The organism is Cryobacterium psychrotolerans (assembly GCF_900101115.1).
In the GTDB taxonomy this organism is placed as follows: Bacteria; Actinomycetota; Actinomycetes; order Actinomycetales; family Microbacteriaceae; genus Cryobacterium; species Cryobacterium psychrotolerans.
On record NZ_FNFU01000003.1, the window covers coordinates 220612 to 276293 of the forward strand.

General features: G+C 68.8%; 54 protein-coding genes and 4 tRNA genes (1 of these 58 running past the window's edge). 8 read left to right on the plus strand and 50 right to left on the minus strand.

The features are described 5' to 3' along the window. Positions 1-63: 63 nt before the first annotated feature. The 16 genes from BLQ39_RS04370 to pyrR all read right to left on the minus strand — a co-directional run bounded on the left by BLQ39_RS04370 (position 64) and on the right by pyrR (position 18094). The gene (locus tag BLQ39_RS04370; protein ID WP_092322027.1) at positions 64-327 is read right to left on the minus strand and encodes a phosphoribosyl-ATP diphosphatase; all 264 of its coding nucleotides are present in this window, start codon (positions 325-327) and stop codon (positions 64-66) included. Between the two features lie 12 nt (positions 328-339). Further along, complete coding sequence (gene rpe / locus BLQ39_RS04375) at positions 340-1008, minus strand: ribulose-phosphate 3-epimerase (RefSeq protein ID WP_092322028.1); 669 nt, start codon at positions 1006-1008, stop codon at positions 340-342. Positions 1009-1143: 135 nt separating this feature from the next. Further along, on the minus strand, positions 1144-2556 hold the full coding sequence (locus tag BLQ39_RS04380; RefSeq protein ID WP_092322030.1) for an RsmB/NOP family class I SAM-dependent RNA methyltransferase: 1413 nt from the start codon (positions 2554-2556) through the stop codon (positions 1144-1146). Then, a complete protein-coding gene (fmt, locus tag BLQ39_RS04385; RefSeq protein ID WP_092322031.1) occupies positions 2553-3470 on the minus strand; it encodes a methionyl-tRNA formyltransferase in 918 nt (305 codons plus the stop codon). Before fmt ends, BLQ39_RS04380 begins: the two co-directional genes overlap by 4 nt. Beyond that, entirely contained in the window at positions 3471-5510 is a 2040-nt protein-coding gene (locus tag BLQ39_RS04390; RefSeq protein ID WP_092322033.1) for a primosomal protein N' family DNA-binding protein, read from the minus strand. It lies immediately after the preceding gene. A gap of 41 nt (positions 5511-5551) precedes the next feature. Further along, entirely contained in the window at positions 5552-6745 is a 1194-nt protein-coding gene (metK, locus tag BLQ39_RS04395; RefSeq protein ID WP_092322034.1) for a methionine adenosyltransferase, read from the minus strand. 36 nt (positions 6746-6781) lie between these two features. Then, complete coding sequence (gene coaBC, locus BLQ39_RS04400; RefSeq protein WP_092322036.1) at positions 6782-8005, minus strand: bifunctional phosphopantothenoylcysteine decarboxylase/phosphopantothenate--cysteine ligase CoaBC; 1224 nt, start codon at positions 8003-8005, stop codon at positions 6782-6784. 27 nt (positions 8006-8032) lie between these two features. Next, the gene (gene rpoZ, locus BLQ39_RS04405) at positions 8033-8290 is read right to left on the minus strand and encodes a DNA-directed RNA polymerase subunit omega (RefSeq protein ID WP_092322037.1); all 258 of its coding nucleotides are present in this window, start codon (positions 8288-8290) and stop codon (positions 8033-8035) included. A gap of 87 nt (positions 8291-8377) precedes the next feature. After that, positions 8378-9298, minus strand: coding sequence for a guanylate kinase (gene gmk, locus BLQ39_RS04410; protein WP_092322038.1), 921 nt, complete (start codon positions 9296-9298; stop codon positions 8378-8380). After that, on the minus strand, positions 9291-10193 hold the full coding sequence (gene pyrF, locus BLQ39_RS04415; protein ID WP_241977100.1) for an orotidine-5'-phosphate decarboxylase: 903 nt from the start codon (positions 10191-10193) through the stop codon (positions 9291-9293). The genes gmk and pyrF overlap by 8 nt, the downstream gene beginning before the upstream one ends. Continuing rightward, complete coding sequence (gene carB, locus BLQ39_RS04420) at positions 10190-13489, minus strand: carbamoyl-phosphate synthase large subunit (RefSeq protein WP_092322039.1); 3300 nt, start codon at positions 13487-13489, stop codon at positions 10190-10192. Before carB ends, pyrF begins: the two co-directional genes overlap by 4 nt. Continuing rightward, positions 13489-14625: a glutamine-hydrolyzing carbamoyl-phosphate synthase small subunit gene (gene carA / locus BLQ39_RS04425; RefSeq protein ID WP_092322130.1), complete on the minus strand. Its 1137-nt coding sequence runs from the start codon at positions 14623-14625 to the stop codon at positions 13489-13491. The genes carB and carA overlap by 1 nt, the downstream gene beginning before the upstream one ends. Positions 14626-14680: 55 nt before the next feature. Next, positions 14681-15241 carry a PH-like domain-containing protein gene (locus BLQ39_RS04430; protein WP_092322040.1) on the minus strand — a complete coding sequence of 187 codons (561 nt, stop codon included), beginning with the start codon at positions 15239-15241 and terminating at the stop codon, positions 14681-14683. Then, positions 15234-16601 carry a dihydroorotase gene (locus BLQ39_RS04435; protein ID WP_092322041.1) on the minus strand — a complete coding sequence of 456 codons (1368 nt, stop codon included), beginning with the start codon at positions 16599-16601 and terminating at the stop codon, positions 15234-15236. The genes BLQ39_RS04430 and BLQ39_RS04435 overlap by 8 nt, the downstream gene beginning before the upstream one ends. Further along, positions 16602-17552, minus strand: coding sequence for an aspartate carbamoyltransferase catalytic subunit (locus BLQ39_RS04440; protein ID WP_092322042.1), 951 nt, complete (start codon positions 17550-17552; stop codon positions 16602-16604). Beyond that, positions 17549-18094, minus strand: coding sequence for a bifunctional pyr operon transcriptional regulator/uracil phosphoribosyltransferase PyrR (pyrR, locus tag BLQ39_RS04445; RefSeq protein ID WP_092322044.1), 546 nt, complete (start codon positions 18092-18094; stop codon positions 17549-17551). Before pyrR ends, BLQ39_RS04440 begins: the two co-directional genes overlap by 4 nt. 677 nt (positions 18095-18771) lie before the next feature. Between pyrR and BLQ39_RS16075 the strand changes: the two genes are divergently transcribed. Then, positions 18772-18906, plus strand: a complete 135-nt coding sequence (locus BLQ39_RS16075; protein ID WP_256332698.1) for a hypothetical protein — start codon at positions 18772-18774, stop codon at positions 18904-18906. Between the two features lie 46 nt (positions 18907-18952). On the opposite strand, the gene nusB is transcribed toward BLQ39_RS16075, so the two are convergent. The 3 genes from nusB to BLQ39_RS04460 all read right to left on the minus strand — a co-directional run bounded on the left by nusB (position 18953) and on the right by BLQ39_RS04460 (position 20560). Then, on the minus strand, positions 18953-19372 hold the full coding sequence (gene nusB, locus BLQ39_RS04450) for a transcription antitermination factor NusB (RefSeq protein WP_092322046.1): 420 nt from the start codon (positions 19370-19372) through the stop codon (positions 18953-18955). Further along, complete coding sequence (efp, locus tag BLQ39_RS04455) at positions 19372-19932, minus strand: elongation factor P (RefSeq protein ID WP_092322047.1); 561 nt, start codon at positions 19930-19932, stop codon at positions 19372-19374. Before efp ends, nusB begins: the two co-directional genes overlap by 1 nt. A gap of 190 nt (positions 19933-20122) precedes the next feature. Then, positions 20123-20560: a type II 3-dehydroquinate dehydratase gene (locus BLQ39_RS04460; RefSeq protein WP_092322049.1), complete on the minus strand. Its 438-nt coding sequence runs from the start codon at positions 20558-20560 to the stop codon at positions 20123-20125. A gap of 101 nt (positions 20561-20661) precedes the next feature. On the opposite strand from BLQ39_RS04460, the gene BLQ39_RS04465 reads away from it, so the two are divergent. Beyond that, a complete protein-coding gene (locus BLQ39_RS04465; protein ID WP_092322050.1) occupies positions 20662-21072 on the plus strand; it encodes an Hsp20/alpha crystallin family protein in 411 nt (136 codons plus the stop codon). A 15-nt stretch (positions 21073-21087) separates the two neighbouring features. On the opposite strand, the gene BLQ39_RS04470 is transcribed toward BLQ39_RS04465, so the two are convergent. From BLQ39_RS04470 to BLQ39_RS04535, 14 genes are all read right to left on the minus strand, one after another. Further along, positions 21088-21498 (minus strand): DUF779 domain-containing protein, encoded by a 411-nt coding sequence (locus tag BLQ39_RS04470; protein ID WP_092322052.1) that lies wholly within the window; start codon positions 21496-21498, stop codon positions 21088-21090. A gap of 80 nt (positions 21499-21578) precedes the next feature. After that, a complete protein-coding gene (gene exaC, locus BLQ39_RS04475; protein ID WP_092322053.1) occupies positions 21579-23102 on the minus strand; it encodes an acetaldehyde dehydrogenase ExaC in 1524 nt (507 codons plus the stop codon). A 124-nt stretch (positions 23103-23226) separates the two neighbouring features. Continuing rightward, positions 23227-24555, minus strand: a complete 1329-nt coding sequence (locus BLQ39_RS04480) for a GAF domain-containing protein (protein ID WP_135109286.1) — start codon at positions 24553-24555, stop codon at positions 23227-23229. A gap of 184 nt (positions 24556-24739) precedes the next feature. Beyond that, complete coding sequence (aroB, locus tag BLQ39_RS04485) at positions 24740-25858, minus strand: 3-dehydroquinate synthase (RefSeq protein WP_092322055.1); 1119 nt, start codon at positions 25856-25858, stop codon at positions 24740-24742. Continuing rightward, positions 25855-26370 (minus strand): shikimate kinase, encoded by a 516-nt coding sequence (locus tag BLQ39_RS04490; protein ID WP_092322056.1) that lies wholly within the window; start codon positions 26368-26370, stop codon positions 25855-25857. The genes aroB and BLQ39_RS04490 overlap by 4 nt, the downstream gene beginning before the upstream one ends. A 2-nt stretch (positions 26371-26372) precedes the next feature. Next, positions 26373-27581, minus strand: a complete 1209-nt coding sequence (aroC, locus tag BLQ39_RS04495; protein ID WP_092322058.1) for a chorismate synthase — start codon at positions 27579-27581, stop codon at positions 26373-26375. 5 nt (positions 27582-27586) lie between these two features. Continuing rightward, positions 27587-28468 (minus strand): shikimate dehydrogenase, encoded by an 882-nt coding sequence (locus BLQ39_RS04500; protein WP_092322059.1) that lies wholly within the window; start codon positions 28466-28468, stop codon positions 27587-27589. Further along, a complete protein-coding gene (gene mltG, locus BLQ39_RS04505) occupies positions 28461-29816 on the minus strand; it encodes an endolytic transglycosylase MltG (RefSeq protein WP_241986926.1) in 1356 nt (451 codons plus the stop codon). Before mltG ends, BLQ39_RS04500 begins: the two co-directional genes overlap by 8 nt. Before the next feature lie 4 nt (positions 29817-29820). After that, positions 29821-30315, minus strand: a complete 495-nt coding sequence (ruvX, locus tag BLQ39_RS04510; RefSeq protein WP_174775336.1) for a Holliday junction resolvase RuvX — start codon at positions 30313-30315, stop codon at positions 29821-29823. Positions 30316-30318: 3 nt separating this feature from the next. After that, the gene (alaS, locus tag BLQ39_RS04515; protein WP_092322062.1) at positions 30319-32973 is read right to left on the minus strand and encodes an alanine--tRNA ligase; all 2655 of its coding nucleotides are present in this window, start codon (positions 32971-32973) and stop codon (positions 30319-30321) included. A 48-nt stretch (positions 32974-33021) separates the two neighbouring features. Continuing rightward, positions 33022-33255 carry a hypothetical protein gene (locus BLQ39_RS04520; RefSeq protein ID WP_092322064.1) on the minus strand — a complete coding sequence of 78 codons (234 nt, stop codon included), beginning with the start codon at positions 33253-33255 and terminating at the stop codon, positions 33022-33024. A gap of 79 nt (positions 33256-33334) precedes the next feature. Beyond that, complete coding sequence (locus BLQ39_RS04525) at positions 33335-33709, minus strand: DUF948 domain-containing protein (RefSeq protein WP_092322065.1); 375 nt, start codon at positions 33707-33709, stop codon at positions 33335-33337. 127 nt (positions 33710-33836) lie between these two features. Next, entirely contained in the window at positions 33837-34466 is a 630-nt protein-coding gene (rpsD, locus tag BLQ39_RS04530) for a 30S ribosomal protein S4 (protein ID WP_092322067.1), read from the minus strand. A gap of 191 nt (positions 34467-34657) precedes the next feature. Beyond that, entirely contained in the window at positions 34658-36028 is a 1371-nt protein-coding gene (locus BLQ39_RS04535) for a replication-associated recombination protein A (protein WP_092322068.1), read from the minus strand. 148 nt (positions 36029-36176) lie between these two features. On the opposite strand from BLQ39_RS04535, the gene BLQ39_RS04540 reads away from it, so the two are divergent. The 3 genes from BLQ39_RS04540 to BLQ39_RS04550 all read left to right on the plus strand — a co-directional run bounded on the left by BLQ39_RS04540 (position 36177) and on the right by BLQ39_RS04550 (position 39052). After that, on the plus strand, positions 36177-36971 hold the full coding sequence (locus tag BLQ39_RS04540) for a peptidylprolyl isomerase (protein ID WP_092322070.1): 795 nt from the start codon (positions 36177-36179) through the stop codon (positions 36969-36971). A 104-nt stretch (positions 36972-37075) separates the two neighbouring features. Beyond that, positions 37076-38308 (plus strand): DUF349 domain-containing protein, encoded by a 1233-nt coding sequence (locus tag BLQ39_RS04545; protein WP_092322071.1) that lies wholly within the window; start codon positions 37076-37078, stop codon positions 38306-38308. An 84-nt stretch (positions 38309-38392) separates the two neighbouring features. Further along, on the plus strand, positions 38393-39052 hold the full coding sequence (locus BLQ39_RS04550) for a hypothetical protein (protein ID WP_092322073.1): 660 nt from the start codon (positions 38393-38395) through the stop codon (positions 39050-39052). Between the two features lie 95 nt (positions 39053-39147). On the opposite strand, the gene BLQ39_RS04555 is transcribed toward BLQ39_RS04550, so the two are convergent. From BLQ39_RS04555 to BLQ39_RS15960, 14 genes are all read right to left on the minus strand, one after another. Then, positions 39148-41400: a RelA/SpoT family protein gene (locus tag BLQ39_RS04555; protein ID WP_092322074.1), complete on the minus strand. Its 2253-nt coding sequence runs from the start codon at positions 41398-41400 to the stop codon at positions 39148-39150. A gap of 155 nt (positions 41401-41555) precedes the next feature. Beyond that, positions 41556-42572 (minus strand): protein translocase subunit SecF, encoded by a 1017-nt coding sequence (secF, locus tag BLQ39_RS04560; RefSeq protein ID WP_092322076.1) that lies wholly within the window; start codon positions 42570-42572, stop codon positions 41556-41558. Next, positions 42572-44299, minus strand: coding sequence for a protein translocase subunit SecD (gene secD, locus BLQ39_RS04565; protein ID WP_092322077.1), 1728 nt, complete (start codon positions 44297-44299; stop codon positions 42572-42574). The genes secF and secD overlap by 1 nt, the downstream gene beginning before the upstream one ends. Positions 44300-44365: 66 nt before the next feature. Beyond that, positions 44366-44767, minus strand: a complete 402-nt coding sequence (yajC, locus tag BLQ39_RS04570; RefSeq protein WP_092322079.1) for a preprotein translocase subunit YajC — start codon at positions 44765-44767, stop codon at positions 44366-44368. A gap of 74 nt (positions 44768-44841) precedes the next feature. Beyond that, on the minus strand, positions 44842-45891 hold the full coding sequence (gene ruvB / locus BLQ39_RS04575) for a Holliday junction branch migration DNA helicase RuvB (protein ID WP_092322080.1): 1050 nt from the start codon (positions 45889-45891) through the stop codon (positions 44842-44844). Further along, positions 45888-46526, minus strand: coding sequence for a Holliday junction branch migration protein RuvA (gene ruvA, locus BLQ39_RS04580; RefSeq protein ID WP_092322082.1), 639 nt, complete (start codon positions 46524-46526; stop codon positions 45888-45890). Before ruvA ends, ruvB begins: the two co-directional genes overlap by 4 nt. Continuing rightward, positions 46523-47140 carry a crossover junction endodeoxyribonuclease RuvC gene (gene ruvC / locus BLQ39_RS04585; RefSeq protein ID WP_092322083.1) on the minus strand — a complete coding sequence of 206 codons (618 nt, stop codon included), beginning with the start codon at positions 47138-47140 and terminating at the stop codon, positions 46523-46525. Before ruvC ends, ruvA begins: the two co-directional genes overlap by 4 nt. Positions 47141-47147: 7 nt before the next feature. Continuing rightward, positions 47148-47912, minus strand: coding sequence for a YebC/PmpR family DNA-binding transcriptional regulator (locus BLQ39_RS04590; protein ID WP_092322085.1), 765 nt, complete (start codon positions 47910-47912; stop codon positions 47148-47150). Positions 47913-48099: 187 nt separating this feature from the next. Beyond that, positions 48100-48633 (minus strand): DUF1697 domain-containing protein, encoded by a 534-nt coding sequence (locus tag BLQ39_RS04595; protein ID WP_092322086.1) that lies wholly within the window; start codon positions 48631-48633, stop codon positions 48100-48102. A gap of 13 nt (positions 48634-48646) precedes the next feature. Continuing rightward, positions 48647-49249, minus strand: a complete 603-nt coding sequence (gene pdxT, locus BLQ39_RS04600; protein ID WP_092322088.1) for a pyridoxal 5'-phosphate synthase glutaminase subunit PdxT — start codon at positions 49247-49249, stop codon at positions 48647-48649. Between the two features lie 11 nt (positions 49250-49260). After that, positions 49261-50163 (minus strand): pyridoxal 5'-phosphate synthase lyase subunit PdxS, encoded by a 903-nt coding sequence (gene pdxS / locus BLQ39_RS04605; RefSeq protein WP_092322089.1) that lies wholly within the window; start codon positions 50161-50163, stop codon positions 49261-49263. 81 nt (positions 50164-50244) lie between these two features. Beyond that, positions 50245-50805 carry an HIT family protein gene (locus BLQ39_RS04610; RefSeq protein ID WP_092322091.1) on the minus strand — a complete coding sequence of 187 codons (561 nt, stop codon included), beginning with the start codon at positions 50803-50805 and terminating at the stop codon, positions 50245-50247. Position 50806: 1 nt separating this feature from the next. Then, a complete protein-coding gene (thrS, locus tag BLQ39_RS04615) occupies positions 50807-52729 on the minus strand; it encodes a threonine--tRNA ligase (protein WP_218121502.1) in 1923 nt (640 codons plus the stop codon). 124 nt (positions 52730-52853) lie between these two features. Continuing rightward, positions 52854-53558: an HIRAN domain-containing protein gene (locus BLQ39_RS15960; RefSeq protein ID WP_198417086.1), complete on the minus strand. Its 705-nt coding sequence runs from the start codon at positions 53556-53558 to the stop codon at positions 52854-52856. A 207-nt stretch (positions 53559-53765) separates the two neighbouring features. On the opposite strand from BLQ39_RS15960, the gene BLQ39_RS15965 reads away from it, so the two are divergent. Continuing rightward, complete coding sequence (locus tag BLQ39_RS15965) at positions 53766-53909, plus strand: hypothetical protein (protein WP_166804855.1); 144 nt, start codon at positions 53766-53768, stop codon at positions 53907-53909. 87 nt (positions 53910-53996) lie between these two features. Here the strand turns inward: BLQ39_RS15965 and BLQ39_RS04625 are convergent. The 3 genes from BLQ39_RS04625 to BLQ39_RS04635 all read right to left on the minus strand — a co-directional run bounded on the left by BLQ39_RS04625 (position 53997) and on the right by BLQ39_RS04635 (position 54287). Beyond that, a tRNA-Val gene (locus BLQ39_RS04625) sits at positions 53997-54068 on the minus strand. Positions 54069-54094: 26 nt separating this feature from the next. After that, positions 54095-54168: transfer RNA gene (locus BLQ39_RS04630), tRNA-Cys, on the minus strand. 47 nt (positions 54169-54215) lie between these two features. Beyond that, positions 54216-54287: transfer RNA gene (locus BLQ39_RS04635), tRNA-Gly, on the minus strand. 160 nt (positions 54288-54447) lie between these two features. On the opposite strand from BLQ39_RS04635, the gene BLQ39_RS04640 reads away from it, so the two are divergent. Both BLQ39_RS04640 and BLQ39_RS04645 read left to right on the plus strand, forming a co-directional pair. Continuing rightward, a tRNA-Val gene (locus BLQ39_RS04640) sits at positions 54448-54520 on the plus strand. 173 nt (positions 54521-54693) lie between these two features. Next, positions 54694-55682 carry the 5' portion of an amidohydrolase gene (locus BLQ39_RS04645; RefSeq protein WP_092322135.1) on the plus strand. 256 nt of this gene lie beyond the right edge of the window, so 989 of the gene's 1245 nt are visible here — the first part of the coding sequence; its start codon is at positions 54694-54696; its stop codon lies beyond the right edge, outside the window.

Consider the following 55682-nt stretch of genomic DNA (forward strand, 5'->3'; position numbering starts at 1 on the left):
GTGTCACTGGTGTCCGTGTCACTGGTGTCCGTGTCACTGGTGTCCGTGTCACTGGTGTCCGTGTCACAGATGTCGGTAGACGTCGGCCGGGGACAGACCCTTGGCCAGCATGAGAACCTGCAGGTGGTACAGAAGCTGCGAAATTTCTTCCGCGGTTTCATCGTCGCTCTGGTATTCGGCCGCCATCCAGACCTCGGCGGCTTCCTCGACGATCTTCTTGCCAATGGCGTGGACGCCGGCATCCAGCTCGCGCACCGTCCCGGAGCCCTCTGGCCTGGTCAGTGCCTTGTCGCTGAGCTCAGCGAAGAGGTCGTCGAAAGTCTTCACCCTTACAGGGTACTAGTGCGCGTGGGTGTGTTCGTCCGCCGCGGCCCGCAGGCGGGCGATCTGCTCGGCCGGATCCGCGGCGTTGAAGACGCTGGAGCCGGCCACGAACGTGTTGGCGCCGGCCTCGGCGGCGATCACGATGGTCTCCTCTGTGATGCCGCCGTCGACTTGCAGCCAGACGTCCAGGCCGCTGGAGCGCACGGCCTCCGCGAGCCGGCTGAGCTTGGGCATCGTCGACGCCATGAAGCTCTGGCCGCCGAAGCCGGGCTCCACGGTCATCACGAGCACCTGGTCGAATTCGGCCAAAAGCTCGAGGTAGGGCTCCACGTCCGTTCCCGGCTTCAGGGCGATCCCGGCGCGCGCGCCGATCGAGCGCAGCCGCCGGGCGAGGGCGACCGGATCGGGGCTCGCTTCGGCGTGGAAGGTCACCGAGAAGGCGCCGGCCTCCGCGTAGCCCGGAGCCCAGCGCTCGGGGTTCTCGATCATCAGGTGCACATCGAAGGGCAGCGGCGACACCTGCAGCAGACGTTCGACCACGGGCGGGCCGAAGGTCAGGTTCGGCACGAAATGGTTGTCCATGATGTCCACGTGCACGAGGTCGGCGGACGCGATGCGCCCGAGCTCCCGCTCGAGGTTGGCGAAGTCGGCGGCGAGGATGCTCGGATTGATCCGTGTCGGCATGCCTCAACCCTATCCACCCGTTCCCCCGCCCCCCCATCCCCCGCGCTCCCCCCTCGCCGAACTGTGAGTTTGGCACCTTCCCGGAGTCCGGGAAGGTGCCAAACTCACAGTTCGGCGGGGGGATGGCGAGTCGGTTCAGGCGGTGCGCTCCAGCAGGGTGATGAACATGGCGTCGGTGCCGTGCCGGTGCGGCCAGAGCTGCACGCTCGTTTCGGGCCCGGCGAGGTCGAGCGGCGAGCGACTCAGGCCCTGCACCACGGCGGCGGTGTCGAGGGCGGTCACCCTGCCGGCCCACTTCTTGAGCGCGGTCGCCACGATCCCCCGGGTCTCGGCGGTGTGCGGGGAGCAGGTGACGTAGGCGAGGATGCCGCCGGGCTTCAGTGCCCCGAGCGCAGCCTCGATCAGGCCCGACTGCAGATCGGAGAGCTCGGCGACATCCCTGGGCTGTTTGCGCCAGCGTGCCTCCGGGCGGCGGCGGAGCGCGCCGAGTCCGGTGCACGGCGCGTCGAGGAGGATGCGGTCGAAGGAATCCGGGTGCGTGTCGGCGAACGCGGTGCCGTCCTGCTCCCACACGGGCACAGCGGCCGGGACGGCCTGCAGCGCCTTCCGCACGAGGGTGGCCCGGGCCGGGACGAGTTCGTTGGCGACGAGCTCGGCGCCGGCGGCGATGGCCTCGGCGGCCAGCAGGGCCGCCTTGCCGCCGGGGCCGGCGCAGAGGTCGAGCCAGCGTTCGCCCGCCTGCACGGGCCGCGCGCGGCTGAGGGCGAGGGCGGCCAGTTGGGAGCCCTCGTCCTGCACCCGGATGCGTCCCTCGTGGTCGTTCATGATGTGCACGGGGTCTCCCCCGGCCAGCACGAATCCGGTGGGCGAGAAGGCGTCCGGAACGCCCAGCCCCGCGGTGTCCTCCGCGGTGGTGAGGCCGGGCAGCGCGACCATGTTCACCCGCGGCGGAGCGTTGTCGGCGGCCAGCAGTTCCTCGAGCTCGCTCTCGCGGCCCTCGGCCTTGAGCGATTGCCGGAAGGCACGGACCACCCAGGCCGGGTGGGAGTACTCGGCGGCGAGGCGATCATCCGCGCTCGTCGACTGGGCGAGGATGCGTTCGCGCCATTCCTCGGCGCTGGTGCGCGAGATCGTGCGCAGCACGCCGTTGCAGAAGCCGGTCGCGGCGCGGGACCCCACCTGGCGGGCCTGCTCGACGGACTCGTTGACGGCAGCGTGGGTGGCGACCCGGGTGGCGAGGAGCTGGTGGGCGCCGAGGCGGAGCACGTCCAGGATGGCGGGGTCGATGGCGCTGACCGGCCGGCCGGCGGCCTCGGAGATCACCCGGTCGTAGAACCCCTGCATGCGCAGGGTGCCGTAGGTGAGCTCGGTGGCCAGCGCCGCATCCGCCGTGTTCAGCGCGGCCCTTTTGATCCGCGTGGGCAGCAGCAGGTTGGCGTAGGCGTCGGATTCGCGCACGGCGGCGATGACCTCGTAGGCCACGCGCCTGGCCGGCTGAACGAAGCCGGACTGGGCCCGGGGCCGCTCGGGGCGATCTGCGCCGCTCATGAGGCGACCACCTCCGTCGCCGCTACGCCACGCCACCAGTCGATTGCCTTCATTGCCGTCTTTCCCGCCGGTTGCACGGTGACGAGCTCGAGCGGCTCGGTCCCCGTTCCCACCAGCACGTGCTTGTCGATGTCGCGGATCACGCCGGCCGCCTGCGGCTGGGCGCCGTAGCTGGGCGCGACCGCGAGGAGTTTCAGCCGGGCGCCGTTCACGATCGTGAACGCGCCGGGTTCCGGCGTCACCCCGCGCACGCGGTTGTACACCGAGGCGGCGGGAGCCGACCAGTCGATCTGCGCGTCCTCGAGGGTCAGTTTGGGGGCGAGGGTGACCTCGCCGTGCTGCTCGGCCGCCCGCGCCGTGCCGGCGGCGAGCTCGTTCACGACCGTGCGCAGGAGCCGGGCCCCGCTGAAGCTCAGGGACTCGAGCAGGCCCCCGGCGGTCGTGTGCCGGCCGATGGGCTCGGCGAGCGTGCGGAAGACGGGTCCGGCGTCGAGTTCGCGGACGAGCTGGAAGACGGCGGCGCCGGTCTCGTCGTCGCCGGCCATCACGGCGCGTTGCACGGGGGCGGCTCCGCGCCAGCGCGGCAGCAGGGAGAAGTGCAGGTTGATCCAGCCGAGACGGGGCACGGAGAGCAGAGGTTCCCGCACCAGGCCGCCGTAGGCCACGATCACGCCGAGGTCGGGCCGCAGGGCTGCGATCTCGGTCGTGGCCGCGTCGCCCAGCCGGTTGGCCTTGATCAGCGGGATGCCGAGCGCGGCAGCGGCAGCGGCCGTCGGCGAGGGGGTGAGCACGCGCTTCCGCCCGAGCGGGGCATCCTCCCGGGTGATCACCGCGGCGATCTCGTGCCCGGAGTCGGCCAGGGCGGTCAGGCTGGGGACGGCGACCTGCGGGGTGCCCGCGAAGACGAGTTTCATTTAGAGCAGCTCCGGGTCGTCGAATCGTACTTTGAGTGTAGGCGCCGCGCGGAAGGCGGCGCCCTTCGGACGGCGGCGCCTGGCGGCGTTGCGCACCACCTGGGCCTTGAGCGCACCGGCCACGTCGTCACCGCTGGAGTAGGCGAAGCGCACGATCGCGCGCACCAGGGGCGGCTCCGTGCCGACCGGTCCGAGCACGTCAACGCCCGGGATCTCGGCCAGTTCGGCCAGCGCCGCGTCCACATCGGCGGCGGCGCCGGTGACGGATGCCGCGCGCACCGCCGGCGGGAACCGCAGTTGCCGCCGGTCGGCCAGCTCGGAGGCCGCGAAGCCCTCCGGCTGCCAGGTGCTCATCGCCCGGGCGAGTGCCCCGCCCACCTCGGCGAGCATCACGGCGGCGCCGGGCGCGGCGAGGGCCGCGGCGTTGGACCACCAGCGCAGAGCGTCTTCACCCACCCGCAGGGACTCCCGGGCCAGCATCCGTTGCCCGTCGAGGAGCAGCACGGCCCGGTAGCCGCCTGCGGGGATCGGTTCGGCGCCCCTGGTCGCGATCACCAGGGCCGGTTCGGCGCCGAGGTGCTGGATGGGGTGGTCGCCGTCGGCGATGATGATGCGCACGCCGGGGAAGGCCCGGCCGAGCTCCTCCGCGGTCCTCCCCGCGCCGATCGTGGCGATGCGGAAGATGCGGCCCGTGCAGTGCACGCAGGTCCAGTCGGCGGCGAGTGCGCCGCACAGGCGGCAGGACGGGGTCGCGCCGACCGAGGCCAGGCCGAGCGGGCCCTGGCACCGGGTGCACCGGGCCGCTTTCTGGCAGCCCTGGCAGGCGAGCATGGGCGCGTAGCCGGGGCTGGCCACCTGCACGAGCACGGGGCCCTGCTTGAGCGCCTGACGGGCCGTGTGCCAGGCGGCGGACGGGATGCGGGCGGCCCGGGCGTACTGGTCGTCGGCGGCCTGGAATTCGGTCGGGATGACGTGGGGGTGCCGGCCCGTCGCCGGATGGACCTCGGCCAGCCAGCCCAGCTCGACGAGGCGCTGGGCCTCGACGCTGCGCGAGTGGCCGAGCAGCACGAGGGCGCAGCCGGACTGCTCCTGGCGCACGAGGGCCGCATCGCGGGAGTGCGCGTACGGGCTGAGCGGCTCGGAGTGCAGCGGGTCGCCGTCGTCCCAGAGCGCGATCAGCCCCAGGTCGGCGGCGGGCGCGTAGACGGCGGAGCGGTTGCCGAGGATGATCCGCGGCGCGGCGCCGAGGCAGGCCAGGAAGGCGCGGTACCGGTCGGGATTCGGCTGGCGGGCATCCACCCGGCTGACCGAGCCGGCCGGGGCGAGCAGGTCGAGCGCCGCCTGCACCTGGTCCTGGTCGCGGTAGTCCGGCAGGACCAGGATGGCGGTTCGGCCGGTCTCGAGGGTGGCGACGGCCAGTTCCGCCAGGGTCTGCGCCCAGTGCCCGATCGACGGGCCCGCCGGCAGGGCGACCAGACTCGGCACCGCGGCGACAGCGAGGCGGCGGCTCTCTGCGATGGCCTCCTCCAGCACGCCGGCCCCGTACTCGGAGAAGCGCGCGTCGGCCGGGCGCGACGGGACGTCCGACGGCCCGGCCGGCTCGGGGTTCGCCGGCCCGGGGTTCGCCTCGGCGGCCGGCGCCTGCGCGGCCAGCCACGCCTTCTCCACCCGCACCTGCCGGGGCGGGCAGGCCAGTCGGATGACGTCGCTCGCGTTCCCGGCGGAGCGGTCGGCGATCCGCCGGGCGAGCTTCCAGACCTCGGGCGTGAGCACCGGCACCGACGAGACGACGGCCTCGATGGGGCTGAGCTTGCCGTGGAAGTCCGCGTCGGAGCCGCCCGTGTCGGGCGCCGCCGCGTCGATGACCTCGATCAGGTACCCGTCGGCCACCCGGCCGGATGAGCGAAACGGCACCTTGACCCGCACGCCGGCCACCGCATCCGCGGCGAGCTCGGCCGGGATGCTGTAGTCGAAGAGGTGGTCAAGTTGCGGGAGTGGAGAGTCGATCAGCACCCGCGCCACGAGGCCGGTGCGTGTCACCGAATGCCCTGCGCTGCCCTGTCCGCCCTGCCCCTGACCAGTCAGAGCCGTGCTGCGCTTCTCAGGTCGTCGACGCGGTCGAGCCGCTCCCAGGTGAAGTCGGGCAGCTCCCGGCCGAAGTGGCCGTAGGTCGCCGTCTGGGCGTAGATCGGCCGGAGCAGGTCGAGCGAGGCGATGATGGCACCGGGGCGCAGGTCGAAAACCTCACGGATGGCGGCGGTGATGTCTTTGTCGGGCAAGGCGCCGGTACCGAACGTTTCCACGTACAGTCCCACCGGCGAGGCCTTGCCGATCGCGTAGGCGACCTGGATTTCCAGGCGCTCGGCCAGGCCGGCCGCGACGGCGTTCTTCGCTACCCAGCGCATGGCGTAGGCCGCCGAACGATCCACCTTGGACGGGTCCTTGCCACTGAAGGCTCCCCCGCCGTGCCGGCTCGAGCCACCGTAGGTGTCGATGATGATCTTGCGCCCGGTCAGCCCGGCGTCTCCCTGGGGGCCGCCGATTTCGAACCGGCCGGTCGGGTTGATCAGGGTGGTGAGATCGGAGGAGTCGAGTTCGACGCGGGCCAGCACGGGCCGGATGACGAGTTCCTCGACCTCGGCGCGAAGCACCTCCGTCGACACGGACGGGGAGTGCTGGGTGGAGAGCACCACGGTCTCCACCGTGCGCGGGATGATGCCGTCGTAGCCGATGGTGACCTGGGTCTTGCCGTCGGGACGCAGGTACTCGAGCTCGCCGGACTTGCGCACGGCCGCCAGCTGTTCGGCGAGGCGGTGGGCGATCCAGATCGGGATCGGCATCAGCTCGGGGGTTTCCCGGGTGGCATAGCCGAACATGATGCCCTGGTCACCGGCGCCCTGGCGGTCGTAGTCGTCGAGGCTGGACTGCTCACGGCGCTCGAAGGCCTCGTCGACGCCCTGGGCGATGTCCGGGGACTGTCCGCCGATGGAAATCTCCACACCGCAGGACCGACCGTCGAACCAGACGTCCGACGAGTCGTAGCCGATATCGGTGATGCATTTGCGCACGATCGACGGGATCTCGACGTAGGCCTCGGTCGTCACCTCGCCGGCAACGTGCACGAGTCCCGTCGTGACCAGGGTTTCGACGGCGACGCGGCTGTGCGGGTCTTCGGTCAGGAGCGCATCGAGGATGCTGTCGGAGATCTGGTCGCAGATCTTGTCCGGGTGGCCCTCGGTGACCGACTCGGAGGTGAAGAGGCGAAGATCGCTCATCGGGCCCGTCTCTGTTTCAGGAGAGCCGTGCTCTCGTCAATCGGAAGAATGGTGATCCGGCGTGCCTGCCCGGACGATCACGTCAAGAATGGAATTGGCCACCGACAATTTCGTGCCGGAAGCCTCATTCACTATATCTCCGCGCCGATCGAGCACGACGATGTCGTTACTCTCCGTGGCGATCCCCTGCGACCAGCCGACCCTGTTGAGGACAAGGTAGTCGCAGCCCTTCCGGGCGATCTTGTGCCGTCCCAGCGCGAGCAGCGCTGCCGGGTCGGCCTCGGTTTCGGCGGCGAATCCGACGATGACGGCCGGCCTGGGCGTTGCCGCGGAGAGGCCGGCGAGGATGTCGGGGTTCTTGACCAGGTCGAGCCGCAGCGTGTCGCCGGTCTCGTCCTTCTTGATCTTGTCGGTTCGGAGCTCGGCCGGCCGGTAATCGGCGACGGCGGCCGCCATGATCACGACGTCGGCCGTCCGTGCGGCGTCCTGGACCGCAGCCTGGAGCTCGAGCGCAGTGCTGACCGAGCGCAGGTCGACACCGGCGGGCGGCGGAACCTCGAGGTGGGCCGCGACGAGAGTCACGGATGCCCCGCGGGCCCAGGCCGCCTCAGCGAGGGCGACGCCCTGGCGGCCGCTGGATCGGTTGCCGAGGAAACGCACCGGGTCGAGGGGTTCCCGGGTGCCGCCGGCGCTGATCACGATGCGTCGGCCGGCGAGGTCCCGGGGGCCGAGCAGGGCCAGGCCCTCCCGCACGATGGCGTCCGGCTCGTCCATCCGCCCGGCACCGGTATCGGTGCCGGTGAGCCGGCCCACGCCGGGCCCGACGATCACGACACCGCGCTCGCGCAGGGTCTTCACATTGGCGACCGTGGCGGGGTTGTTCCACATCTCGGTGTGCATGGCCGGCGCGATCACGAGCGGCGCCGTGCTGGCCAGGATGGTGTTGCCCAGGAGGTCGTCGGCCAGGCCGGCGGCGAGCTTCGCGATGGTGTTCGCGGTGGCCGGCGCGACGACGATGAGGTCTGCCGACTGACCGATGGCAACGTGCCGCACCTCGGCGACGCCCTCGTAGAGGTCGGTGTGCACGGGGTTGCGGGAGATGGCCTCGAGCGTCGGCTTCCCGACGAATCGGAGGGCGGCCTCGGTCGCGACCACGTGCACGGAGTGCCCGGCCAACACGAAAGCGCGCACGACGTTGACGGCTTTATACGCAGCGATGCCGCCGGTTATACCGACGACGATCGTGCGAGCTGACGACATCCTGCGCGCTCGAGCGTGGCGGAGCGGTTATTCGACGATCGGACGGGAGGTGAGCTTGTCCTCGTTGATTTCGCGCAGGGCGACGGAGAGCGGCTTGTCGTCGACGGTCGAGTCGACGAGCGGTCCGACGTTGTCGAACAGGCTGCCTTCGTGCAGGTCCGCGTAGTAGTCGTTGATCTGGCGGGCACGCTTGGACGCGAAGATCACGAGGGCGTACTTGGAGTCGACCTTGGTGAGGAGGTCGTCGATGGGCGGGTCAATGATGCCTGTTAGCTTGGTGGCCATTGGGTCACACTCCTTTAGAGCTTTTCGTGCAGCGAAATGACTGCGTGCGCATCAGTTCTGACGCGAGGAAACGACGTGAGACGGGCGCTAAGAAACCGACTGCGCCCTGCGAGTCTGCATCAAGTCTACGACCTCGCGGGCCGCTTCGGCCACGTCGGTGTTCACAACGCTGTAATCGAACTCCCCCTGGGCGGCCAGTTCGAGCTTCGCGGTCTCCAGCCTGCGGGCCTGTTCGGCGGAATCCTCGGTGTCGCGCCCGATCAGCCGACGCACCAGTTCCTCCCAGGTTGGCGGGAGCAGGAAGACCAGGCGGGCCTCCGGCATGGCGCGGCGCACGGACCGGGCACCCTGGAGGTCGATCTCCAGGAGCACGCTGCGGCCGACCGCGATGGCCTCGTCGACGGGCCCGCGCGGCGTGCCGTACCGGTAAGCGTTGTGCACCTTCGCCCATTCGAGAAGGTCGCCCTCCTCCACCATCCGGTCGAATTCGGCGTCGTCGACGAAGTAGTAGCTGACGCCCTCGACTTCGCCCGGGCGCGGCTTGCGGGTCGTCGCCGACACGGACAGCAGCACCTCGGGGTAGTGCTCCCGGATGTAACCGGCCACCGTGCCCTTACCGACCGCGGTGGGACCGGCGAGCACGACGAGCCGCGAATCGGCGGCGCCGCGACGTCCGGTCGGTTTCGTGGAGAGGAAGTCCCGCAGGCGCTCGCGCTGGTGCGTGCCGAGGCCGCCGAGGCGCTTCGACGGCGAAATCTCGAGCCTGTCCATCAGGCGGCGCATCTTGGTGACTCCGATCGACGGGATGCTGACCAGCAGCTCCGTGACGCGCAGTCGGCCTTCGACTCCGGTCGGGTCCTTCACCGCGGCGGCGAGCACCTCGAGGGCGGTGCGTTCACCGGCCGCGACCTGGGACTTGACGGCCGCTCGGGCACGACGGGCCGCGACGGCGGCGCGGGATGCCGCCACTCGGTCGACTTCGGGTGGGATGGGGCGATTCTCAGCCACGGGCCGCTCCTGTTTCAGCTACTCGGCGCACGATCGCCTCGACGAGCCGGTCGGGACCGGCTCCGAGCACGCTGCGCGATTCACTCACGATAACGCCTTGAGCGTACCCGCCATACAGCGCGTTGATATTGGCGACGTCGGCGCCCTGGTGGCCGAAGCCCGGCGCGAGCACCGGGGTGAGCGCCACCAGCGGAGCGGCCGCCACGTCGATGCCGAATCCGGCGAGGTCCAGGGTCGCGCCGAGGACGACGCCGATCGAGCCGAGCGGGCCCTTCGTGGCGGCGATATTGCGCTCCTCCACCTCGTCCAGGATCGCCCGGGCGACGCTCCGGCCTGCCCGCGGCCCGTCGGCGACGATGGCACGCTGGATCAGCGCGGCCTCGGGATTTGACGTGGCCGAGAGCACGAACATGCCCTTCCCGCCCTCGGCCGCCCGGTCGATGGCGGCGTCCAGGGAGCCGACTCCCATGTAGGCGCTGACCGTGATGGCGTCGACTTCGAGTGGGGACCCGACGGCCAGCCAGGCCTGGGCGTACGCTTCGACGCTGGTGCCGAGGTCCCCCCGCTTGACGTCTGCGATGACGAGCAGGCCGGCCGCACGGGCATCCGCGAGGATGCGCTCGAGTGCCGCGAACCCCGCGGAACCGAAGCGCTCGAAGAACGCGACCTGCGGTTTGATGATCCCGACGCGGCCGGCGGCGGCCTCGACGACCGTGCGACCGAACGCCTCCACCCCGGCGGCGGAGTCGGGCAGGTCCCAGTCGGAGAGCAGCCAGGAGTGCGGGTCGATGCCCACGCAGAGCTGCCCGTGCGCGTCGAAGGCACGCCGTAGACGGTCGCCGAACGGGACCACCCCGTCGGTCACCGGCGTCGGGCTCGCCGGGGCTGGGATCACAGCGCCGCCGCCTGCAGAGCCGCCGCGCGGGTGCCGGCGTAGTCCTGCAGCGAGGTCACCTCGAAGCCGTCCCGGATCGCGTCGATCGAGCCGACCGCCGCGCTGAGTTCGGCGATCGTGGTGAACAGGGGCAGGTCGCCGGCCACGGCGGCGGCCCGGATCTCGTAGCCGTCGGCGCGGGCGGAGCGTCCGCTCGGGGTGTTGATGACGATGTCCACCTCTTCGCGCTGGATCAGCTCCACGATCGAGACGTCGTCTTCGCCCTTTTCGCTGACCTTGGACACGACGCGGGCCCGGATGCCGTTGCGCTGGAGCACCTCGGCGGTTCCCTCGGTAGCCATGATCTCGAAGCCGAGCTGCTGGAACCGCAGCATGGGCAGGATGATGGCGCGCTTGTCCCGGTCGGAGACCGACACGAACACGGTCCCGCTGAGCGGGATCCCGCCGTACGCCGCCAGCTGGCTCTTGGCGAAGGCGCGGGGGAAGTCGCGGTCGATGCCCATGACCTCGCCGGTCGAGCGCATCTCCGGGCCGAGCACGGAGTCGACGACGGTCCCGTCGTGGGTGCGGAACCGGTTGAACGGCAGCACGGCTTCCTTCACCGCGACCGGCGAGTCCATCGGCACCCGGGAACCATCGATCAGCGGCAGCTTGCCCTCGGCCTTGAGCTCGGCAATGGTCCTGCCGACCATGATCAGGGCGGCGGCCTTGGCCAGGGTGATGCCGAGCGCCTTGGCCACGAACGGCACGGTGCGGGAGGCGCGGGGGTTCGCCTCGAGCACGTAGAGCACGCCGGCTCCGATCGCGAACTGCACGTTGAGCAGGCCGCGAACGCCGATGCCCTCGGCGATGGCGAGGGTGGCCACGCGCACGCGGTCGATTTCGGCCCGGCCGAGCGTCACCGGCGGAAGGGTGCAGCTCGAGTCGCCGGAGTGGATCCCGGCCTCCTCGATGTGCTCCATCACGCCGCCGATGTACAGCTCGTGGCCGTCGTAGATGGCGTCGACGTCGATTTCGATCGCGTCGTCGAGGAACCGGTCGACGAGCAGCGGATGCGATGGGCCGATGATGCCCTGCCCCTCCATCCGGGTGAAGTAGTCGGCCAGCGAGAGGCTGTCGTAGACGATCTCCATGCCGCGTCCGCCGAGCACGTAACTCGGGCGCACGAGCACCGGGTAACCGATCTCCTCGGCGACCACGACGGCCCCGGCGTAGTCGATCGCCGTGCCGTTGCGGGGGGCGAGCAGGTTCGCGGCGGCGAGGATCCCGGAGAACAGGCCCCGCTCTTCCGCGAGGTCGATGGCATCCGGAGTGGTGCCGAGGATCGGGATGCCCTCCGCCTGGAGGCCCTTGGCCAGGCCCAGCGCGGTCTGGCCGCCGAGCTGCACGACGACCCCGACCAGTTCGCCGCTCTGGCTTTCGGCGTGGATGATCTCGAGCACGTCTTCGAGCGTCAGCGGCTCGAAGTACAGGCGGTCGGAGGTGTCGTAGTCGGTGGACACGGTCTCCGGGTTGCAGTTGATCATGATGGTCTCGTAGCCGGCCTCGGACAGCGCGAAGGAGGCGTGCACGCAGGAGTAGTCGAACTCGACTCCCTGGCCGATCCGGTTCGGCCCGGAGCCGAGGATGACGACCTTTTTGCGGTCGCTGGGCACGACCTCGGTCTCCTCGTCGTAGCTGGAGTAGTGGTACGGGGTGAGCGCGGGGAACTCGCCGGCGCAGGTGTCGACGGTCTTGAATACCGGGCGCACGCCGAGGATGTGACGCACCTTACGCACGTCGGCCTCGCCGAAGCCGCGGAGTTCGCCGATCTGGGCGTCGGAGAAGCCGTGGTCCTTGGCGGTGCGCAGGATGTCTGTGTCGAGCCGGTCCGCGGCGGCGACCTCGTCGGCGACCTCGTTGATCAGCACGATCTGGTCGATGAACCAGGGGTCGATCTTGGTGGCCTCGAAGACCTGCTCCATGCTGGCGCCCTTGCGGAGCGCCTGCTGCACCGTGACGATGCGCCCGTCGGTGGGGATCTCCGCGGCGACGAGCAGTTCCTCGAGCGTGCGGGGCTCGGGGCCCCAGTGGAACGAGGAGCCGCGCTTCTCCAGCGAGCGGAGCGCCTTCTGCAGTGCGCTGGCGTAGTTGCGGCCTATGGCCATGGCCTCGCCGACCGATTTCATGGTGGTGGTCAGGCGCTGGTCGGCGGCGGGGAACTTCTCGAACGCGAAGCGCGGAACCTTGACCACGACGTAGTCGAGCGTCGGTTCGAAACTGGCCGGGGTGACCTTCGTGATGTCGTTCGGAATCTCGTCGAGACGGTAGCCGAGGGCGAGCTTGGCCGCGATCTTCGCGATCGGGAAACCGGTCGCCTTGCTGGCCAGGGCCGAGGACCGTGACACCCGCGGGTTCATCTCGATCACGATCACGCGGCCGGTGGCCGGGTCGACCGCGAACTGGATGTTGCAGCCGCCGGTGTCGACGCCGACGGCGCGGATGATGTCGATGCTGATGTCGCGCAGGTGCTGGTACTCGCGGTCGGTCAGGGTGAGCGCCGGCGCGACGGTGATCGAGTCGCCGGTGTGCACTCCGACCGGGTCGACGTTCTCGATCGAGCAGACGACGACGGTGTTGTCGGCCGTGTCGCGCATCATTTCGAGTTCGTATTCCTTCCAGCCGAGGATGGACTCCTCCAGGAGCACCTCGCTGGTGGGGCTGTGGTGCAGGCCGTCGCCGACGTACCGGCGCAGTTCCACCTCGTCGTAGGCGAAGCCGGAGCCGAGGCCGCCCATGGTGAACGAGGGGCGAACGACGAGCGGGTAACCGAGGTCGGCGGCGAAGCCGACGGCCTCCTCGATCGTGTGGGCGATGTGTGAGCGGGCGACGTCCGCGCCGGCGTCGAGCACGAGCTGCTTGAAGACCTGGCGGTCCTCGCCCTTCTGGATCGCCTCGAAGCTCGCGCCGATCAGTTCGACGTTGTACTTCTCCAGGATGCCGCGTTCGTGCAGCTGGATGGCGGCGTTGAGGGCCGTTTGCCCGCCGAGGGTCGGGAGGATGGCATCCGGACGCTCCTTGGCGATGATCGTCTCGAGGATCTCCGGGGTGATCGGCTCGATGTAGGTGGCGTCGGCGAAGTCGGGGTCGGTCATGATCGTGGCCGGGTTGGAGTTGACCAGGATCACCCGCACGCCCTCCTCGCGGAGCACGCGGCAGGCCTGGGTGCCGGAGTAGTCGAACTCGCAGGCCTGGCCGATCACGATCGGGCCGGAGCCGATGACAAGGACGCTGTTGATGTCGTCGCGCTTGGGCATTATTTGGTTTCTCCTGCTCCGGCGGCCTTGTGGTGGGCAAGCACCACATCCCTGAACCGATCGAAAAGGTAGTTTGCATCGTGCGGGCCGGAGGCGGCCTCCGGGTGGTACTGCACCGAGAACGCGGGGATGTCCAGGCAACGGATGCCTTCGACCACGTTGTCGTTGAGGCTGTAGTGGCTCACTTCCACCCGGCCGAAGCCGGTGCGGGACTCGTGCACACCCTCGGTGGGCATGTCGACGGCGAAGCCGTGGTTCTGCGAGGTGATCTCGACCCGCCGGGTGGTTTTGTCGAGCACGGGCTGGTTGATCCCGCGGTGGCCGAAGGGCAGCTTGTAGGTTCCGAAGCCGAGGGCGCGGCCGAGCAGCTGGTTGCCGAAGCAGATACCGAAGTACGGGACGCCGGCCCGGAGCACCTCCTGCAGCAGCCGCACGTGCGCGTCCGAGGCGGCGGGGTCGCCGGGTCCGTTCGAGAAGAACAGGGCGGAGGGCTTGAGCGAGAGCACGTGCTCCGAGGTGACCGACTGCGGCAGCACGAGCACCTCGAAGCCGCGTTCGGCCAGGAAGGTGAGGGTGGAGGTCTTCACGCCGAGGTCGAGCACCGCGACCGACCCGATCCGCTCCCCCACGGCCGGGATCGAGTAGGGCTCGACCGTGGACACCTCGTCGGAGAGGTTGCGGCCGCGCATCGAAGGTGCCTGGCGCACCAGGTCGAGCTGTTCGCCGTCGGAGAGCGAGAAGTCCTCGCCGGAGAAGATGCCTGAGCGCATCGCGCCCTCAGAGCGGATGTGCCGGGTGATCGCACGCGTGTCGATGCCGCTGATGCCGACCACGCCGCCGGACTCGAGATCGTCGTCGAGGCTCCGCTGGGAGCGGAAGTTCGAGCTGACCCGGGAGGGCTCCCGCACGATGAAGCCCGACACCCAGATCTTCCGGGACTCCATGTCTTCGTCGTTGGCGCCGGTGTTGCCGATGTGCGGCGCCGTCATCAATACGATCTGACCGGCGTAGGACGGGTCGGTCAGGGTCTCCTGGTACCCCGTCATCCCGGTGGCGAACACGACCTCACCGAGGGTCCGGCCCCGGCTGCCGTAGGCGCGGCCGACGTAGCGCCGGCCGTCTTCGAGCACGAGCACCGCGGGCGCCTTCGCGGCGCGCGCCCGGTCGGCTGTTTCTGCTGGGTTGGCCACGTCAGGCCTCACTTTCGTCGCGTGCAGCCGGGCCGGCGGCGCCGGCTGCGATGGATCGGATCGCATCAGTGATGCGGTCTCGATCGATGGGGTCGGGGATGCGGAAGTAGCTGTCGACGGAGACGACCTCGTCGGCCTCCGGCGCGGGCGCGGTCTCGGGCCGGTGCAGGCGCCAGCCCAGCAGGAGCAGGCCGTCGGTCTCGACCACGCGGTCGATGGTCAGGGTGGCAGGGGTGAGCAGGTCGATGGCAGCGGCCGGGATGAACACCGGCTCCTCGCCGGCCAGGCTGAGGTCCACGCCGGCGGCGGTGACCGTGAGGCGGGCCCGGGCCCGGAAGCCGAGTCCCCGGATCGCGAGCCGTTCGAGCGGGCGGGAGCGCGGCGTGGTCGCCACGTACAGCACCGGCGCCGCGGCGAGCTCGGCCTCGTCGGCGCCGGTGCCCGGGTGGCCGGCCGCCAGTGCGGCATCCCGCCGGGTGCGCGTGCGCCAGCTTCGCCACATCAGCGTGACCAGGCCGAGCAGCACGGCCACGATGATGACGGTGGGGACGAGCCTATCCATGGCGGCGCTCCCACTGAGTCTGTGCGAGTCGAGCGGCCGCAATCTCCGCCGCCGGGCGCAGGGCGCCGTCCAGTACCGTCGGGTGGCCGTGGTGGAACGTGGCCTGCACGCGGCCGGGCAGGGTCATCGACAGGTAGGGCGAGTTCACGCCCTTGCCGGACAGGTCTGCGGTACCGAAGACGCGGCTGGCCGCCGGGTCGTAGAGCGTGAGTTCGGCCGGGGCGCCCACCTCGGTGCGCCTGCCCTGGCCGGCGAGACGGCCGATCCGGGCGGGGGTGTGCGAGAGCACCCTGGCCACGTCGGCCCAGTCGAGGTGGCCGCCCGCCACCACGGAGGCGTGCACCACGGAGAGGGCGGACTCGAGGCCGACCATGCCGTTGGCCGCCGCGTCCCATTCGCAGTCCTTCGCCTCGACCGGGTGCGGCGCGTGGTCGGTGGCGACGATGTCGATGGTGCCGTCGGCGAGGCCGGCGCGCAGCGCCTCCACGTCTTCCCGGCGCCGCAGCGGCGGGTTGACCTTGAAGCGGGCGTCGTAGCCGACGACGAGCTCCTCGGTGAGCAGGAGGTGGTGCGGGGTGACTTCGGCGGTCACGTCGATGCCGCGGGCCTTCGCCCAGCGGATGACGTCGACGGATCCGGCGGTCGAGACGTGGCAGACGTGCAGGCGCGACCCGACGTGTTCGGCGAGGAGCACGTCGCGGGCGATGATCGACTCCTCCGCGACGGCGGGCCAGCCGGTGAGTCCGAGTTCGGCCGACAGGGCCCCCTCGTTCATTTGCGCCTTCTCGGTGAGGCGAGGTTCCTGGGCGTGCTGGGCGATCACGCCGTCGAACGCCTTCACGTATTCGAGGGCGCGGCGCATGATCAGCGGATCGGCCACGCAGAATCCGTCATCGGAGAAGACCCGCACCCGGGCGCGGCTGGCTGCCATGGCGCCGAGCTCGGCCAGTCGTTCGCCGGCCAGTCCCACGGTGACCGCCCCGATCGGTTGGACGGTGACGTAGCCGGCCTGCTCGCCGAGGGCGAGCACCTGCTCGACGACCCCGGCCGTGTCCTGCACCGGGGAGGTGTTTGCCATCGCGAACACGCTGGTGAAACCGCCGCGGGCGGCGGCCTGGCTGCCTGTGAGCACGGTTTCACTCTGCTCGGAGCCGGGCTCGCGCAGGTGGGTGTGCAGGTCGACGAGGCCCGGCAGGGCGATCAGCCCGTCGGCGTCGACCGTCGCCGCCCCCGCCCGGGACAGGCCGGACCCGAGTTCGGCGATGCGGCCGCCGGCCAGCACGATGTCGGTGCGGGAACCGTCCGGCAGGGTCGCCCCTCGGATCAGGTATTCCTGCCTGGCCGCGTTTTCCTTCGGCATCTACGAATCCTCCCGGTCGCCGGACAAAAGCAGGTACAGCGCGGCCATCCGCACTGACACGCCGTTGGCGACCTGTTCGAGCACGGTCGACCGGGCCGAATCGGCCGCGGCAGACGATATTTCCAGGCCGCGATTCATCGGGCCGGGGTGCATGACAATGCTATCCGCCCGGAGCCGGGCGAACCTCTCGTCGTTGAGACCCCAGCCGCGGGCGTACTCCCGAGGGCTGGGGAAGAAGGACGCGCTCATCCGTTCGGCCTGGATGCGCAGCATCATGACCACATCCGGACCGGCATCGATCGCGGTGTCGAGGTCGAAGCCGAAGGTCGCCGGCCAGGCGGACGTGTCCGCCGGCAGGAGCGTCGGCGGAGCGACGAAACTGACCCGGGCCCCGAGGGTGGTCAGCAGCCACAGGTTCGAGCGGGCGACGCGGGAATGCAGGATGTCCCCGACGATGGTCACGGTGACGCCGTCGAGGTCCTTGCCGCGCGAAGCGGTCCCGTGCAGGCGACGGCGGATGGTGAACGCGTCCAGCAGCGCCTGGGTGGGATGTTCGTGGGTGCCGTCGCCGGCGTTGATGATGCCGGCGTCGATCCAGCCGCTCTGGGCCAGCACCAGCGGCGCCCCGGAGGCGTGGTGGCGGATGACGACGGCGTCGGCGCCCATCGCGGAGAGGGTCTGCGCGGTGTCTTTCAGGCTCTCGCCCTTCGACACGCTCGATCCTTTGGCACTGAAGTTGATCACATCGGCGCTGAGCCTCTTCGCGGCCGCCTCGAACGAGATCCGGGTGCGGGTCGAGTCCTCGAAGAAGAGGTTGACGACCGTCTTGCCGCGCAGGGTCGGGAGCTTCTTGACTTCGCGGCCTGCGACATCCGCCATGTCTTCGGCGATGTCGAGGAGCGCGATGGCCTCGTCCCGGGTGATCGTCTTCGTCGACAGGAGGTGCCTCATGCTTCGTCGCCCCCTTCGATGCTCACGAACTCGTCGCCGTCGGTTTCGGCCAGGTGCAGGTTGATCCGCTCCTCGGTCGAGCTGGGCAGGTTCTTGCCCACGAAGTCGGCCCTGATCGGCAGCTCCCGGTGGCCCCGGTCGACGAGCACGGCCAGGCGAACGATGCTGGGCCGCCCGTGGTCGCCGAGCGCGTCGAGCGCGGCGCGGATGGTGCGGCCCGAGTAGAGCACGTCGTCGACGAGCACCACGGTCCTGCCGTCGATGCTGCCGGGAACCTGGGTCGGCGCCGGGGTGCGCGTGCGAGTGCGGGTGAGGTCGTCGCGGTACAGGGTGACGTCGAGGGAGCCGACGCGGACATCCTTAGCACTGGGTTCGATCCGCTGGATTGTCTCGAAGATGCGGCGGGCGAGCACGACCCCGCGGGTGGGGATGCCGAGGATGACGAGATTGTCAGGCCCACGATTGGACTCCAGGATCTCGTGTGAGATCCGAGTCAACGCTCGGGTGATGTCAGCCTGGGTGAGCACGGTGCGTGCCATCAAACCGACCTCCTTCCCCGTCTCACAGGACGGCTGTTAAAGGATGTCTCTTTCCGCCCATGAGCCTAGCACCTCGCCGCCTCGCCCTAGCCGGTGCGGCGGCCCGAGGTTAAGCTGCCGGCATCGACGTGCACACCCTTTGCGGTTGAGGTGCAGGAAGCAGGCGCATTATGTCGACATCGGATCACGAAGACCGGGGGCCGTCACCGGTCGCCTCTGAGGTGGGCGCCCCGGCCGGCCCGATCAGCTTCGGCGGCGCGAGATCGATGAGGTCCACCGCGAGCTCGAGCTCCCGGGCCCCGATTCCCTGCCGACGCCGGAGGCCATCGCGAAATACAGGGACGCGATCTTCCATCAGTTCTTCCGGGAGCGGCCGGAGTTCACCCTGGCCTGGCCGGACAGTCTCTACATCCCGTCGGAGGCCAACTACAAGAACTACTGGATCGCCGCCCCGCCGGCCAGCCACCGCTATCGGTACCACTGGGTGAACTCGACTGATGACCGGCCCGCCGTCAGTGCGGCGTCGGAGGCGACCGGCCACCTGTTCAGCTGGGTCAACGTCTCCGGCCTGAACCCGAGCTATATCGGCTTCGCGGGGACGGGCGTCAGCCTCGTGCCCCAGGCGACCCTGTCCTACGTGAAAGTGAGCGCGGACATCGACGCACAGTTATGCGATCGGGGTGGCGTTCGAGGTCGAGATCACCTTCGACTGCCGCGACCGGATCGGCCGACCGTACAAGAAACAGCCCGGCGACGACATCAAGCTGTGGGCGTCGATCGCCGGCAACGTCGCCAGCATCACCGTGTCGACCTGAGACGCCGCGAGTGTTGGCCCGCGGCTCGTCCTATGCGGGGCTCGTCCTACGCGGAGGGTGCGGTCTGCGCGATCCGGCCGAGGAGTCCGTTGACGAACCCGGCGGAGTCATCCGTCGACAGCACCTTCGCGGCTTCGACGGCCTCGTCGATGGCGACCGCGTGCGGCACGGCGTCGTTGTAGAGGATTTCCCAGATGCCGATCCGCAGGATGGCCCGGTCGATGATCGGCATGCGCGACAGGGTCCAGCCCTGCGAGTAGGTCTCGATCAGTTCGTCGATCTCTTCGCGGTGGTCGACGATGCCGTCGACGATCTCCCGGGCGTAGAGCCAGGAAGCCTGCCGTGCCGGCTCGCTGACCGCGCGCTCCGCCTCGGCCGCGAGGGATTCCGCGATAGAGATCTGACGCACATCGGCGACGTAGAGGATGTCGATGGCGCGCTTGCGCGCTTTGGTGCGAGCGCTCACTAGTTGACGCGACCGAGGTAGTCACCCGTGCGGGTGTCGACCTTGACCTTGGTGCCCTGCTCGAGGAACAGCGGAACCTGGATCTGGTAGCCGGTCTCGACGGTGGCGTTCTTGGTGCCGCCGGTCGACCGGTCGCCCTGGAGGCCGGGCTCGGTGTAGGTGATTTCCAGCACGACGGATGCCGGCAGCTCGACGTAGAGCGGGTTGCCGTTGTGCAGGGCGATCGTGACGTTCTGGTTCTCGAGCATGAAGTTGACGGCGTCGCCGACGACCGCGGCCGGAACGTGGATCTGGTCGTAGTCGGAGACGTCCATGAAGACGTAGGAGTCGCCGTCGGCGTACAAGTACTGGAAGTCCTGGCGGTCGACGTTCTCGGTCTCGATCTTGGCGCCGGCGTTGAAGGTACGGTCCACGGTCTTGCCGCTGACGACGTTCTTCATCTTGGTGCGAACGAATGCACCACCCTTGCCCGGCTTGACGTGCTGGAACTCGATGACGGCCCAGAGCTGGCCATCGATGTTGAGGACGACGCCATTCTTGATGTCGGCGGTAGATGCCATGGGGAGGGTAATCCGTTCAATTGGGAAGGTGCGCGGCCGATTCGACCTCAAACGAGCATAGTTGCCCATCCTGAAAGCGCCAAAGGCGCCCCCGCGTTCCCCGCCCCGACTCCCGCGAAACCGCAGTTGTGCGCGCTAAAACGCCCTCATAACGCGCACGAGTGCGGTTTCGCGGGGGGTCGGCGAGGGGTTAGCGAGGGGTGGTGAGGTAGTTGAGGGCGAGGCGGTAGGAGTCGAAGCCGAGGCCGGCGATCACTCCGGTGGCGACGGCGCTGACGACGCTCGTGTGCCGGAATGTCTCCCGGGCGTGCGGGTTGGAAATGTGCACCTCGATCAGCGGAACGCCGGCCTTTGTCACCAGGGCGGCGGCATCCCTCAGCGCGTAGCTGTAATGGGTGAAAGCCGCCGGGTTCAGGATGACGGGCGTGCCGGCGTCGACGGCCTCGTACAGCCAGTGAATGAGCTCGGCCTCGTCGTCGGTCTGGCGCAGGTCGACCGTGACGCCGGCGGGGGCGGATGCGCGGAGCAGCGCTCGCAGTTCGTCAAGGTCAGCCGACCCGTAGACATCGGGTTCACGGCTGCCGAGGCGCCCGAGGTTCGGGCCGTTCAGAACGAGGACTGTGCTCATTCCCACAGCCTAGAGCAGCACGCGGCGGGGCAGCACGGCGGGGCGCTGCGGCAGGACGGCGCCGGGGGTACTGTGTGCTCCACCAAACGAAGGAGACCACCATGGCCGGACTTGCACGCCGAGAAAAATTTGACCTGCCGGAGCCCTTCCGGCGTTTCCTTGAGGGCGACTGGGACACCACGTCGATGAAGGTGGAGGAGTTCCGGGACGGCAACACGCTCGTGGTCAGGGCGGAGGTTCCCGGCATCGACCCGGAGAAGAACGTCGACATCTCGGTGAGTGACGGGGTGCTTCACATCCAGGCCGAGCGCGAGGAGAAGAGCGAGCAGAAGCTCAAGGACGGCTACCGTACGGAGTTCCGTTACGGGTCCTTCACCCGGGACATCCCCCTGCCCGTTGGCTGCAAGGAGGAGGACGTGAAGGCGACCTACCGTGACGGGGTGCTCGAGGTCCGGATTCCCGTTCCGGAGAAGAGCACGACGTCGTCGAAGATCCCGATCTCCAGGGCCTGAGCGACCCCGGCCGGCTCAGTCGAACGAACTCATCAACCGGGACCGGATCAGGAAACGCACCCCGCGCGGGGCCTCGGCGGAGAATCCGCTCCCCCGGCCGGCGACGACGTCGACGGTGAGGAAGGTGTGGCTCCAGTACTCGAACTGCTCGGCCGACATCCAGAAGTCGATCGACTGTGACTCGCTTCCCGGCGGGGCGATGTCGAGCCGGCCGAGCAGCACGTCCCGGTCGGAGGTGATGAACTCACCGGCCGGGAAGCACATCGGCGAACTGCCGTCGCAGCATCCGCCCGACTGGTGGAACATCAGCGGCCCGTGCTCATCCCACAGGCTGCGGAGCAGCAGGGCGGTGGCGGGCGTGAACTCGACCCGTGGGCGGGTCTCGCCGGTGATGGTGACGGATGCCGTGACGACGGGCTGGGACATGTGCGTGACCCTCCTCGGATCGACCGGCGGGCTGCCGGCGACGAGCGTCGCCGGCAGCCCGCCGGGGTGCGGCCAGGGGCCTAGAAGAAGCCCAGGGCGTTCTCGGAATACGACACCAGCAGGTTCTTCGTCTGCTGGTAGTGGCCCAGGGCGAGTTTGTTGTTCTCGCGCCCGATCCCCGAACTCTTGTAGCCGCCGAAGGCCGCCCCGGCCGGGTAGGCGTGGTAGTTGTTGACCCACACCCGGCCCGCCTGGATGTCCCGCCCGGCCCGATAGGCGATGTTGCCGTTGCGCGACCACACGCCGGCGCCGAGGCCGTACAGGGTGTCGTTGGCGATCGAGATGGCGTCGTCGTAGTCCGTGAAGCTGGTCACCGCGAGCACCGGGCCGAATATCTCCTCCTGGAACAGGCGCATCTTGTTGTGCCCCTCGAAGATGGTCGGCTGCACGTAGTAGCCGCCGCTGAGGTCGCCGCCGAGGTCGACCCGCTCGCCGCCGAGCGCCAGCTTCGCGCCCTCCTGCTTGCCGATGTCGATGTAGGAGAGGATCTTCTCGAGCTGGTCGTTGCTCGACTGCGCGCCGACCTGGGTGTCGGTGTCGAGCGGGTTGCCCTGCACCGCCTTGCGGGTGCGCTCGACCGCATCGGCGAGGAAGCTGTCGTAGATGGGCTTCTGCAGCAGCGCACGGCTGGGCGCCGTGCAGACCTCACCCTGATTGAACGCGAAGAGCACGAATCCTTCCTGCGCCTTGTCGTAGAACGCGTCCTGCTCCTGGGCGACGTCGCTGAAGAAGATGTTGGGGCTCTTGCCGCCGAGCTCGAGGGTCGAGGGGATGATGTTGGCGCTGGCGTACTGCATGATCAGGCGACCGGTCGAGGTCTCCCCCGTGAAGGCGATCTTGCGGATCCGGTTCGACGAGGCGAGCGGCTTGCCCGCCTCGATGCCGAACCCGTTGACCACGTCGACGACCCCGGCGGGCAGCACGTCACCGATCAGTTCGAGCAGCACGAGAATCGACACCGGCGTCTGCTCGGCGGGCTTGAGTACAACAGTGTTGCCGGCGGCCAGCGCGGGGGCCAGTTTCCAGACGGCCATCAGGATCGGGAAGTTCCACGGGATGATCTGCCCGACGACGCCGAGTGGCTCGTGGAACTGGTACGAGACCATGTCGCCGTCCAGTTCGGCGTGGTCGCCGTCCTGGGCCCGGATCGCGGAGGCAAAGTAGCGGAAGTGGTCGGAGGCGAGCGGGACGTCCGCGTTCAGCGTCTCGCGCACGGGCTTGCCGTTGTCCCAGGTCTCGGCGACGGCGAGCAGCTCGAGGTTGGCGTCGATGATGTCGGCGATCTTGTTGAGCACCGCGGCGCGGGTCGTGGCCGAGGTCTTTCCCCAGGCCGGCGCGGCCTTGTGGGCGGCATCCAGGGCCAGTTCGATGTCCTCGGCGGTGCCACGGGCGACCTCGGCGAAGGCCTTGCCGGTGACCGGCGAGATGTCTTCGAAGTACTGTCCCTTGACCGGCATGACCCATTCACCGCCGATCCAATTCTCGTAGCGGGGCTTGAAGGTGACCTTCGAGTCGGGTGTTCCGGGGGCTGAATAGACGGTCATGGCGCTCCTTTGTCGACGACGGTGTCGATGCACGCAGCGTCAGCTGCGGCTCTCCTCGGAGCCTAGGGAGGGCAAGGTTGCCACAGGGTTGCGAAAAGTTGCGGGGTTGCGAATGGTCGCGCGCCTACCCGAGCTCGGCGTCGATCCGCTTGAGCCGGGCGACGACGGTGGCCCGCTTGGGCGACCGGGCCGGCAACAGTTCGAGGCAGGCACGCCAGACTTCGGTGTCGTAGGTGGCCTCCTCGGTGCGCGCGTACTCGAGCAGCAGCTCCGCGGAGGCGTCGCTGAGCATGGCCTCGCGGAGCCGCGCGCTGACCTCGGCCCGGATCGCGGCCACGCCCGGCGCCGTGGAACTGGGCAGCACCGGCCCGCGGTAGGCCCCGAGTGCCACCCGGTGGGCGCCGCGCTCGAGGAAGGCGAGCACGCGCTGGGCATCCAGTTCGATCGATGCATCGAGCCGGTAGGGCCGGGAGCGGATGGTGAATGCCCGGCCGAGCGGATCGAGCGCCTTCCGCAGCCGCACCATTTCGGCGCGGAGGGTGTCGACGCCGCCGGCCTGGTCGCTGAGCAGGAGCGCCAGGCGCTCGGCGGAGAGGCCCTCCCGGTGCCAGGCGAGCAGGGTCAGCATCTCGGCGTGCCGGGGGCTGACCTCGAGGTTGGCGCCGCCGACGTCCAGCTGGCCGTGGTCCCGTCCGAGCACCTGCAGTCCCGCCGGAGCGGCCTTTCGGGGCGGGGGCGGCGTCAGGGCCACCTGGAAGCGCGCGGTGGCGCCGCGCTCCGGCGGAAGTCCGAGGCGCTGGATCCGCAGCTCGGCCTCGACCGCGGCCACGGCGGCCTCGACGAGGGGCAGGGTCTGCGGGGCGACCGCGTCGTCGCCGCCGGTGATGTCGATGACCCCGAGAAGGGCACCCGAATCCGGGTCGTGGATCGGCACGGCCGTGCAGCTCCAGGGATGCGCCAGCTGGTTGAAGTGCTCGGCCCGCTGGATCTGGATCCCATGGTTGAGTGCCAGCGCGGTCCCCGGGGCGCTGGTCCCGACCCGGCGTTCGGACCAGTCGGCGCCCTCGACGAAGAGCATCGACTCGGCCTTCTGCCTCAGCACGTGGTCGCCGTCAATCCACAGCAGGCGCCCCGATTCGTCGCCGACGGCCACGATCAGGCCGGCCTCGAAGGCATGCCGGATGAGCAGGTTGTGCACGACGGGAAGAACCGACGCCAGCGGATGCCGGCGGCGAAGATCCCGAAGCTGCTCAGCGGTCAGTTCCGGCTCGGCGCCGGCCAGCGACGGGTCGACCCGGTGGGAGAGCGAACGCTGCCAGGACTCCTGCACGAGTTTCCGCACCCCGGTGAGGGTGGCACGGTCCGAGACGGCGGCCTCGTGCGCCCGCGCCAGCAGCGCGAAGGACTCCCGTTCGGACTCGCCGGGGGCGCGGACCGTCCATGGACTGGTCATCACCCTCCGATCCACGCTGGTCGTCGGCGAGGAGGGCTGCGGCCATCGCTCGGGATCCCCATCGTATGTCACGAATCCGGCCGCGCAGATTCGCCGAACTCTGAGTTTGGCACCTTCCCGAGCACAACCAAGGTGCCAAACTCACAGTTCGGCGAAGGGAAGGAGGGAGGGAAGAGGGCGGGGGTTAGGAGCCGATTTCCTGGTAGGCCGCGAAGAGCAGCGACGCGTCGGGGGCCTCGAGCACCGTCGGCTTGCCGATGTCGTCGAGCACGATGAAGCGCAACATGCCGCTGCGGGTCTTCTTGTCCCGCTGCATGGTCGCCAGGAGCGTGCTCCACCGACCGACCGGGTAGCTGACGGGGAGGGTGAGGGATTCGAGGATGCGCCGGTGCCGATCGGCGGCCTCGTCCGAGAGACGCCCGCTCAGCCGGGCGAGTTCCGCGGCGAACATCATGCCGACGGCGACGGCCGCCCCGTGCCGCCAGCCGTACCGTTCGGCGTGTTCGACGGCGTGGCCGAGGGTGTGGCCGTAGTTGAGGATCTCGCGCCGGCCCGACTCCCGGAAGTCCTCCCCCGTGATCCGCGCCTTCATCTCGATGGCGAGTTCGACCACCCGGCGGAACTGCGGGGTGTGCGGGTCGGTCACGGCTGCGACATCGTCTTCGATGATGTCGAGGATCTCGGGAACCTGGATGAACCCGGCCTTCACGATCTCGGCAAACCCGGCGAGGATCTCATTCCGCGGCAGGTCGTCGAGCACGTCGAGGTCGCAGAGAACGGCCGCGGGCGCGTAGAAGGTTCCGACCAGGTTCTTTCCCTCGGCCGTGTTGATGCCGTTCTTGCCGCCGATGGCGGCGTCGACCATGCCGAGCACGCTGGTGGGCACCTGCACCAGGCGCACTCCCCGCAGCCAGGTCGCGGCAACGAAGCCGGCCAGGTCGGTCACGGCGCCGCCGCCGAAGCCGATCACGGCATCCGTGCGGCTGAAGTCGGCCTGCCCCATCACCTGCCAGCAGAAGGCGGCCACCTCGACCCGCTTGGCGGCCTCGGCATCGGGCACCTCGGCGATCAGCACCTCGTAGCGATCGAGGAGGCTTTCGCGCAGCGCGACGGCACGCGCTCCGAGTGTGGAGGTGTAGACGATGAGCACCTTGCGCACCTCGGCGCCGAGCTGGTCGGCGACGCCGGCGACGAGCCCGCGCCCGATCAGCACGGGGTACGGGTCCGCGCCGCTGACGGTGATCACGGTGGTGTCGGAGTCTGCCGCCGGGACGGTTGGTTCTGGAGTTGTTGTGTCGGTCACGGTTTCTCTCTGGTCCAGGTCACGATGTCATCGGCGATGTCGCCGACCGAACGGGTCGATGTGTCGAAGTGGATGTCGGCCAGTGACTCGTACACCGGGCGGCGCTCGTCGAAGATGCGCTGCCAGTCCTCGATGCCGTTGGCGATGAGCGGGCGCTTGCGTCCGCGGATCCGCTTCGCCGCCGCGGCCGCGTCAACGCTGAGGTACACGACACTGCACCGGGCCAGGTCGGCCCGGGACTCGGCGTCGAGCACTGCTCCCCCGCCGAGCGAGACGACGGCCTCTTCGGCCAGGGCCTCGGCGACGACCTCACGTTCGATCACCCGGAAGTACTCTTCACCCTCGCGCGCGAAGATCTCGGCGATCGGACCGTACCGGTCGACGATGCGCTGGTCGGTGTCGATGAACGGCACATTCAGGGCGCGGGCGACGCGGCGCGCGATCTTCGTCTTGCCCGCGGCCATCGGGCCGATGAAGGCAAGCGGGAACAGCTGCCCGACGGATGCGCCCATGGCTAGAGCGACGCGTCGCTGGACGCGCCGGTCTTCAAGTTGGCCGGGATGTTCGCGAGGTAGCCGTCGAGGTTGCGCCTGGTCTCGCCGATGGAGTCTCCGCCGAATTTCTCGAGCACGGAGTTGGCCAGCACCAGGGCGACCATAGCCTCGGCGACCACGCCCGCCGCGGGAACCGCGCACACGTCGGAACGCTGGTGGTGCGCGGGGGCGGCCTCGCTGGTGGCGACGTCGACGGTGCGGAGGGCCCGGGGAATGGTGGAGATCGGCTTCATGCCGGCGCGAACCCGCAGCACGGTGCCCGTGCTCATGCCTCCCTCGGTGCCGCCGGCCTTGTCGCCGGCCCGCTGGATGACGCCGTCGGCCTGGACGAGCTCGTCGTGGGCGGTGGACCCGCGGCGCGTGGTGGTGAGGAAGCCGTCGCCGACCTCGACGGCCTTGATCGCCTGGATGCCCATCAGCGCCGCGGCGAGCTGGGAATCGAGCCGGCGGTCCCAGTGCACGAAGGAACCGAGGCCGGGAGGGAGGTTGTAGGCGAGCACCTCGACAATGCCGCCCAGAGTGTCACCGTCCTTGTGCGCCGCATCCACCTCGGCCACCATCAGCGCGGATGTCTCCGGGTGGAAGCAGCGCAGCGGGTCCGCGTCGAGGGCGTCGACGTCGCCGGGGTGCGGCAGCGGGGCATCCTCGGGGACCCGGACCGGCCCGATCGAGAGGGTGTGGCTGACCAGGGTGATCCCCAGCTCGGCGAGGAAGGCCCGGGCGACCGCGCCCAGGGCGACCCGGGCGGCGGTTTCGCGGGCGCTGGCCCGCTCGAGCACGGGACGGGCCTCGTCGAAGTCGTACTTCTGCATGCCGACGAGGTCGGCATGGCCGGGCCTCGGCCGGGTGAGGGGCGATCCGCGGCCGCGGGTCAGGGTGGCGGGGTCGACCGGTTCCGGGCTCATCACCTCTGACCATTTGGGCCACTCGGTGTTGCCGATGCGCAGCGCGACCGGGCCCCCCATGGTGAGCCCGTGGCGCACCCCGCCGGACAGGGTGAGCTCGTCCTGCTCGAATTTCATCCGGGCGCCCCGGCCGTAGCCGAGTTTGCGGCGTGCGAGGTCGAGGCGGATATCGGTGAGGGAGACCGGGATCCCAGCGGGCAAACCCTCGACAATGGCGATGAGTTCGGGGCCGTGGGACTCTCCGGCTGTGAGCCAACGAAGCATGACTCCTATCCTCCCACAGGCTCCTCAGCCAAAGCGCCGCGCATCGCCTGCAAAACCTCGTCTTCCCGGGGCAGCGGTTCGAACGGATCGCCGCTGACGAAGATGCGCACCTGGATGAGTGCCTGGTGCAACAGCATCCCGAGGCCCGAGCACACGGTGCCCCCCGCGGCCTGCCAGGACCGGGCCAGCGAGCTCGGCCACGGGGAGTAGCTCACGTCGAACAAGACGGCCCGGCTCCGAAGTTCCGCCGGGAACTCGGCCGCCAGCACCGGCCCGCCCGGCAGGGTGCTGATCACGAGGTCGCTCTGCCGCTCCGGGCTGCCGAGGCTGGTCAGGTTCGCCACCGTGACGGCCACGCCGACGCCGTGGCCCAGCTCGATGAGGGGACCGGCCTTGGACGGGGTGCGCACGACGACGTCGACGGATTCCGCGCCGAGCTCTGCGGCGGCCACGAGCGCCGAGGCCGCGGTCGCCCCCGCCCCCAGCAGGGTGACGTGGGTCGCGCGGGTGAGACCGGCGTCGGCCAGGGCGCGGACCAGCCCCGTGACATCCGTGTTGAACCCGGTCAGGGTGGGGCCGGCGTCCGAGCGGCCGAGGAGCACCGTGTTCGCCGCGCCGGTGAGGGTCGCCATCCGATCGAGGCCGGTCAGGAGCGGCATGACCTCCTGCTTGAGCGGCATGGTCAGGGACAGGCCGTGCCACTCCGCGCCGAGGCCGGCGAGGAAGTCATCGAGCTCCCCGGCGCGCACTTCGATGGCGTCATACTGCCAGTCGAGGCCCAGGGTGGCGTAGGCGGCCCGGTGGAGCGCCGGGGACTGGGAGTGCGCGATCGGAGATCCCAGCACGGCGAGGCGCTGCACGGGCCGGTTCGGCAGTTCGTTAGCCATACTCGGGGTGGTCCTTCATCCAGGCCAGCCATTTGGCGACGGCGACTTCGTGATCCTTGAGCGTGGACGAGAAGATCGTCTCGCCCGTGTCGAGGTTCCAGGACACGAAGTATAGCCAGGGCCCGTCGGCGGGGTGCAGGGCCGCGTCGATGGCCAGGTCCCCGGGGTTCGAGATCGGCCCGGCCGGGAGGCCCGGGTGCACATAGGTGTTGTACGGGTTGCTCGCGTCGGCGCGCTCGGCGTCCGTCGTGGTCGCAACGTCGGTGTTTCCCGTTCGGTACGTCACGGTCGCGTCTGACTGGAGCAGCCCGCTCGGCCACAGCTGGGGGTTGAGCCGGTTGTAGAAGACCCGCGAGACCTTGAAGTAGTCCTCGCGGAGCCCCGCCTCGCGCTGGATCAAAGCGGCCATGGTGATGGTCGTCCATCGCTTGTCCTCGGTCACCCCGGCATCGTCGAGAGCCTTGAACTGGCGGTCGACGAGGGTCTTGATGGCATCATGGGCGGTCACGCCGGGCGTGAAGTTGTAGGTCGCCGGGAAGAGGAATCCTTCCAGGCTGGTCGCCTCGGCGGGAAGTCCGAAGGAGGCGACACTCTTCGCCGCAGCCTCGATGTCGGCCAACGGAACATCCGTCCCCTCCGCGAGCGACTCCAGGGCGACGGCAGCGGTGGTGCCCTCCGGGATGACGACGGTCTGCTCGAGCTTGTTCTTCTTGTCGAGCAGGGCGTCGAGCGCCGAGCGGGCGCTCATCTTCGCGGCCAGCTGGTACGCGCCCGGCTGGAATACGGGTGCGGGTGATTCGGCGAGCAGCAACTTGTAGAAGGCCTCATAGCTCTTGACGACTCCGGCTTCCGCGAGGGTGCCGGCGACATCTCCCCCGGTGTCTCCGTCGTGGATCATCACGACGAGCTTCTTCCCACCGGAGCCCTCGTAGTCGGGCGGCCCCTGGGTCGAGGCGTACAGCTGGGACAGCGGTCCCTGCAGGGCGAACGCCCCGGCCGCCAGAAGCAGGACGAACACGAGCAGCACGCTCACGCAGCCCCAGGCTCCCCGGCGGCTCCTGATGCCCGGTCGCGGCCCGTTCGAGGGATCGGCCCGCCCCCCGGATCGCGGGACGCGACCGCGCGACGCCCGGGCGGCCCGGCGCGAACCGCCCGTTTCCCCGGCTGCCGCCCCGGATGCCGTACCGGGCGTCGAGCCCGCTGCCGAGCCGGCCTCGCCGCCCTGGTGAGTCTCCGTCGCACCGGTCAGGAGCTCTTCCCAGCCACCGGCCGGATCATCGCGCGGCGAACCGCCGCCCGGCGTACCCTCGTTCGGCGAACCAACGGACTCCGGTGGGGTGTGCGACACGGTTTTACGGCCTTTCGGGCGGGTCGGCGGTCGGCTCTCTCGGTGGATCCACGAGCGTGCCGGGGGGCCTGCCCGAGGCTCGCTCGGCGTCCAGAGCGTGTTGCAGAATTATAGTAGCGGCCACCTGATCGATCACCGGGCGGTGGGTTTTCGCCTTGCGACCGGATGCCCGCAGCACCGACTGGGCGGCGACGGTGGACAGCCGCTCGTCAACGAGCCGCACGGGCACCGGGAGCGCCCGCTCGAGGGCCTCCGCGAAGCCCACCGCGTCGCCCGTCGAAGCCGTCGTCCTCCCCGAAAGCGCCAGCGGGAGCCCGACAATGACCTCCACCGCCTCGAGTTCCGCGACGATCCCGCGAATCCGGGCGATATCGACGACGCCGGCGCTGTCGCGGTTCACCGTTTCGACGGGCGTCGCGAGCATGCCGTGGGCGTCGCTGCGGGCGACTCCGATCCGGGCCGTTCCGACGTCGACACCGACCCGCACGCCGTGGCGCACGTCTTAGCGGACCACAGCCGTGCGAACGGCGTCGAGTGCGCTGGGAACGGCGGAGACGTCCGTGCCGCCGCCCTGCGCGAGGTCGTCCTTGCCGCCGCCGCCGCCGCCGAGGATTCCGGCGACCTGCTTGGCCAGGGCACCGGCCTTGTGGCCGGCGTCGCGGGCGGCCTGGTTGGTCGCGACGATCACGACCGGCTTCTCACCGACCGTTGCGGCCAGCGCCACGACGGCCGGCTCGCTGCCGAGCCGCTCACGGGTGGCGGTGACGAGCATCCGCACGTCGTCGGCGGATGCCAGGGTGCCCAGGTTCTCGGCAACGAGCATGACCGACCCGGCCCGGGACGCCGTCGCCAGGAGGGCCGGAACGCGATCGGAGAGGGCGCGCGCCTCGTAGGCGGCGATCTTCTTCTCCGCCGCCTTGAGGTTCTGGAGCAGGTCGTTGATGCGCTCCGGGAGCGCCTCCTTGGGCGTTTTGAGGTTCGCGGTGAGCTGCGACACGATCGCGCGCTCTGCCGCCAGGTCGCGGAACGCTTCCAGGCCGACAAGCGACTCGACGCGCCGGTTCGTCGAACCGACGGAGGCCTCGCTGACCAGGTTGATCATGCCGATTTCCGCACTCGTCGACACGTGGGTTCCGGCGCAGAGTTCGCGCGACCAGGGCCCGCCGATATCGACGACACGCACGCGGTCGCCGTACTTCTCGCTGAAAAGGGCCATGGCGCCCAGGGCCTTGGCCTCGGTGAGATTCATTTCCCGGGTGACGACCTCGAGGTTGTCCCGGATGGCGTTGTTGGCGATCTCCTCGATCTCGCTGCGCGTCGCCGGCGAGAGCGCCTGGTTCCAGGAGAAGTCAAAGCGGAGGAACCCGGCCTTGTTGTACGAGCCGGACTGGTGCGCGTTCGGGCCGAGCACCTGGCGGAGGGCCGCATGGAGGATGTGCGTCCCGGAATGGGCCTGGCGTGCCCCGCGGCGCCAGTCGGCGTCGACCACGCTGGTCGCGCTGTCGCCCACCCCGACCTCACCGCTTCGCACCTGCACCTTGTGGCTGATCAGTCCCGCCACCGGCTTCTGCACGTCGAGCACTTCGAGTTCGTAACCGGGGCCGACGATGAGGCCGGCGTCGGCCTCCTGGCCGCCGGATTCCGCGTAGAGCGAGGTCTCCGAGAGGATGACCTCGGCGATCTCCCCGGCGACGGCGTTCGTCACCGAGGCGCCCTCGACGATGAGGCCGAGGATGGACGACTCGGTCTGCAGGGTGTCGTGGCCGGTGAAGACCGTCGCGCCCTGGGCGCGGAACGCGCTGTAGACGGACAGGTCGGCCAGGGTGGTCTTCTTCGCTTTCGCGTCGGCCTTGGCCATGGCGCGCTGCTTGGACATCAGGGCGTCGAAGGCCTCGCGGTTGACGCTGAGCCCGGCTTCCTCCGCCATCTCGAGGGTCAGTTCGATCGGGAAGCCGTAGGTGTCGTGAAGCAGGAACGCGGTGTCCCCCGGCAGTTCGGCCCCGGCCGCCTTCTTCGTTTTGGCCACGGCGACATCCAGCACGGCGCTGCCGCTGGTCAGCGTGCGGAGGAACGTCTCCTCCTCGGCGTACGCGGCCTGGCTGATCCGGTCGTAGTCGGACTTGACCTCCGGGTAGGCGTCGCTCATCGCGTCGCGCGACGCGGGGAACAGCTCGGGGAAGGTCGCGCCCTCGACACCGAGGAGGCGCATCGCACGCACGGTGCGGCGCATCAGGCGGCGCAGGATGTACCCACGGCCTTCGTTGGACGGCATGACGCCGTCGCTCATCAGCATCAGCGAGGAGCGCACGTGGTCGGCCACGATGCGCATCCGCACGTCGTCCTCATGGTCGGCGCCGTAGGCACGCCGGGAGAGCGCTGCGGCGCGGTCGAGGACCGGGCGGACCTGGTCGATCTCGTACATGTTCTCGACGCCCTGTTTGAGGAAGGCGACGCGCTCCAGGCCCATGCCGGTGTCGATGTTCTTCTTCGGCAGGTCGCCGAGGATTTCAAAGTCGTCCTTGCCTGAACCCTCCCCGCGCAGGTACTGCATGAAGACGAGGTTCCAGATCTCGACATACCGGTCGTCGTCGGTGGCCGGGCCGCCGTCGGCGCCGTAGGCGGGGCCGCGGTCGAAGAAAATCTCCGAACACGGACCGGCGGGCCCTGACTGGCCGGTCGACCAGTAGTTGGATTCCTTGCCGAGACGCTGGATGCGGTCGGCGGGCACGCCGATCGCCCGCCAATAGCCGAAAGCCTCATCGTCGTCGAGGTAGATCGTGACCCAGAGGTCCTTCTCGAGGAAGCCGTAGCCGCCTGCCGACTCCGGCGTGGTGAGGAGCTCCCAGGCGTACTGGATCGCCTGCTCCTTGAAGTAGTCGCCGAACGAGAAGTTTCCGGCCATCTGGAAGAAGGTGCCGTGGCGAGGAGTCTTGCCGACCTCTTCGATGTCGTTGGTACGGATGCACTTCTGCACGCTGGTGGCCCGCGGGTAGGGCGGCGGCACCAGGCCGGTCAGGTACGGCACGAACGGGACCATGCCGGCCACGGTGAAGAGGAGGGTGGGGTCGTCGCTGACGAGGGACGCCGACGGCACGACCGTGTGTCCACGATCGGCGAAGAAGGCGAGCCAGCGCCCGCGAATTTCAGCAGTCTGCATGGGTTCCGTTGCTTGAAGAGAGGGCGAAAAAAGTGGAGGGGGTGCTGCCTACGGCTTCGTCACGCCGTCGAGGGCCTTGTCGACGGCCGTGTCGACGTCGCCGAGGGCGGCGCGCAGTTCGGCCTCCCGCTCGCGGTAGCCATCCGAAATGGCTTCACCGAACTCGCGGGCCTTCGCGTCGAGGTCGTTGAAGAACTGCTTGCCCTGCTGGGTCTTGTTCGCCTCGTGCGCGAGGACGAAACCGACTGCTACGCCAACGGCCAGCCAGATGACATTCTTCATTTCGGTACTCCCTGATGTGTGTTGCGACTGTTCGGCGACTCGCGGCGGAGACGCAACGATCTGAATCCAGCGTAGCGGTCTAGGCTCGCCGGCGGCGGGCGCCGCCGGGGCGGCCGGCCCGGAACGCCGCACGCACACCGGCCGAGAAGCCGGCCAGCTTGATCAGCGGGCCACCCACCGTTGACGCGAACAGGGCGACGAGGGCGGAGGCGTTGCCGGTGGCATCCGCGATATTGCTGGTGATGGTGTCGACCCTGGCAAGCTGCTGGTTCGTTTCCCGGATGGTCGTCGTGCCTTCCTGGAGCAGGGGCGCGACCTCGCGGCTCAGCTCGCGGATGGCCAGGGTGGTCTCGTCGAAAACGCGCCCGAGCTTGACCAGCGGCAGGGCGAGGACGCCCACCAGGACCGCGAAAACTCCTGCGGCGATCAATCCGGCGATATCTCCACCTGACATTGACAACACCTTCCATTCCGGAATCGGCATGCATTGGTCGCGAAATACGCGAAGGGCGGGCCACCCATTGGGTGACCCGCCCTCAAGCGTAGTTCAGACGCGGCACCCCAGGGGGGTGCCCGGTGAGCTAACGCGCTGCGTAGTACTCGACGACGAGCTGGACTTCACACGTCACGGGGATTTCGATGCGCTTGGGGCGACGCACGAGGCGGGCCTGCAGCTTGTCGAGTTCGACCTCGAGGTAGACCGGGAGCTTGGGGAGCAGGTCGACGTGGCCGCCGGCGGCTGCAACCTGGAACGGCTCCATGCCCTCGCTCTTGGGCTTGACGTGCATGAGCTGACCCGGCTTCACGCGGAAGGACGGACGGTCGACCAGCTGGCCGTCGACGAGGATGTGACGGTGCACGATCATCTGACGGGCCTGGGCGGTCGTGCGGGCGATGGCCGAGCGCACGAGGAGAGCGTCGAGACGGGTCTCGAGGATCTCGACCAGGTTCTCACCGGTCAGGCCCTGGGCGCGACGCGCTTCCTGGAAGGCGATCTTGAGCTGAGCCTCGCGGATGCCGTACTGGGCACGCAACCGCTGCTTTTCGCGCAGGCGCACGGCGTAGTCCGAGTCGGTCTTGCGCTTGGTACGGCCGTGCTCGCCCGGAGCGTACGGACGCTTCTCGAGGTACTTGGCCGCCTTCGGGGTCAGGGCGATGCCCAGTGCACGAGAGAGGCGGGTCTTGCTGCGGGTACGTGACTTGGTAGACACGGGTTCCTTTCGATGGAGACTCAAACACAGGGAAGCCAGGGCGCACGCGCTACAAACACACGGGCGTCATGGGAGATCAGAGGGGTGGTGCCACGGGCCGCTCGGCTACAGAGCGAATCCCATCCAAACCGGAGTTGGGCGCAGCCGCACGCCAAAACCAGTTGTAGGCAGCCTTCAGACTAACACAGCGTCTACCCGCCGCGGATGATCCGGCGCAGCTTCGCGAGGCGCGACGAGACCTCGCGCTCATGGCCGTGTTCGGTGGGTTCGTAATAACGCACGGTCTTGAGCTCGTTCGGCGGATACTGCTGGGCGAGCACGCCGAGCGCGTCGTCGTGCGGGTACTTGTAGCCCTTGCCGTGGCCGAGTCGCTTGGCGCCCGGGTAGTGCCCGTCGCGCAGGTGCTTGGGCACCCGGCCGGTCTTGCCCGCCCGCACGTCGGCGATGGCGGCATCCAGCGCCAGGTAGGCGGCGTTGGACTTGGGGGCCGTCGCGAGGTGCACCACGGCCTGGGCGAGCGGAATCCTGCCCTCGGGCATGCCGATGTACTGCACGGCGTCCGCGGCGGCGATCGCGATCACGAGCGACTGCGGGTCCGCCATCCCGATGTCTTCCGAGGCGAGAACGATGATGCGACGGCAGATGAAGCGCGGGTCTTCCCCGGCCTCGATCATGCGGGCCAGGTAGTGCAGCGACGCGTCGACGTCGGAGCCGCGCACCGACTTGATGAACGCGCTGATCACGTCGTAGTGCTCATCGCCATTGCGGTCATAACGGAGCAGCGCGCGGTCGACGGCGAGCGAGACGATCTCCGTGGTGATCACGGGCCTGGTGTCGGTGCCCTCATCGGTGGTCGTGGCGGCACTGGCCGTGGCGGCACTGGTTGTGGCGGCACTGACGGAAGCCGCCTCGAGCGCGGTGAGCGCGCGCCGGGCGTCTCCGGACGCGAGCCGGATGATCGCCGCGCGCGCCTCGCCGTCGAGCACGAACTTGTCGGCGAGACCCCGGGGATCCACGACGGCGCGGTCGACCACGATGGCGAGGTCGTCGTCGCTGAGCGTTTCGAGGGTCAGCAGGAGCGACCGGGACAGCAGCGGCGAGATGACCGAGAAGGAGGGATTCTCGGTGGTCGCCGCCACGAGGATGATCACCCCGTTCTCCACGCCCGGAAGCAGGGCATCCTGCTGGGCCTTGCTGAAACGGTGGATCTCGTCGAGGAAGAGCACCGTCGACAGCCCGTAGAGGTCGCGGCTGGAGCGTGCCTCCTCCATCACCTGGCGGACATCGCGCACACCGGCGGAGACGGCCGAGAGTTCGACGAAGCGGCGGCCGGAGCTGTGGGCGATGGCCTGGGCCAGGGTCGTCTTGCCCGTCCCGGGCGGGCCCCAGAGGATGACCGAAACCGAGCCCCGCTCCCCCGTCTTGTCACTGGCCAGGCTGACCAGCGGCGAGCCGGGGGTCAGCAGGTGCCGCTGACCGGCGACCTCGTCGAGGCTTTTCGGGCGCATCCGCACGGCGAGGGGGGTTGCGCCACTGCGCAGTCCCGGTTGGGCATCCGACATGACTCCAGCGTAGTTTGTGCCGCCGACCGCGGCTGCCCGGTCCCGCGCGGCACTCTGCCCGCTTCCGCCGGGTTGCGTAGAATTCAAGCGGCGGCACCGCTGCCCCCTTTTTGCCTACCCGCCCGGTGGCGGCCCCTGGAGGATTGACGTGGTTCCGAGCACCAGGCAAGACCGTGTGTCCCGCGAGGCCAGGGCCAGGGCGCGCGCCTACCAGGCGCGGCAGGCCGTGCACGAACACCAGCAGAAGCGCCGGAAGCGCGACAACGTGCTCGCCTGGAGCGCGCTCGGCCTGGTGCTGATCCTCGCCGTGGGCGCGCAGCTGCTCTTCTTCACCGGCGGGCCGGGCACCCCGGCCCCGAGCGCGGGCGCGACGCCCACGCCCAGCTCGTCGGCCCCGGCGGGGGCGAACTCGGGCGACGTCCCGCCCAGCAGCCTGGCCGAGGGCCGCACCTGGACGGGCTCACTCACCCTCAACGACTCGGCTCTCGGTTTCGAACTCGACGGCAAACTGGCCCCGCAGGCCGTGTCGTCAACGGTCGACCTAATCAGGACCGGCTTCTACGACGACGTTTCCTGCCACCGGCTCACCACCGGCGGCTTTTTCGTGCTGCAGTGCGGCGACCCCGACGGCACGGGCTCGGGCGGCCCCGGCTACAGCTACGGTCCGGTTGAGAACGCCCCGGCGGACGACGTGTACCCGGCGGGCACGATCGCCATGGCCCGCCAGGGCGGCAACGCGTACAGCATGGGCAGCCAGTTCTTCATCGTCTACGAGGACACGACCATCCCGGCCGACGCGGCCGGCGGATACACCGTGCTGGGCAAGATCACGAGCGGCCTCGATGAGTTGAAAGCAAAAATCACGGATGCCGGGACCAAGGACGGCAAAACGGACGGCGCGCCGAAGGTCCCGACCGCGATCACGGCGATAACAGTTCAGTAGTTTCAGGCGAGCGACGCGCGGGCTTGCAATAGGCTGGGTGCAGTATTGCCCCGTTCGGGGCCACGCAACTACTCAGCACGCAACTATTCAGCAAGGTGAGGCTCTTGACTCCGACAGATCAGCAACCATGGGGTCGCGTAGACGAAACCGGCACGGTCTACGTGCGCGAAGCGGCGGGCGAACGCGCCGTCGGCCAGTACCCGGACGCCACCCCCGAAGAGGCCCTGGCCTACTTCGAACGCAAATACGTCGAACTGAACGGGCAGGTCACCCTGCTTGAGCAGCGCGCCAAGGGTGGCGCTCCGGCCGCGGACATCGCCAAGACCGTCGCCAACCTGACCGCGACGGTGGCCACCGCCAACGCCGTCGGCAACCTCGCCGCCCTCGCCGAGCGGCTCGCCGCCCTCGGCGGCGCCGTGACCGAGCTCACCGAGCAGCAGGGCGCCGAGGCGCAGGCCGCGGCCGGTGCCGCGATCGCCGAACGCGCCGCGATCGTCGAAGAGGCCGAACGCCTCGCCGCCGAAGACCCCGCCAAGACGCAGTGGAAGCAGGCCAGCGCGGCGCTGGACGAGCTGTTCACCAAGTGGCAGGACCACCAGCACGACGCGCCCCGCATCCCCAAGGGTGAGGCCAACGAACTGTGGAAGCGATTCCGCGCGGCCCGCACCACCATCGAACAGAACCGCAAGGCGTTCTTCGCCGACCTCGACAGCGCCCACAAGGACGTCCGCAACCGCAAGCAGCAGCTGATCGAGAAGGCCGAGGCCCTCGCGCCCAAGGGCGCCGACGGCATCCCGGCCTACCGGGGCCTGTTGGAGGACTGGAAGAACGCGGGCCGCTCCGGCAAGAAGCAGGACGACGCCATGTGGGCGAAGTTCAAGGCGGCCGGTGACGTGCTGTACGGCGCCAAGGGCGAAATCGACGCCCAGGACAATGAGGAATTCGCCGGCAACCTCACCACGAAGCTCGAACTCCTGACCGAGGCCGAGGCGCTCCTGACCGAAACCGACCGCACCAGGGCGCGCGAGACGCTCACGTCGATCCAGCGTCGCTGGGACGCCATCGGCAAGGTTCCCCGCGACCAGGTCAAGGTCGTCGACGAGCGCCTGCGCAAGGTGGAAGCCGCCATGCGCAAGCTCGACGACGACCACTGGAAGCGCAACAACCCCGAGACGAAGGCGCGCGCCGAAGGTCTCGCCGGCCAGTTGAACGACGCCATCGCGAAGCTCGAAGCCGAGCTCGTCACGGCTCAGGAGAGCAAGGACGCCCAGGCGATCGCCGAGGCCACGGAGGCGCTCGAAACCCGCAAGGCGTGGCTGAAGGCCATCGGCCAGTAGTATCCACGCTGTCGAGTCCGGTGATCTGTCCACAGATCACCGGATCCGTCGGTTAACGGCACGATTGGCCCGCACTCTGGTCGGATGACCGGCATCCTTGCCCCGGTGCTCACTCCGGATGACCTTCCCCTCGCCGAACTGTGCGGCGCCCGTCTCGACGGCGAGGTCTACGCTCTCGGCGATTCCTGGTGCCCGGTCGACGAAGCGGACGGGCCCGTCGCCCGCGCCCTCGCCGCCGGCCTGCTCGTCCCCGGCCGGGCGATCGCCGAGCGGATGACCGCCGCCTGGGTCTATGGTCTCGCGCCCGAGCCGCACCGGCACCACTTCTGCGTCGATCTCGGCGCGCGCACCCACGTGCCGCCGTCACCGCGCCTTCAGCTGCGAGAGGTGCGCTGCCGGCCGGACGAGACCCTGGTGATCGCCGGGCTCCGGGTGACGACTCCCCTGCGCACCGTCATCGACCTGGCCCGGTCGCCGGGCCCCGACGTGTCGCGTCGCGACTGGTCCGACCCCGACGCCACCGGCCCAGTCTCGTCCGGCACCGACTCGGAACGGGGGCTCGTCGCGCTGCTGGCGGCACTCCTCCGGCTCGGCGGTTTCGCCGACGCCCACGCCGCGGAGCAGCTGTGCCGGCGCCAGAACCTGCCGCATAAGGTGATCGCGCTGGCGAGGCTGGAACGCGCCTCACAGCTGCTCGCCGCCGCGGCCGGCGAACGCGGCCCTCGAGTCTCGGCCCTGAGTTGACCCGTTGCGGTCGAGTTTGACTGGCACACCAGCCAACCTCGACCGGAACCGTCAAGGTCGGCGCAGGGCCGAACGGGCAGAGGGGAACGGACGGACTAGCCGTCACTGACGCGGTACACGTCGTACACGGTGTCGATCCGGCGCACCGCGTTCAGCACCCGGTCCAGGTGGGTCACATCGCCCATCTCGAAGACGAACCGGCTGAGGGCCAGCCGGTCGCTCGAGGTGTTCACCGTGGCGGAGAGGATGTTGACGTGGTGCTCGGACAGCACCCGCGTCACGTCCGAGAGCAGACCGGACCGGTCGAGGGCCTCGATCTGGATGTGCACGAGGAAGAGGCTCTTGGAGGTGGGCGCCCATTCCACGTCGATCATGCGCTCGGGCTCCTTGAGCAGCGAGTGCACGTTGTGGCACGCGGCCTGGTGCACCGACACCCCGGACCCGCGGGTGATGAAGCCGACGATCTTGTCACCCGGAACCGGGGTGCAGCAGCGGGCGAGCTTGACGAGGATGTCCGGGGCGCCCCGCACGAGCACCCCGGAGTCGCTGTTGCGCAGGGTCTGTGTGCGGCCACGAGGGGCGACGGGGAGGTCGGTGCTGTCGCTTTCTTCGACGCTTTGCAGCGAAGCCACGACCTTCTCGAGCACCGACTGGGTCGAGACATGGCCCTCGCCGACGGCGGCATACAGCGCCGAGACGTCCTCGTACTTCATCATCGCCGCGACTTCGGCGAAGGAATCCTGGTTCATCAGCTTCTGCAGCGGCAGGTTCTGCTTGCGCATCGCCCGGGCGATCGAGTCGCGACCCTGTTCGATGGCCTCGTCGCGGCGTTCCTTGGTGAACCACTGCCGGATCTTGTTCCGCGCCCGGGGGCTCTTGACGAAGTTCAGCCAGTCCTTGCTGGGGCCTGAGTCGGGGTTCTTCGACGTGAACACCTCGACCACGTCGCCGGTCTCGAGGGTGCTCTCAAGCGGCACGAGCCGCCCGTTGACCTTGGAACCCATGGTGCGGTGACCGACCTCGGTGTGCACGGCATAGGCGAAGTCGACCGGGGTCGCGCCGGCCGGCAGGCCGATGACGCGACCCTTCGGCGTGAACACGTACACCTCTTTGGCGCCGATCTCGAACCGGAGGGAGTCCAGGAACTCGCCGGGGTCTGCGGTCTCGGCCTGCCAGTCGGAGATGTGCGCCAGCCAGGCCATGTCGGTGTCGCTCTGCGGGCCGGGCCCGGTGCTCTTGCCGGTGGTCTGGTCCTTGTACTTCCAGTGCGCCGCGACGCCGAATTCGGCGCGCTGGTGCATCTCCTGGGTGCGGATCTGGATCTCGACCGGGCGACCGTTCGGCCCCAGGACCGTCGTGTGCAGCGACTGGTAGAGGTTGAACTTGGGCGTGGCTATGTAGTCCTTGAAGCGGCCCGGCAGCGGCGTCCACCTCGCGTGGATCGCGCCCAGCACGGCGTAGCAGTCGCGCACCGAGTTAACCAGCACACGGATGCCCACCAGATCGTAGATCTCGTCGAACTCGCGGCCGCGCACGACCATTTTCTGGTAGATCGAGTAGTACTGCTTCGGACGTCCGGCGACCTTGCCGCGGATCCGGGCCGCCTTGAGGTCGTCGTTGATCGACTCGATGATCTGCTGGACGAATTCCTCACGCTGCGGCGTGCGCTGTTTGACCAGGCTCTCGATCTCCGCGTAGAGCTTGGGGTAGAGCACGGCGAAGGAGAGGTCTTCGAGCTCCCACTTGATCGTCTGGATACCCAGGCGGTGGGCCAGCGGCGCGTAAATCTCCAGCGTCTCCGTCGCCTTCCGCGTGGCGGATTCGGCCGGCACGAAGCCCCAGGTGCGCGCGTTGTGCAGGCGGTCGGCGAGTTTGATGATCAGCACGCGGATGTCCTTGGACATCGCGACGATCATCTTGCGCACCGTCTCGGCCTGCGTACTGTCGCCGTACTTGACCTTGTCGAGCTTGGTGACGCCGTCGACAAGCATCGCGATCTCGTCGCCGAAGTCGACCCTCAGGGCATCGAGCGTGTAGGCGGTGTCCTCGACGGTGTCGTGCAGCACCGCGGCGGCAATGGTCTTCGGCCCGATGCCGAGGTCGGCCAGGATCTGGGCGACGGCCACCGGGTGGGTGATGTACGGTTCCCCGCTCCGGCGAACCTGGCCCTCGTGGGCACGTTCGGCAGCGGTGTACGCACGCTCGATCACACCGAGATCGGCCTTGGGATGATGCATCCGCACGGTCTTCAGCAGGGTGTCGACGGCCCCGACCGGCTGGGCGCGGGAAAAGATGCGCGGTACCAGGCGGCGCAGTGAAGCGGTGGATGGCGTTGTTGTCTCCGTCATCGCTTCACCTCACTCTCCTCGGCCTATTATCGCTGATCCAGCCGAGAACATCGCCCGGGATCCCCTCCGGCCAGTATTGGCGGCCGGGACGAGGCGGCTGGCCTCCGGCGCGCCCGGCGAGGCATCCACCTCGGCCTACGCGTCCGGAGACCGGATCATACGGTCAGGTTCTCCTGCCTCGGCGCGGCCACGCCCGCCTTGGCGCGGAGGGCGAGCGCCTTCTTGTCGCGCTTGCGAACCTCCGGCTCCGCGGTACGGAGCTGTGCGTAGAGCGGAGCAGCAACGAAGATCGTCGAGTACGTGCCGACGAAGATGCCGATCAGGAGCGCCAGGGCGATGTCGCGCAGGGTTCCGGCCCCGAGGACGAAGGCGCCGATGAACAGAATGGACGCAACCGGGAGCATGGCCACCACCGAGGTGTTGATCGAGCGCACCAGGGTCTGGTTCACGGCCAGGTTGACCGACTCCGCGAACGTGCGGCGGGATTCGGGTCCATCCTCCGCGGTGTTCTCCCTGATCTTGTCGAAGACCACCACGGTGTCGTACAGCGAGTAACCCAGGATCGTGAGGAAGCCGATGACGGCCGCCGGCGTGATCTCGAAGCCGGTCAGGCCGTAGAAGCCGGCCGTGAGGATGAGGTCGTGCAGCAGGGCGACCATGGCGGCCAGGGACATCTTCCAGGTTCGGAAGTACAACGCCATGACGACGGAGGCGAGCACGAGGAACACCAGCAGGCCGCGGAGCGCCTGACCGGTGATGTCCGCGCCCCACGACGGGCCGATGAAGGACGATGTCACCTGGGTCTCCGGGACCGCGTAGGCCTCGGCCAGCGCAGCGCGCACCTCGCGGGACGCCCCAGGCTCCAGCTGATCCGTCTGCACCCGGACGCCCGAGTTGCTGACCGAAGAGATCTTCGGCACGGCCGCCGGGTCCACGCTGGCGACGGCTTCGGCTGCCGGAGCCTGGTCCTGCGTCTTGGCGTCGGACACGACGAACTCGGAACCGCCCGTGAACTCGATGCCGAAGACGAAGCCGCCGCGCAGCAGCGGTCCGACGACAGCGATGACAATCATCACCGCGGCGATCAGGTACCAGAGCTTGCGGCGGCCGACGATGTCGAAGGAACGCTTGCCGGTGTAGAGGTCGTTGCCGAACTGGGCAAAGCTGGCCATTAGGAATCCTTCCCGTCGGTCGACCGATTCGTGCTGGAACCGACCTTTTCTGTCGCCTTGCGTTCGGCGATGGTCTGGCGTTTCGCGGCCTCACGGCTCGACGCGGCAGACTTCGAGGAGGCAACCTGCGGGGCGGGCAAGAACTTGGCCCGGCCCCGATAGACGGCACCCAGGGCCCGCGGGTCGAGCCCGCTGAACCGGTGGCCCTCGGCGAAGAATCTCGTCCGTGCGAGGAGCTGCAGCATCGGGTGCGTGAACAGCATGACCACGATGAGGTCGACGATGGTGGTGAGGCCGAGGGTGAACGCGAATCCGCGCACGTTGCCGACGGCGAGGATGAACAGGACCGCGGCGGCGAGGAAGTTGACCGCGTCGGAGGCGATGATCGTGCGGATGGCCCGCCTCCAGCCGCTCTCGACCGCGGACTCGAGTCCGCGACCGTCCCGCAGCTCGTCCCGAACACGTTCGAAGTACACGATGAACGAGTCGGCGGTGATACCGATAGCCACGATCAACCCCGCGACACCGGCGAGGGACAATCGGTAGCCTTCCCGCCAGGACAGGATCGTGATCAGAAGGTAGGTGATCACCGCGGCCACGACGAGTGACGCGACGGTGACGAGCCCGAGCAGCCGGTATTGCGCGATCGAGTACAGCACGACCAGGACGAGCCCGATCAGGCCGGCGATCAGACCGCTGGTCAGCTGGGCGGTTCCGAGAGTCGCCGAAATCGTGTCCTGGCTCTGCACGGCGAAGCTCAGTGGCAGCGCGCCGAATTTGAGCTGGTCGGCCAGTGACTTGGACGTCACCTGGGTGAAGTTTCCGGTGATCTGCGGCTTGCCGTCGGTTATCACCGCGAGCGTGCGCGGCGCGGAGATGACCGAGCCGTCGAGCACGATCGCGAACTGGTTCTGCACACCCTGCAGCCCGCTCAGGCGGGTCGTGACGGTCGCGAAGTCCTTGGTGCCTGCGGCGTCGAAGACCATGTTCACGGCCCACTCGCCGGTGGTGGCTCCGGACTGTGTGGTCACCTGGCCGTTGGTCGCGTCCGCAATGTTGGAACCGCTGACTTCGACCGGGCCGAGCACGTACTTGACGGAGCCATCGGCCTCACAGGTGACGAGCGGCTTGTCGGCCGGGGCGACGACGGCGTTGTCGATCTTGCTGCAGTCGAAAGCGTCGTACTGCGCCTGGAGCGCCGGGGTGACGTAGTTGAGGTCGCTGGCGTTGGTGGGCTTGACGCTGGGCGTGCTCGGGAGGCTGCCCGGGTCGACGCTGGGCGTCGGAGTGGGCGTCGCCGCAGCGCCGTCCCCGCCGACGCTGTCTCCGGAGGGAGCCCCGGCCAGGAGCACCGGCCGGAACTCGAGCTTGGCCGAAGATTCGATCCGGTTGATCGTCGCGTCATCGGGAGTGCCCGGGATCGACACGACAATGTTCTTGCCACCCTGGGTGTTGATCTCCGACTCGGACACACCGGCGGAGTTGATGCGCTCCCGGATGATCGACACGGCCTGGTTCAGCTGCTCGGGCGAGACGGACTGGCCCGACTCGAGCTTGGGAGCCAGGATGATCTGAGTGCCGCCCTCGAGGTCGAGCGCAAGCTTGGGCGCCCAGGAACCGCTACCGCCCATGACACCGGCCGCATTGAGGGCGAACAGGCCGACGATAATCACGCCTAACCAGGACAGGGAACGCCAGGCCTTCTTGACCGGGGTCGACTTTGCCACCTGTGAACTCAGCTTTCTATGCTCGTGCCCGCGCCCGTGAGGGCGCGGGCACGGGAGAGGGTTGTGTTACGCGTCGCCCTTGGCGCGCGTGCTGCCATCGATGCCGTCTTCGCCTGCTGCGCGCTGGCCGAACTCCGGCTCACCCATGACGGTGCCGCTGTCCTGGTTGAGCTCGGCGACGGGAGCCTCGTCGGCCTCGACGACGGTCGGCTCGACGACGCGGGCGATCGTCTGGCGGTGGATGTTGACCACGGTGCCCGGTGCGATCTCGAGCGCAACCTTGTTCTCGGCCTCGTCGATCGACACGATGGTGCCGTACATGCCGAAGTTGGTCATGACCTCGGCGCCGGCGACCATCTTGGACTGGAGGGCCTCGAGGTCCGCCTTGCGCTTGCGCCCGTTGCGGAACATGAAGAACACGAGGACCGCCAGGACGGCGAGCATGAGGATGGTGGTGATGTCTGGCATGAAACTTTTGGACCTTCCGATTGCGGTACGACGACCGCTACAGGTGAGTGCGGATCGCGGCGAACCAACTTGAATTATAGGGGATCGAGGTTCAGGCCGGCCTGAGGGCTGCTGAGACCGAAGTGTTGCCACGCCGCGGGTGTTGCCACCCGCCCCCTCGGGGTGCGCGTGAGGAAGCCTATCCGCACCAGGAAGGGCTCGACGACCGCTTCGATGGTTTCAGACTCCTCGCCGACGGAAACCGCCAGTGTATTCAGGCCAACCGGGCCTCCCCCAAAACGGGTCAGGATGATCCGCATGACTTCACGGTCGAGCCGATCCAGGCCGATCGGGTCGACGTCGTACAGCTCGAGCGCCGCATGGACGGCGGCCAGGTCGGCCTCTCCCCCGTGCACGAGTGCGTAGTCGCGCACGCGCCGGAGGAGCCGGTTCGCGATGCGCGGCGTTCCCCGGCAACGGCCCGCGATCTCGGCGAGGGCGTCGCGGCCGATCTGCAGTTCGAGCAGTTTCGCCGCCCGGCCGAGCACCTGTTCCAGCTCGGCCTCGGAGTAGAACTCGAGGTGGGCGGTGAAGCCGAATCGGTCCCGGAGGGGGTTGGGCAGCAGTCCGGAGCGGGTGGTCGCCCCGACGAGCGTGAAGGGCGCCAGTTCCAGCGGCACGGAGGTCGCCCCCGCGCCCTTGCCCACCATGATGTCGATGCGGAAGTCTTCCATCGCCAGGTAGAGCATCTCTTCTGCCGAGCGCGCCATCCGGTGGATTTCGTCGATGAAGAGCACTTCGCCGGGCACGAGCGAGGAGAGCACCGCCGCGAGGTCGCCGGCGTGCTGGATGGCGGGCCCGCTGGACATGCGCAGCGGACGGTTGCCCTCGAAGGCCACGATCATGGCCAGCGTGGTCTTGCCGAGCCCCGGCGGGCCGGCCAGCAGGATGTGGTCGGGGGTGCGGCTCTGCATCGTCGCCGCGGTGAGCAGGAGCTGCAGCTGGCCGCGCACCTTCTGCTGGCCGACGAACTCGGCCATGCTGCGGGGCCGGAGGGCGCCTTCGAACGCGAGCTCGGCATCCCCTTCAAGCACCGGGTTCGTCACTTCGACACCCGGATCGTTGGCCAGTCCCTGGCCGGTCATGACCGGCGCTCCGACGACTGGTGAGCGGGGCTCTGGTGTGCGGGGCCCAGCCGGGCCAGGGCCAGGCGCAGCACGGTCGCGACGCCGGGATCCGCGCCGGATGCCTCGGCCAGCGTTTCATCGACGGCCTGCGCCGCCACTCGTTCCGACCAGCCCAGGCCGATCAGGGCGGCCTGCACGTTCGCGGCGACCGTGGCGGAACCGGCCGGACGCGGGTTCGCGGGCGCCCCGCTGGTCACCTGCACCTTGCCGGCCAGCGACAGGACGATCAGCTTGGCGGTCTTGGGTCCGATGCCGCTGACCTTGCGGAACGCCGCGTCGTCCTCGGCCTGGACGGCCAGGGCGATCTGGTTCGGGGTGAGCACCGCGAGCACGCCGAGGGCGGACTTCGGGCCGACACCGGTGACGCCGACGAGCAGCTCGAACACCGCAAGCTCCGGTGCGGTCGGGAAGCCGTAGAGGGTGAGGGAGTCTTCGCGCACGACCAGCGTCGTCGCGAGCCGGGCCTCGGCGCCGACGCGCACGGACAGCGCGGTCGTCGGGGTGACCTGCAGGGCGAGGCCGACTCCGCCGACCTCGATCACGACGGTCGAGCCCAGGGCGGACAGGACGGGGCCACGTACGGAGGAGATCACCGCTTAAGACTACGCGGCGGCACCGACGCTGCCGCGCTACGCTCCGCGGCGAGCCATGCCTTCTGGGCTGGGGTCTGGGCGGGGGTCTGGCCGCCCGGGGCGAGCGAAGCGGCCGTGGGCAGCGTTCCGCCGGAGGCCCCGGTGCGCCAGGCGTGGCAGATGGCCAGGGCGAGCGCGTCGGCGGCATCGGCCGGCTTGGGGATTTCGGCGAGGCCGAGGATGCGCGCGACCATCGTGCCGACCTGTTTCTTGTCGGCCGAGCCGTACCCGGTGATGGCCGCCTTGACCTCGCTCGGCGTGTGCAGCGACACCGGCAGGCCCCGCCGGGCGGCGAGCATCAGGGCGACGCCGCTGATCTGCGCGGTGCCCATGACCGTGCTCACGTTGTGCTGGGCGAACACGCGCTCGATGGCCACGAACGCGGGCTGGTGACGGTCGAGCATGTCTTCGATGCCGTCGCTGATCAGCAGCAGCCGGCGCTCGAGGGCCAGGCCGGGGTCGCTCCGCAGCACGGTGACGTCGACGAGGGTCGCCGAGCGGTTGCCGGAGACGTCGACGACGCCCACGCCGCAGCGAGTGAGGCCAGGGTCGATCCCGAGCACCCTGACCGGCATCGCGGCGTTACGCTGACTCGGCCTGGAGCTCCGCCTGCACCTCGGGCGACAGGTCGTAGTTGCTGTAGATGTTCTGCACGTCGTCGAGTTCCTCGAGGGCGTCGATGAGGTGGAAGACCTTGCGGGCGGTCTCGGCATCCACCTCGACCTTGAGCGACGGCACGAACGCGATGTCGGCGGAGTCGTAATCGATGCCCGCGTCCTGCAGCGCGGTGCGGGTGGCGACGAGGTCGTGGGCCTCGCTGAAGACCTCGAACTTGTCGCCGTCGTCGACCACCTCTTCTGCGCCGGCGTCGAGAACGGCGAGGAGAACGTCATCCTCGGTGAGGCCGTCGCTCTTGGGAACGACGACGATGCCCTTGCGGTGGAAGTTGTAGGCGACGCTGCCCGGGTCGGCCATGTTGCCGCCGTTGCGGGTGACCGTGGTGCGCACTTCGGCTGCCGCACGGTTCTTGTTGTCGGTGAGGCACTCGATCATGATGGCCACTCCGTGGGCGGCGTAGCCCTCGTACATGATCGTCGTGTAGTCGACGGCGTCGCCGGTCAGGCCGGCGCCGCGCTTGACGGCGCGGTCGATGTTGTCGTTCGGAACGGAGGTCTTCTTGGCCTTCTGGATGGCGTCGACCAGGGTCGGGTTACCGGAGAGGTCTGCGCCGCCCATGCGGGCCGCGACCTCGATGTTCTTGATCAGCTTTGCGAAGGCCTTGGCGCGCCGCGAATCGGTGATCGCCTTCTGGTGCTTCGTTGTCGCCCATTTGGAATGCCCGGACATACATCTCCCGTTTGTTTCACTCGTGTGCTGCCGCTGGTGTGTTGCAGCTGCCGCGTTGCAGCGCTGCTGTGTTGCAGAGCCTGTGCGGCGATCTGGCGCCGCCATGCGTGGTCGTCGCACCCGCCGGGTGCCCGCCCATTCTAACCCGGGGCGCCCCGAACCGGCCGGAAGCCCCGGCCAACACGGCTCAGGCGATGAGCTTGTGCAGGGTGCGCAGGTTCCTGGTCGTTGTGCTCGAGCGGTATCTCGTCTTGCCGCTGAGTTTGCTGAACGGGCTCTTCACCCCGACCGCCCGCCGGACCTCCCAGTAGAGCACCCCGTCGCCGGCGGTGACCCGCTCGTCGCCCGGGTCGAGTCCGTCGGCACCGGCCAGGAGCTCGGTCAGGGCCGAGGGATCAGACGAGAAAACGACATACGGATGCCAGCCCTCGCGATTCGGGTCGAAGGGGTAGGCGTCGACGATCCGGCCGAGGGTCTCGACGCCCTGCAGCACGATCCAGGCCTCGTAGTCGTAGGCCTCGGACAGGGCGGCTTCGATCCGCGCCTTGAGCGCCGAAGCGTCGCTCTCCCCCGGCCCGGTCTCGAAGAGCACGTTCCCACTGGCCAGGACGGTCTGCACGCCGGCGAAGCCGAGCCCGCGGAACAGGTCCCGGAGCGACGACATGGTGATCGTGATGCCGTTCACGTTGATGCCCCGCAACAGGGCGACGTATGCGGTCACGACGCTGCGCCGGTCATGACGCTGCGCCGCGGAACTTCGCGTCGGACACCATCCGGAGGAAGTGCTCGTGGAACCGGTGCTCCCCCGTGATTTCGGGGTGGAACGAGGTGCCGAGCAGGTTGCCCTGCTGCACGGCGACGCAGCGGCCGTCCGCGAGCCTGGCCAGCGCGGTCGCGCGGGGCCCGACCACCTCCACCACCGGGGCGCGGATGAACACGGCGTGCACCGGAGGCGCGCCGAGCACCGGCACGTCCAGCTCCGTCTCGAAAGACTCCGCCTGCGAGCCGAACGCGTTGCGGCGCACCGAGATGTCGAGTCCGCCGATGCTCTGCTGGCCGGCGATGCCGTCGAGCACGGTGTCGGCCAGCATGATCAGCCCGGCGCAGGTGCCGTAGACCGGCAGGCCGGCGTGCACGGCGTCCCGGAGCGGCTCGGCCAGACCGAACGCGCGGGAGAGCTTGTCCATGACGCTGGACTCGCCGCCCGGGATCACCAGGCCGCTGACGCGGGCCAGTTCCTCCGGGCGACGAACGAGTTCCACTTCCGCGCCGAGCGCTGCGAGGACCGCGGCGTGCTCACGAAAGTCGCCCTGCAGGGCGAGAACTCCAACGGTCATCTTGGGTGCTGTTACCAGCCGCGCTCGGACAGGCGGTGCGGCGCGGCCAGGTCGGACACGTTGATGCCGACCATGGCCTCGCCCAGCCCGCGGGACACGGCAGCGACGACGCTCGGGTCGTCGTAGAACGTGACGGCCTTGACGATCGCGTTGGCGCGGGCCTGCGGGTTGCCCGATTTGAAGATGCCGGAGCCGACGAAGACGCCGTCGGCGCCGAGCTGCATCATCATGGCGGCGTCGGCGGGCGTGGACACGCCACCGGCGACGAACAAGACGACGGGGAGCTTGCCGGTCGCGGCGATCTCGGCGACCAGTTCGTAGGGCGCCTGCAGTTCCTTGGCGGCGACGTACAGTTCGTCCTTGCTCAAAGCGGACAGGCGGGCGATCTCGCCCCTGATCGTGCGGATGTGCTTGGTGGCCTCCGAGACGTCGCCGGTGCCGGCCTCGCCCTTGGACCGGATCATGGCCGCGCCCTCGGTGATGCGGCGAAGCGCTTCACCCAGGTTGGTCGCGCCACAGACGAACGGCGTCTGGAAGTTCCACTTGTCGATGTGGTTGACGTAGTCGGCCGGGCTCAGCACCTCGGACTCGTCGATGTAGTCGACCTTGAGGGCCTCCAGCACCTGCGCCTCGACGAAGTGGCCGATCCGGGCCTTCGCCATGACCGGGATGGACACCTCGGCGATGATGCTGTCGATCAGGTCGGGGTCGCTCATCCGGGCGACACCACCCTGGGAACGGATGTCGGCGGGCACGCGCTCGAGGGCCATGACGGCAACCGCGCCGGCGTCCTCTGCGATTCGTGCCTGCTCTGCGGTGACGACGTCCATGATGACGCCGCCCTTCAGCATCTCGGCGAGTCCGCGCTTGACGCGGCTCGAGCCAAACTGCTCGGCGGAAGTGGTCTCAGTCATTTCTTGATTCTATTCCTTGCGTGGTGGGGCACTGGCGCAGCGGTCCGCTGCCTGGACGGGGAGAAAGGATGGAGGAAACAGCTAGTCGCCGGCCGGCCAGCCGGCGGCCACCTCGCGGCGCACGTCGCCCAGCAGGCGGGGAATCGCCTTCGTGCCGGCGATGATCGGGAAGAAGTTCGAGTCGAGGGCCCAGCGCGGCACGATGTGCTGGTGGAGGTGCTCCGCGATGCCGGCGCCGGCGATCCGTCCCTGGTTCATCCCGATGTTGAAGCCGTCGCAGTGCGAAACGTTTTTGAGCACGCGCATGGCAACCTGGGTCAGGCTGCCGATCTCGGCGATCTCTTCCGGGGTGGCCTCGTCATAGGTCGCCACGTGGCGGTACGGGCAGACGAGCAGGTGGCCGCTGTTGTAGGGGAACAGGTTGAGCAGCACGTAGGCGTGCGTGCCGCGGGCGACGATGAGCGCCTTCTCGTCGTCCATGCTGGGCGCCAGGCAGAACGGGCACTCGTCGATATGCGGCTGCTGGCCCTCCTGGATGTAGACCAGGCGATGCGGCGTCCAGAGTCGTTGGAAGGCGTCGGGCACGGCCGCGAAGTCGGACGAGTGCTCGACCCCTGTGTTTTCGTCACCGATCTCGGCCATGTCAGATCTGCCCCTGGCCGGTCACCTGTGCCCGAGAGCGGATGGATTCCACGATGCGGCTGACGGCGTCATCCACCGGTACGCCGTTCTCCTGCGTGCCGTCGCGGAAGCGGAAGCTCACCGAGCGATTGGAGCGGTCTTCTTCGCCGACGATGAGCTGGAACGGCACCTTCGCCTTGGTGTGCGTGCGAATCTTCTTCTGCATCCGGTCGTCGGAGTTGTCCACCTCGGCGCGCACGCCGGCCGCCTTCAGCCGGGCGATGATCTCGTCCAGGTACGGGCCGTACTGCTCGGCCACCGGGATGCCGACGACCTGCACCGGGGACAGCCAGACCGGGAACGCCCCGGCGTAGTGCTCGGTGAGCACGGCGAAGAAGCGTTCGATCGACCCGAACAGGGCGCGGTGGATCATGACCGGCCGCTGGCGAGTGCCGTCGGAGGCCGTGTATTCGAGGTCGAAGCGCTCCGGCAGGTTGAAGTCCAGCTGGATCGTGGACATCTGCCAGGTGCGGCCGATCGCGTCGCGAGCCTGCACCGAGATCTTCGGGCCGTAGAACGCGGCTCCACCCGGGTCGGAGACGAGTTCGAGACCGGATGCCTCGGCGACCTCGGCGAGGGTCTGCGTCGCCTCGTCCCATGCCTCGTCGCTGCCGACGAACTTCTTCGGGTCCTTGGTGGAGAGCTCGAGGTAGTAGTCCTCGAGACCGTAGTCGGCGAGCAGCTGCAGCACGAAGTTGAGCGTGTTGGTCAGCTCCTCCTTCATGTTCTCGCGGGTCGTGTAAATGTGGGCGTCGTCCTGCGTCATGCCGCGCACCCGGGTGAGGCCGTGCACCACGCCCGACTTCTCGTAGCGGTAGACCGAGCCGAATTCGAACAGGCGCATCGGCAGGTCGCGGTAGCTGCGGCCGCTCGAGCGGAAGATCAGGTTGTGGAACGGGCAGTTCATCGGCTTGAGGTAGTAGTCGACGCCCTGGCGGGTGACGTGGCCGTCGGCGTCGCGCTCCTCGTCGAGGTGCATCGGCGGGAACATCCCGTCGGCGTACCAGTCGAGGTGGCCGGACGTCTCGAACAGGTTCGACTTGGTGATGTGCGGTGAGTAGACGAAGTCGTAGCCGGCCTCGGTGTGGCGCTTGCGGGAGTAGTTCTCCATCTCCTGGCGGATGATGCCGCCCCTGGGGTGGAAGACGGGCAGGCCGGAGCCGATTTCCTCTGGAAAGCTGAACAGGTCCAGCTCGGCGCCGAGCTTGCGGTGGTCGCGCTTGGCGGCCTCTTCCTGGCGGGCCTGGTACGCGCGGAGTTCGTCCTTGCTGGGCCAGGCGGTGCCGTAGATGCGCTGCAGCTGCGGATTCTTCTCCGAGCCGCGCCAGTACGCCGCGGCCAGGCGGGTGAGCGAGTAGCCGTTGCCGATCATGCGGGTGTTGGGCAGGTGCGGGCCGCGGCAGAGGTCCTTCCAGACCGTCTCCCCCGTCTTCGGGTCGACATTGTCGTAGATGGTGAGCTCGGCGCCGCCGACCTCGACCGACTCGTTGTCGCCGCCCTGGGCCGCGGCACCCTTGATCCCGATCAACTCGAGCTTGTACGGCTCGTCCGCGAGTTCGGCGCGGGCCTCGTCGTCGGTGACGACGCGACGCACGAAGCGCTGCCCGGAGCGGATGATCCGGTCCATGGCCTTCTCGAGCGCCTTGACGTCTTCGGGGGTGAAGGGCTCCGCCACGTCGAAGTCGTAGTAGAAACCGTCGGTGACGGGCGGACCGATGCCGAGCTTCGCCTCCGGGTTGATCGTCTGCACCGCCTGCGCGAGCACGTGTGCCGCCGAGTGGCGGAGGATGTTCAGTCCGTCGGTCGAATCGATGGTGACGGCTTCGACGGCATCCGTCGGCGTCACCGTCGTCGCCAGGTCCCTGAGCTCGCCGTTGACGCGCATTGCGACAACGGACCGGTCGGTGAATAGCTCAAAGCCGTCAACCACGTGTATGACTCCCTAGTTTTGCGAACCCTTCAACTTTAGTGGCGCGCGGGGAGTCTGGCGGCGTCCGCTGCGACCGGGCCTAACTTGCCAGGTCGAGGGGTGCGATCAGCGCGGCTCCCGGACGCTTCCGCAGAAGGTGGCGCACGAGTTCGGGCGAGGCGGCCAGCACCTTGACGCCGCCGGGCCGTCCGGCCGTGACGGAGTCGAAGGCGATCGAAATCGCCTCGAGCCTCATGCCGGTGTCGAGCAGCCTGGACAAGCCCGCGGCGGTCCTTCGGTTGAGGTATCCGACGGGGCGGCCTGCGGCGGCATGCACGGCGATGGCGTTGCCGTCGTGGGCGTTGTCGGGTTCGCGGACGAGTGACACCGGGGATCCGGGCTGCAGCAGGCCTTCGCGCACCGCGGTCTTGCGTGCGTCCACTCCGCCGAGGTCGACGGTCCAGATCCCCATCCGCCGGAGGTGATGGTTGCCGACGGCAACGAGCTTTCCGGTGGTGGGTTCGGTCAGCCGCAATTCGCCGGTGTGCATCTGCAGGTACAGGGTCGGCAAACCATCGCCGTCCGTGACGAGGAGTTCCTCCCAGTCTTCACTCGGCAGGTAGTGCGAAACGCCGGGCGTGCCCACCGGGGCGACGCGGTCATCCGGGGGCGCGGGCGCGGGTTCGATGCTCCGGTTCGGCGCCGATGTTGCCGTGGGCGCGCTCCTGGACCGTTTCGGAAGGGACAGTTTCGGAAGTCGGAACATACCGGTGGCGCGACGAGCGGCATCGAGCAAGTAGTCCATCTGTGAACCTCCTCCTCGAGAATGGCGCAGGGCCCGATCGGGGCGGTATCCCCAGTACGGTTGACACGGATTCCGTCGATCCTGGCCCATGAGGGGTCGCAAATCGACCTTCCCCGGCCAAACGAAGGTCGATTTGCGACCCCTCACGCGTGGCGCATTTCGCAGAATCCCTATCGCTCGTGGGGTGCGCTGGGCTACGTTGTGCGAATGATTACTCAGACCTGCCCCGAATGCGGTTCCGGCGATGTCACCTTCGGAGCGTTGTCACATCGGGAATTCGGGTCGATGCAGTGGACGGATGCCTGCACAAACGACTCGTGCGACTGGGAACACACCGGCATCGAGGTGTAGCGGCATCGAGGTTTAGCGTCGTCGAGGTTTAGCGACCCGGACCAGCTGGCAACAAAAAAACCCCCGAGTTATCGGGGGTTTTGCTTGTGGGCGATACTGGGATCGAACCAGTGACCTCTTCCGTGTCAGGGAAGCGCGCTACCGCTGCGCCAATCGCCCATTTCTCTGGAACATCTTCCACAGAATGGAGGTGGATACGGGATTCGAACCCGTGTATACGGCTTTGCAGGCCGCTGCCTCGCCTCTCGGCCAATCCACCCTGGGTTCACCACCAAAGAGAATCGGCCTTTCGGCCGATTCAATTCGAGCGGATGACGAGATTCGAACTCGCGACCCTCACCTTGGCAAGGTGATGCGCTACCACTGCGCCACATCCGCAACTTGTCGGCATTTCTGCTGACTTGAAGACTCTAGCCGATACTTCGGCCGAGGTCCAAACCGAGCAAACGCGGCGTGTTGCGCCCGTCTCGATGTGGTCCGGCCGCCCCGTCTGGTCTAGTATCGTGAGTCGCGGTTGAACTTGTTTCACCGCACAGTTGGGCGATTGGCGCAGTTGGTAGCGCGCTTCCTTCACACGGAAGAGGTCATCGGTTCGAGTCCGGTATCGCCCACCGAATAAGCCCCGGCCCACCGGGGCTTTTTTGCTGCCCCGAGCCGCCCCGGGACCGGCGGATCCGGACCGATTCGGCGCAGCCGTCAACTAGCCTGAGAGTCTTGCGGAGAACCGCGCGTTGGAGAACCGGGCGCTGCGGAGAACCGCGCAGACGCTTGAGGAGCGATGACGATGAACTCGGCAGCCGGAAGCAGCACCCCACTCGAAGAGCTCTATATGGACCTGCATCAGAACCCGGAACTCTCGTTCTCCGAGCACCGGACTTCGGCACTCATCGCCGAACGCCTGCTCGCGCTCGGACTCGATGTGACGACCGGGATCGGCGGCACCGGAGTGGTCGGTGTGCTGACGACCGGTGAGGGTCCCGTCGTCATGCTGCGGGCCGACATGGACGCCTTGCCGGTGAAGGAAGACACCGGGTTGCCGTACTCGAGCACCGCGCGCGGCATCGACGGCAACGGCACTGACGTGCCCGTCATGCATGCCTGCGGGCACGATATCCACATGGCCGCCCTCCTGGGGGCGCTCGAGCAGCTGGTCGCCACGCGAAGCCAGTGGTCCGGAACCCTCATCGCCCTCTTCCAGCCGGCAGAGGAGAACGGGGGCGGCGCGCAGGTCATGGTCGACGACGGCCTGTACACGAAGATTCCCCTGCCGGATGTCGTTCTCGGCCAGCACGTCTTCCCCTTCCCCGCGGGGAAGCTCGGCGCTCACCCCGGCCCGGCGATGGCCGCGGTGGACAGTCTCAACGTCAGGATGTTCGGCCGAGGGGGCCACGGCTCGGAGCCCGAGACCACCATTGACCCTGTGGTCATGGCCGCTGCGACGGTCATGCGCCTGCAGGGGGTCGTGGCCCGCGAGGTGGGCGCGCAGGAGGTGGCAGTTGTCTCGATCGGCAGCCTGCATGTCGGCGCCACGAGCAACATCATCTCGGACGAGGCTCGACTGGGGATCAGCATCCGCAGTTTCGATGAGGGCGTGCGGGCCCGGGTGATTGACGCCGTCGAACGAATCGTCACGGCCGAAGCGATGGCATCCGGCGCCACGACGCCGCCTGAATTCAGCTACGCCGAGCGGTATCCGGTCACGGTGAATGATCCCGTCGCCTCCGAACGCACGATGGCGGCGTTCCGGGCGGCCTTCGGCGAGGCACGCATGTT

What these genes read in the sequence shown, in the direction of transcription:
- BLQ39_RS04430 (WP_092322040.1), bottom strand. Translation starts at nt 15,241, where the DNA reads ATGGATAGGCTCGTCCCCACCGTCATCATCGTGGCCGTGCTGCTCGGC.
- BLQ39_RS04590 (WP_092322085.1), bottom strand. Translation starts at nt 47,912, where the DNA reads ATGTCCGGGCATTCCAAATGGGCGACAACGAAGCACCAGAAGGCGATC.
- alaS (WP_092322062.1), bottom strand. Translation starts at nt 32,973, where the DNA reads ATGCAGACTGCTGAAATTCGCGGGCGCTGGCTCGCCTTCTTCGCCGAT.
- BLQ39_RS15960 (WP_198417086.1), bottom strand. Translation starts at nt 53,558, where the DNA reads ATGGACTACTTGCTCGATGCCGCTCGTCGCGCCACCGGTATGTTCCGA.
- BLQ39_RS04535 (WP_092322068.1), bottom strand. Translation starts at nt 36,028, where the DNA reads ATGTCGGATGCCCAACCGGGACTGCGCAGTGGCGCAACCCCCCTCGCC.
- pdxT (WP_092322088.1), bottom strand. Translation starts at nt 49,249, where the DNA reads ATGACCGTTGGAGTTCTCGCCCTGCAGGGCGACTTTCGTGAGCACGCC.
- carB (WP_092322039.1), bottom strand. Translation starts at nt 13,489, where the DNA reads ATGCCCAAGCGCGACGACATCAACAGCGTCCTTGTCATCGGCTCCGGC.
- BLQ39_RS04555 (WP_092322074.1), bottom strand. Translation starts at nt 41,400, where the DNA reads ATGACGGAGACAACAACGCCATCCACCGCTTCACTGCGCCGCCTGGTA.
- BLQ39_RS04480 (WP_135109286.1), bottom strand. Translation starts at nt 24,555, where the DNA reads ATGACCAGTCCATGGACGGTCCGCGCCCCCGGCGAGTCCGAACGGGAG.
- BLQ39_RS04610 (WP_092322091.1), bottom strand. Translation starts at nt 50,805, where the DNA reads ATGGCCGAGATCGGTGACGAAAACACAGGGGTCGAGCACTCGTCCGAC.
- BLQ39_RS04500 (WP_092322059.1), bottom strand. Translation starts at nt 28,468, where the DNA reads ATGGCTAACGAACTGCCGAACCGGCCCGTGCAGCGCCTCGCCGTGCTG.
- fmt (WP_092322031.1), bottom strand. Translation starts at nt 3,470, where the DNA reads ATGAAACTCGTCTTCGCGGGCACCCCGCAGGTCGCCGTCCCCAGCCTG.
- BLQ39_RS04380 (WP_092322030.1), bottom strand. Translation starts at nt 2,556, where the DNA reads ATGAGCGGCGCAGATCGCCCCGAGCGGCCCCGGGCCCAGTCCGGCTTC.
- rpoZ (WP_092322037.1), bottom strand. Translation starts at nt 8,290, where the DNA reads ATGGCCACCAAGCTAACAGGCATCATTGACCCGCCCATCGACGACCTC.
- metK (WP_092322034.1), bottom strand. Translation starts at nt 6,745, where the DNA reads ATGAGCGATCTTCGCCTCTTCACCTCCGAGTCGGTCACCGAGGGCCAC.
- efp (WP_092322047.1), bottom strand. Translation starts at nt 19,932, where the DNA reads ATGGCATCTACCGCCGACATCAAGAATGGCGTCGTCCTCAACATCGAT.
- ruvB (WP_092322080.1), bottom strand. Translation starts at nt 45,891, where the DNA reads ATGACCGGCCAGGGACTGGCCAACGATCCGGGTGTCGAAGTGACGAAC.
- BLQ39_RS04550 (WP_092322073.1), top strand. Translation starts at nt 38,393, where the DNA reads ATGACCGGCATCCTTGCCCCGGTGCTCACTCCGGATGACCTTCCCCTC.
- BLQ39_RS04440 (WP_092322042.1), bottom strand. Translation starts at nt 17,552, where the DNA reads ATGAGGCACCTCCTGTCGACGAAGACGATCACCCGGGACGAGGCCATC.
- pdxS (WP_092322089.1), bottom strand. Translation starts at nt 50,163, where the DNA reads ATGACTGAGACCACTTCCGCCGAGCAGTTTGGCTCGAGCCGCGTCAAG.
- BLQ39_RS04465 (WP_092322050.1), top strand. Translation starts at nt 20,662, where the DNA reads ATGGCCGGACTTGCACGCCGAGAAAAATTTGACCTGCCGGAGCCCTTC.
- secF (WP_092322076.1), bottom strand. Translation starts at nt 42,572, where the DNA reads ATGGCCAGCTTTGCCCAGTTCGGCAACGACCTCTACACCGGCAAGCGT.
- aroC (WP_092322058.1), bottom strand. Translation starts at nt 27,581, where the DNA reads ATGCTTCGTTGGCTCACAGCCGGAGAGTCCCACGGCCCCGAACTCATC.
- BLQ39_RS04525 (WP_092322065.1), bottom strand. Translation starts at nt 33,709, where the DNA reads ATGTCAGGTGGAGATATCGCCGGATTGATCGCCGCAGGAGTTTTCGCG.
- BLQ39_RS04460 (WP_092322049.1), bottom strand. Translation starts at nt 20,560, where the DNA reads ATGAGCACAGTCCTCGTTCTGAACGGCCCGAACCTCGGGCGCCTCGGC.
- ruvC (WP_092322083.1), bottom strand. Translation starts at nt 47,140, where the DNA reads ATGCCGGTCAGGGTGCTCGGGATCGACCCTGGCCTCACTCGCTGCGGC.
- coaBC (WP_092322036.1), bottom strand. Translation starts at nt 8,005, where the DNA reads ATGTCGTCAGCTCGCACGATCGTCGTCGGTATAACCGGCGGCATCGCT.
- BLQ39_RS04490 (WP_092322056.1), bottom strand. Translation starts at nt 26,370, where the DNA reads ATGGGCGCATCCGTCGGGCAGCTGTTCCCGCTTGCCTTCATCGGCCCG.
- BLQ39_RS04470 (WP_092322052.1), bottom strand. Translation starts at nt 21,498, where the DNA reads ATGTCCCAGCCCGTCGTCACGGCATCCGTCACCATCACCGGCGAGACC.
- BLQ39_RS04520 (WP_092322064.1), bottom strand. Translation starts at nt 33,255, where the DNA reads ATGAAGAATGTCATCTGGCTGGCCGTTGGCGTAGCAGTCGGTTTCGTC.
- BLQ39_RS04435 (WP_092322041.1), bottom strand. Translation starts at nt 16,601, where the DNA reads ATGCCGAAGGAAAACGCGGCCAGGCAGGAATACCTGATCCGAGGGGCG.
- rpe (WP_092322028.1), bottom strand. Translation starts at nt 1,008, where the DNA reads ATGCCGACACGGATCAATCCGAGCATCCTCGCCGCCGACTTCGCCAAC.
- yajC (WP_092322079.1), bottom strand. Translation starts at nt 44,767, where the DNA reads ATGCCAGACATCACCACCATCCTCATGCTCGCCGTCCTGGCGGTCCTC.
- exaC (WP_092322053.1), bottom strand. Translation starts at nt 23,102, where the DNA reads ATGACCGTCTATTCAGCCCCCGGAACACCCGACTCGAAGGTCACCTTC.
- BLQ39_RS15965 (WP_166804855.1), top strand. Translation starts at nt 53,766, where the DNA reads ATGATTACTCAGACCTGCCCCGAATGCGGTTCCGGCGATGTCACCTTC.
- thrS (WP_218121502.1), bottom strand. Translation starts at nt 52,729, where the DNA reads ATGCGCGTCAACGGCGAGCTCAGGGACCTGGCGACGACGGTGACGCCG.